This window comes from Cryptosporangium sp. NPDC051539 (genome assembly GCF_044454545.1).
Lineage (GTDB): Bacteria > Actinomycetota > Actinomycetes > Mycobacteriales > Cryptosporangiaceae > Cryptosporangium.
This window is the reverse complement of sequence record NZ_JBITDV010000003.1, coordinates 416375-471135: the sequence shown is the minus strand read 5'-3', so window position 1 is coordinate 471135 and position 54761 is coordinate 416375. Positions and strand designations below refer to the sequence as shown.

General features: G+C 72.0%; 53 protein-coding genes and 2 pseudogenes (2 of these 55 running past the window's edge). 33 read left to right on the top strand and 22 right to left on the bottom strand.

Going from position 1 to position 54761, the window contains the following annotated elements:
* Positions 1–387: pseudogene (locus tag ACIBZJ_RS12460) on the bottom strand (Hsp70 family protein); its annotated part reaches 396 nt to the left of the window's first position; the annotation flags it as partial.
* A 381-nt stretch (positions 388–768) separates the two neighbouring features.
* On the opposite strand from ACIBZJ_RS12460, the gene ACIBZJ_RS12455 reads away from it, so the two are divergent.
* The 4 genes from ACIBZJ_RS12455 to ACIBZJ_RS12440 all read left to right on the top strand — a co-directional run bounded on the left by ACIBZJ_RS12455 (position 769) and on the right by ACIBZJ_RS12440 (position 5981).
* Positions 769–1674: a DMT family transporter gene (locus ACIBZJ_RS12455; protein ID WP_395928614.1), complete on the top strand. Its 906-nt coding sequence runs from the start codon at positions 769–771 to the stop codon at positions 1672–1674.
* 198 nt (positions 1675–1872) lie between these two features.
* Complete coding sequence (locus tag ACIBZJ_RS12450) at positions 1873–3423, top strand: DHA2 family efflux MFS transporter permease subunit (protein WP_395928612.1); 1551 nt, start codon at positions 1873–1875, stop codon at positions 3421–3423.
* Positions 3424–3696: 273 nt separating this feature from the next.
* Positions 3697–4881 (top strand): acyl-CoA dehydrogenase family protein, encoded by a 1185-nt coding sequence (locus tag ACIBZJ_RS12445; protein WP_395928610.1) that lies wholly within the window; start codon positions 3697–3699, stop codon positions 4879–4881.
* Entirely contained in the window at positions 4878–5981 is a 1104-nt protein-coding gene (locus ACIBZJ_RS12440; protein ID WP_395928608.1) for an acyl-CoA dehydrogenase family protein, read from the top strand. The genes ACIBZJ_RS12445 and ACIBZJ_RS12440 overlap by 4 nt, the downstream gene beginning before the upstream one ends.
* Here ACIBZJ_RS12440 and ACIBZJ_RS12435 read toward each other — a convergent pair.
* Positions 5899–8685 (bottom strand): CHAT domain-containing protein, encoded by a 2787-nt coding sequence (locus ACIBZJ_RS12435; protein WP_395928606.1) that lies wholly within the window; start codon positions 8683–8685, stop codon positions 5899–5901. The two genes, ACIBZJ_RS12440 and ACIBZJ_RS12435, sit on opposite strands and share 83 nt — an antisense overlap.
* A 145-nt stretch (positions 8686–8830) precedes the next feature.
* Here ACIBZJ_RS12435 and ACIBZJ_RS12430 point away from each other — a divergent pair, with 145 nt between their 5' ends.
* The 5 genes from ACIBZJ_RS12430 (at position 8831) to ACIBZJ_RS12410 (ending at position 12422) form a co-directional block, all read left to right on the top strand.
* The gene (locus tag ACIBZJ_RS12430) at positions 8831–9988 is read left to right on the top strand and encodes a S8 family peptidase (RefSeq protein WP_395928604.1); all 1158 of its coding nucleotides are present in this window, start codon (positions 8831–8833) and stop codon (positions 9986–9988) included.
* A 32-nt stretch (positions 9989–10020) separates the two neighbouring features.
* Positions 10021–10596 (top strand): RNA polymerase sigma factor, encoded by a 576-nt coding sequence (locus ACIBZJ_RS12425; protein WP_395928602.1) that lies wholly within the window; start codon positions 10021–10023, stop codon positions 10594–10596.
* Positions 10574–11053 carry a hypothetical protein gene (locus ACIBZJ_RS12420; protein WP_395928600.1) on the top strand — a complete coding sequence of 160 codons (480 nt, stop codon included), beginning with the start codon at positions 10574–10576 and terminating at the stop codon, positions 11051–11053. The genes ACIBZJ_RS12425 and ACIBZJ_RS12420 overlap by 23 nt, the downstream gene beginning before the upstream one ends.
* A gap of 128 nt (positions 11054–11181) precedes the next feature.
* On the top strand, positions 11182–11997 hold the full coding sequence (locus ACIBZJ_RS12415) for a response regulator transcription factor (RefSeq protein WP_395928598.1): 816 nt from the start codon (positions 11182–11184) through the stop codon (positions 11995–11997).
* Positions 11998–12008: 11 nt separating this feature from the next.
* Positions 12009–12422, top strand: a complete 414-nt coding sequence (locus tag ACIBZJ_RS12410; RefSeq protein WP_395928596.1) for a hypothetical protein — start codon at positions 12009–12011, stop codon at positions 12420–12422.
* Here ACIBZJ_RS12410 and ACIBZJ_RS12405 read toward each other — a convergent pair.
* Entirely contained in the window at positions 12410–13441 is a 1032-nt protein-coding gene (locus tag ACIBZJ_RS12405; RefSeq protein ID WP_395928594.1) for a toprim domain-containing protein, read from the bottom strand. The two genes, ACIBZJ_RS12410 and ACIBZJ_RS12405, sit on opposite strands and share 13 nt — an antisense overlap.
* Positions 13442–13485: 44 nt before the next feature.
* Here ACIBZJ_RS12405 and ACIBZJ_RS12400 point away from each other — a divergent pair, with 44 nt between their 5' ends.
* Positions 13486–14322: an acyl-CoA thioesterase gene (locus tag ACIBZJ_RS12400; protein WP_395928591.1), complete on the top strand. Its 837-nt coding sequence runs from the start codon at positions 13486–13488 to the stop codon at positions 14320–14322.
* A 60-nt stretch (positions 14323–14382) separates the two neighbouring features.
* Positions 14383–15156 (top strand): hypothetical protein, encoded by a 774-nt coding sequence (locus ACIBZJ_RS12395; RefSeq protein WP_395928589.1) that lies wholly within the window; start codon positions 14383–14385, stop codon positions 15154–15156.
* A 51-nt stretch (positions 15157–15207) separates the two neighbouring features.
* Here the strand turns inward: ACIBZJ_RS12395 and ACIBZJ_RS12390 are convergent, their stop codons facing one another.
* Positions 15208–15717 (bottom strand): Lrp/AsnC family transcriptional regulator, encoded by a 510-nt coding sequence (locus ACIBZJ_RS12390; protein WP_395928587.1) that lies wholly within the window; start codon positions 15715–15717, stop codon positions 15208–15210.
* Between the two features lie 60 nt (positions 15718–15777).
* Between ACIBZJ_RS12390 and ACIBZJ_RS12385 the strand changes: the two genes are divergently transcribed.
* A complete protein-coding gene (locus ACIBZJ_RS12385) occupies positions 15778–17439 on the top strand; it encodes an alpha-keto acid decarboxylase family protein (RefSeq protein ID WP_395928585.1) in 1662 nt (553 codons plus the stop codon).
* A gap of 48 nt (positions 17440–17487) precedes the next feature.
* A pseudogene (gene rnhA / locus ACIBZJ_RS12380) lies at positions 17488–17925 on the top strand (ribonuclease HI); the annotation flags it as partial.
* Between the two features lie 140 nt (positions 17926–18065).
* Here the strand turns inward: rnhA and ACIBZJ_RS12375 are convergent.
* Entirely contained in the window at positions 18066–19097 is a 1032-nt protein-coding gene (locus ACIBZJ_RS12375) for a hypothetical protein (protein ID WP_395928583.1), read from the bottom strand.
* Positions 19098–19208: 111 nt separating this feature from the next.
* Here ACIBZJ_RS12375 and ilvA point away from each other — a divergent pair, with 111 nt between their 5' ends.
* Positions 19209–20456, top strand: a complete 1248-nt coding sequence (ilvA, locus tag ACIBZJ_RS12370) for a threonine ammonia-lyase IlvA (protein ID WP_395928581.1) — start codon at positions 19209–19211, stop codon at positions 20454–20456.
* On the opposite strand, the gene ACIBZJ_RS12365 is transcribed toward ilvA, so the two are convergent.
* Positions 20453–20908 carry a MarR family winged helix-turn-helix transcriptional regulator gene (locus ACIBZJ_RS12365; RefSeq protein ID WP_395928579.1) on the bottom strand — a complete coding sequence of 152 codons (456 nt, stop codon included), beginning with the start codon at positions 20906–20908 and terminating at the stop codon, positions 20453–20455. The genes ilvA and ACIBZJ_RS12365 overlap by 4 nt on opposite strands.
* Before the next feature lie 63 nt (positions 20909–20971).
* On the opposite strand from ACIBZJ_RS12365, the gene ACIBZJ_RS12360 reads away from it, so the two are divergent.
* Positions 20972–21340: a VOC family protein gene (locus ACIBZJ_RS12360; RefSeq protein WP_395928577.1), complete on the top strand. Its 369-nt coding sequence runs from the start codon at positions 20972–20974 to the stop codon at positions 21338–21340.
* A 19-nt stretch (positions 21341–21359) separates the two neighbouring features.
* On the opposite strand, the gene ACIBZJ_RS12355 is transcribed toward ACIBZJ_RS12360, so the two are convergent.
* Complete coding sequence (locus tag ACIBZJ_RS12355; protein WP_395928575.1) at positions 21360–23012, bottom strand: FAD-binding dehydrogenase; 1653 nt, start codon at positions 23010–23012, stop codon at positions 21360–21362.
* 118 nt (positions 23013–23130) lie between these two features.
* Between ACIBZJ_RS12355 and ACIBZJ_RS12350 the strand changes: the two genes are divergently transcribed.
* Complete coding sequence (locus ACIBZJ_RS12350) at positions 23131–24156, top strand: 2-dehydropantoate 2-reductase (RefSeq protein WP_395928573.1); 1026 nt, start codon at positions 23131–23133, stop codon at positions 24154–24156.
* Here the strand turns inward: ACIBZJ_RS12350 and ACIBZJ_RS12345 are convergent.
* On the bottom strand, positions 24128–25033 hold the full coding sequence (locus ACIBZJ_RS12345) for an LLM class flavin-dependent oxidoreductase (RefSeq protein WP_395928571.1): 906 nt from the start codon (positions 25031–25033) through the stop codon (positions 24128–24130). The two genes, ACIBZJ_RS12350 and ACIBZJ_RS12345, sit on opposite strands and share 29 nt — an antisense overlap.
* 65 nt (positions 25034–25098) lie before the next feature.
* On the opposite strand from ACIBZJ_RS12345, the gene ACIBZJ_RS12340 reads away from it, so the two are divergent.
* Positions 25099–25857, top strand: coding sequence for a helix-turn-helix domain-containing protein (locus ACIBZJ_RS12340; protein ID WP_395928569.1), 759 nt, complete (start codon positions 25099–25101; stop codon positions 25855–25857).
* 4 nt (positions 25858–25861) lie between these two features.
* Entirely contained in the window at positions 25862–26629 is a 768-nt protein-coding gene (locus ACIBZJ_RS12335; protein ID WP_395928567.1) for a glutamine amidotransferase, read from the top strand.
* Here the strand turns inward: ACIBZJ_RS12335 and ACIBZJ_RS12330 are convergent.
* The 4 genes from ACIBZJ_RS12330 to ACIBZJ_RS12315 all read right to left on the bottom strand — a co-directional run bounded on the left by ACIBZJ_RS12330 (position 26583) and on the right by ACIBZJ_RS12315 (position 29847).
* Positions 26583–26981 carry a PPOX class F420-dependent oxidoreductase gene (locus tag ACIBZJ_RS12330; RefSeq protein WP_395928565.1) on the bottom strand — a complete coding sequence of 133 codons (399 nt, stop codon included), beginning with the start codon at positions 26979–26981 and terminating at the stop codon, positions 26583–26585. The genes ACIBZJ_RS12335 and ACIBZJ_RS12330 overlap by 47 nt on opposite strands.
* 52 nt (positions 26982–27033) lie before the next feature.
* A complete protein-coding gene (locus ACIBZJ_RS12325) occupies positions 27034–27942 on the bottom strand; it encodes an NAD(+)/NADH kinase (protein ID WP_395928563.1) in 909 nt (302 codons plus the stop codon).
* Positions 27943–27955: 13 nt separating this feature from the next.
* Positions 27956–29116: an MFS transporter gene (locus ACIBZJ_RS12320; RefSeq protein ID WP_395929101.1), complete on the bottom strand. Its 1161-nt coding sequence runs from the start codon at positions 29114–29116 to the stop codon at positions 27956–27958.
* Positions 29117–29283: 167 nt separating this feature from the next.
* Positions 29284–29847 (bottom strand): MarR family winged helix-turn-helix transcriptional regulator, encoded by a 564-nt coding sequence (locus tag ACIBZJ_RS12315; protein WP_395928561.1) that lies wholly within the window; start codon positions 29845–29847, stop codon positions 29284–29286.
* Between the two features lie 32 nt (positions 29848–29879).
* Here ACIBZJ_RS12315 and ACIBZJ_RS12310 point away from each other — a divergent pair, with 32 nt between their 5' ends.
* Entirely contained in the window at positions 29880–30641 is a 762-nt protein-coding gene (locus ACIBZJ_RS12310) for a helical backbone metal receptor (RefSeq protein WP_395928559.1), read from the top strand.
* Positions 30642–30919: 278 nt separating this feature from the next.
* On the opposite strand, the gene ACIBZJ_RS12305 is transcribed toward ACIBZJ_RS12310, so the two are convergent.
* Positions 30920–31630 carry an Hsp70 family protein gene (locus ACIBZJ_RS12305; protein WP_395928557.1) on the bottom strand — a complete coding sequence of 237 codons (711 nt, stop codon included), beginning with the start codon at positions 31628–31630 and terminating at the stop codon, positions 30920–30922.
* Between the two features lie 95 nt (positions 31631–31725).
* Between ACIBZJ_RS12305 and icmF the strand changes: the two genes are divergently transcribed.
* The 3 genes from icmF (at position 31726) to ACIBZJ_RS12290 (ending at position 37374) form a co-directional block, all read left to right on the top strand.
* Complete coding sequence (gene icmF, locus ACIBZJ_RS12300; RefSeq protein WP_395928555.1) at positions 31726–34995, top strand: fused isobutyryl-CoA mutase/GTPase IcmF; 3270 nt, start codon at positions 31726–31728, stop codon at positions 34993–34995.
* A 74-nt stretch (positions 34996–35069) separates the two neighbouring features.
* Positions 35070–35972, top strand: a complete 903-nt coding sequence (locus tag ACIBZJ_RS12295; RefSeq protein ID WP_395928553.1) for a hypothetical protein — start codon at positions 35070–35072, stop codon at positions 35970–35972.
* 64 nt (positions 35973–36036) lie between these two features.
* Entirely contained in the window at positions 36037–37374 is a 1338-nt protein-coding gene (locus tag ACIBZJ_RS12290; protein ID WP_395928551.1) for an ATP-binding protein, read from the top strand.
* Here the strand turns inward: ACIBZJ_RS12290 and ACIBZJ_RS12285 are convergent.
* From ACIBZJ_RS12285 to ACIBZJ_RS12275, 3 genes are all read right to left on the bottom strand, one after another.
* Positions 37367–37822, bottom strand: a complete 456-nt coding sequence (locus ACIBZJ_RS12285) for a DUF309 domain-containing protein (RefSeq protein ID WP_395928548.1) — start codon at positions 37820–37822, stop codon at positions 37367–37369. The two genes, ACIBZJ_RS12290 and ACIBZJ_RS12285, sit on opposite strands and share 8 nt — an antisense overlap.
* A gap of 132 nt (positions 37823–37954) precedes the next feature.
* Complete coding sequence (locus ACIBZJ_RS12280; protein WP_395928546.1) at positions 37955–38329, bottom strand: YciI family protein; 375 nt, start codon at positions 38327–38329, stop codon at positions 37955–37957.
* Positions 38330–38471: 142 nt separating this feature from the next.
* Positions 38472–39680 carry an aminotransferase class V-fold PLP-dependent enzyme gene (locus ACIBZJ_RS12275; RefSeq protein ID WP_395929099.1) on the bottom strand — a complete coding sequence of 403 codons (1209 nt, stop codon included), beginning with the start codon at positions 39678–39680 and terminating at the stop codon, positions 38472–38474.
* Between the two features lie 188 nt (positions 39681–39868).
* Here ACIBZJ_RS12275 and ACIBZJ_RS12270 point away from each other — a divergent pair, with 188 nt between their 5' ends.
* From ACIBZJ_RS12270 to ACIBZJ_RS12255, 4 genes are read left to right on the top strand one after another with little or no spacing between them, the layout of a single operon-like run.
* Positions 39869–41191 (top strand): cytochrome P450, encoded by a 1323-nt coding sequence (locus ACIBZJ_RS12270; RefSeq protein WP_395928544.1) that lies wholly within the window; start codon positions 39869–39871, stop codon positions 41189–41191.
* 9 nt (positions 41192–41200) lie between these two features.
* On the top strand, positions 41201–41857 hold the full coding sequence (locus ACIBZJ_RS12265) for a TetR/AcrR family transcriptional regulator (RefSeq protein ID WP_395928541.1): 657 nt from the start codon (positions 41201–41203) through the stop codon (positions 41855–41857).
* Positions 41858–41890: 33 nt separating this feature from the next.
* Positions 41891–42745: a sterol desaturase family protein gene (locus ACIBZJ_RS12260; RefSeq protein WP_395928539.1), complete on the top strand. Its 855-nt coding sequence runs from the start codon at positions 41891–41893 to the stop codon at positions 42743–42745.
* Positions 42730–43446 carry a FadR/GntR family transcriptional regulator gene (locus tag ACIBZJ_RS12255; RefSeq protein ID WP_395928537.1) on the top strand — a complete coding sequence of 239 codons (717 nt, stop codon included), beginning with the start codon at positions 42730–42732 and terminating at the stop codon, positions 43444–43446. The genes ACIBZJ_RS12260 and ACIBZJ_RS12255 overlap by 16 nt, the downstream gene beginning before the upstream one ends.
* A 10-nt stretch (positions 43447–43456) precedes the next feature.
* Here ACIBZJ_RS12255 and ACIBZJ_RS12250 read toward each other — a convergent pair whose 3' ends face one another.
* Positions 43457–43972, bottom strand: a complete 516-nt coding sequence (locus ACIBZJ_RS12250; RefSeq protein ID WP_395928535.1) for a nuclear transport factor 2 family protein — start codon at positions 43970–43972, stop codon at positions 43457–43459.
* Between the two features lie 154 nt (positions 43973–44126).
* Between ACIBZJ_RS12250 and ACIBZJ_RS12245 the strand changes: the two genes are divergently transcribed.
* Positions 44127–45329 carry a metallophosphoesterase gene (locus tag ACIBZJ_RS12245; protein WP_395928533.1) on the top strand — a complete coding sequence of 401 codons (1203 nt, stop codon included), beginning with the start codon at positions 44127–44129 and terminating at the stop codon, positions 45327–45329.
* Here ACIBZJ_RS12245 and kstR read toward each other — a convergent pair.
* Complete coding sequence (kstR, locus tag ACIBZJ_RS12240; protein ID WP_395928531.1) at positions 45307–45963, bottom strand: cholesterol catabolism transcriptional regulator KstR; 657 nt, start codon at positions 45961–45963, stop codon at positions 45307–45309. The genes ACIBZJ_RS12245 and kstR overlap by 23 nt on opposite strands.
* A gap of 224 nt (positions 45964–46187) precedes the next feature.
* On the opposite strand from kstR, the gene ACIBZJ_RS12235 reads away from it, so the two are divergent.
* The 5 genes from ACIBZJ_RS12235 to ACIBZJ_RS12215 are packed head-to-tail and all read left to right on the top strand — an operon-like array spanning position 46188 to position 50833.
* Positions 46188–47249: an acyl-CoA dehydrogenase family protein gene (locus tag ACIBZJ_RS12235; RefSeq protein WP_395928529.1), complete on the top strand. Its 1062-nt coding sequence runs from the start codon at positions 46188–46190 to the stop codon at positions 47247–47249.
* Positions 47234–48412, top strand: coding sequence for an acyl-CoA dehydrogenase family protein (locus tag ACIBZJ_RS12230; protein WP_395928527.1), 1179 nt, complete (start codon positions 47234–47236; stop codon positions 48410–48412). The genes ACIBZJ_RS12235 and ACIBZJ_RS12230 overlap by 16 nt, the downstream gene beginning before the upstream one ends.
* On the top strand, positions 48409–49311 hold the full coding sequence (locus ACIBZJ_RS12225; RefSeq protein ID WP_395928525.1) for a bifunctional MaoC family dehydratase N-terminal/OB-fold nucleic acid binding domain-containing protein: 903 nt from the start codon (positions 48409–48411) through the stop codon (positions 49309–49311). Before ACIBZJ_RS12230 ends, ACIBZJ_RS12225 begins: the two co-directional genes overlap by 4 nt.
* Positions 49308–49676 carry a MaoC/PaaZ C-terminal domain-containing protein gene (locus ACIBZJ_RS12220; protein ID WP_395928523.1) on the top strand — a complete coding sequence of 123 codons (369 nt, stop codon included), beginning with the start codon at positions 49308–49310 and terminating at the stop codon, positions 49674–49676. Before ACIBZJ_RS12225 ends, ACIBZJ_RS12220 begins: the two co-directional genes overlap by 4 nt.
* Positions 49673–50833, top strand: a complete 1161-nt coding sequence (locus tag ACIBZJ_RS12215) for a lipid-transfer protein (RefSeq protein WP_395928521.1) — start codon at positions 49673–49675, stop codon at positions 50831–50833. Before ACIBZJ_RS12220 ends, ACIBZJ_RS12215 begins: the two co-directional genes overlap by 4 nt.
* A gap of 5 nt (positions 50834–50838) precedes the next feature.
* On the opposite strand, the gene ACIBZJ_RS12210 is transcribed toward ACIBZJ_RS12215, so the two are convergent.
* On the bottom strand, positions 50839–51561 hold the full coding sequence (locus ACIBZJ_RS12210; RefSeq protein WP_395928519.1) for an alpha/beta hydrolase: 723 nt from the start codon (positions 51559–51561) through the stop codon (positions 50839–50841).
* 47 nt (positions 51562–51608) lie between these two features.
* Positions 51609–52481: an SAM-dependent methyltransferase gene (locus ACIBZJ_RS12205; RefSeq protein WP_395928517.1), complete on the bottom strand. Its 873-nt coding sequence runs from the start codon at positions 52479–52481 to the stop codon at positions 51609–51611.
* 87 nt (positions 52482–52568) lie between these two features.
* On the opposite strand from ACIBZJ_RS12205, the gene ACIBZJ_RS12200 reads away from it, so the two are divergent.
* On the top strand, positions 52569–53186 hold the full coding sequence (locus tag ACIBZJ_RS12200) for a class I SAM-dependent methyltransferase (protein ID WP_395928515.1): 618 nt from the start codon (positions 52569–52571) through the stop codon (positions 53184–53186).
* Here the strand turns inward: ACIBZJ_RS12200 and dmpG are convergent.
* Together dmpG and ACIBZJ_RS12190 are read right to left on the bottom strand one after the other, a co-directional pair.
* Positions 53135–54172, bottom strand: a complete 1038-nt coding sequence (gene dmpG / locus ACIBZJ_RS12195) for a 4-hydroxy-2-oxovalerate aldolase (protein ID WP_395928513.1) — start codon at positions 54170–54172, stop codon at positions 53135–53137. The two genes, ACIBZJ_RS12200 and dmpG, sit on opposite strands and share 52 nt — an antisense overlap.
* Positions 54169–54761: the 3' portion of an acetaldehyde dehydrogenase (acetylating) gene (locus ACIBZJ_RS12190; RefSeq protein WP_395928511.1), read on the bottom strand. Its footprint extends 286 nt past the window's final position; 593 of the gene's 879 nt are visible here — the last part of the coding sequence; its start codon lies off the right edge, out of view — the gene reads right to left on this strand; its stop codon occupies positions 54169–54171. The genes dmpG and ACIBZJ_RS12190 overlap by 4 nt, the downstream gene beginning before the upstream one ends.

Sequence of the window (54761 nt, the reverse complement as noted above, 5' to 3'; positions counted from 1 at the left end):
GAACGTCAGCACCGCGTGGTCGATGTCCAGCCCGCCCGCGTCGGGCAGCCCGTCGGTCGCCCGCACGTCGTAGCCGGACGGCCCCCGCCGGAGCACGGTCGCGTCGAACGTCCCGCCGCCCAGGTCGTACACCAGCGCGTTGCCGCCTACCGGCAGCCGCGCTCCGTGCACCTCCGCGAACGCGGCCGCCGCCGCGACCGGCTCCGGTACCAGCCCCACCACGGACGAAGGCCACCCCGCCGCCACCGCCGACCGGCGCAGCACTTCCCGCCGTGCGCTGCCCCACACCGCCGGGTGCGTGATGCGGACCTCGTCCGGATAGGCCGCGCCGGTCACCCGCCGCGTCTCCTCCGCCACCCGCCGCAACACCGCCGCGAACACGTCCACGACCGGGAACTCGGTCGTGCCCAGCAGTACCTCGCCGTCGTCGATGCGGCGTTTCGGGTTCGGCTCGAACGCCTCCGGGTGCAGGCGGGCGGTGTGCAGCGCGGCTTTTCCGGCCAGCAGCTCGGCCCCGGACGCACAGACCGCGGAGGGGAGCTGCGGCTGTCCGTCGACCAGAACCGGGTTGATCCGTCCGTCGGGCCGGGCGAGTACCGCCACGGTGTTCGAGGTACCGAAATCCACGCCGAGTCGAGAGCCTGCTGCCACGCGGCCACCCTAGGCCGAGCGCTCGGGAGGCGGGTCCCGCACCCGCTGTCCGGTTAATGACGGAAGTCGGCCGACAACGCGGTTGGCCGGCGCCCCCGGGAAACCTACAGTCCTCCCGTGACTCGGCGCGGCTGGCTGCTCTTCGTCGTCATGAGCGTGGTCTGGGGCATTCCGTACCTGCTGATCAAGGTCGCGGTCGACGGCGTCTCGGTTCCGTTCCTGGTGTTCGCCCGGACCGCCGTCGGTGGTCTGCTCCTGCTCCCGTTCGCGTTCCGCGCCGGTGCGATCCGCACCGTGCTCCGGCACTGGCGTCCGCTGCTCGTGTTCACGGTCTGCGAGATGGTCGGCCCCTGGTTTCTTCTCACGGACGCCGAGCGGACGCTGCCGAGCTCACTGGCGGGCCTGATCATCGCGACGGTCCCGGTGATCGGTGCGATCGTCGTGCGGCTGACCGGTGGCGCCGAGCGGCTGACCTGGAAGCGCCGGGCCGGCCTGATCGTGGGGCTGGCCGGCGTCGCGGTGCTGGTCTCGCCGAAACTCGGCGGGGGAGACGCCTGGCCGATCGTCGAGGTGCTGCTGACCTCGCTCGGGTACGCGATCGCGCCGCTGATCATGGCCCGATACCTCAACGACGTGCCCGGTCTGCCGATGACTGCAGTATCGCTGAGCACAGTCGCGCTGATCTACACCCCGGCGGCGATCGCCACCTGGCCCGAGCACCGTCCGGACGCGGACGTCCTCTGGGCGATCGCCGGTCTGGGGCTGATCTGCACCGCGCTCGCGTTCCTGGTGTTCTTCGCGCTGATTCGGGAGGTGGGTCCGGCCCGGGCGACGGTCTTCACGTACGTCAACCCGGCGGTGGCGGTGCTGGCGGGCGTTCTGGTGCTCGGCGAGCCGCTGGACGCATTGATCCTGTCCGCGTTCGCGCTGATCCTCGTCGGGTCGGTACTCGCGACGTCACGGGACGTAAGGCCCGCAGAGACGCACAGGGGTGGGAACCCAGTCGAAACCGGCGTGAGGTAGCGTCATTATTTGTGTGATGCAAGGAATGTTCGGCGGGGGAATGGGCGGCGAGCCGGCCCGGTTGGTTGATGCCGTGGTCGCCTGTCGGGCAGATCGCGACCGTAATTCTATTTCCGTTGAGTGCACCGATGCAGTAAGAATTAAACGAACGTAAAATTCCTAGGCTGCCCGGGACCGGCGCGACGAGGGAAAGAGCTCATGGCAGACGTAGCCACCGCCAACGACGACAAAATTACCCCCGACATACTCAAGGTCGCCGGGGTTGTCGTCCTCGGCGCGATTATGTCGATTCTCGACATCACGGTCGTCAACGTCGCACTTCCGACGTTCCAGACCGAATTCGGCACGGTGGACGCGCCGCTCGATTACGCGCGCGTCGCCTGGACGGTCACCGGCTACACGCTGGCGCTGGCAACCGTCATTCCACTGACCGGCTGGGCCGCTGACCGGTTCGGCACCAAGCGGCTCTACATGACCGCGATCGCGCTGTTCACGATCGGCTCCGCGCTCTGCGCCGCCGCGTGGAACATCGAGGCGCTGATCGGCTTCCGGGTGCTGCAGGGCCTCGGCGGCGGCATGCTGATGCCGCTCGGTATGACGATCATGACGAGGGCGGCCGGCCCGAAGCGGATGGGTCGTCTGATGGCGATCCTCGGTGTGCCGATGCTGCTCGGCCCGATCGGTGGCCCGATCCTCGGCGGCTGGCTGATCGACGCCGCCAGCTGGCACTGGATCTTCCTGATCAACGTCCCGATCGGTATCGGCGCGTTGATCTACTCCTACGTGGTGCTGCCGGCCGACGCCGCGCAGCCGTCCGAGTCGTTCGACTTCATCGGCATGCTGATGATGTCTCCGGGCCTCGCGCTGTTCCTCTACGGCGTCTCGTCGATCCCGGGCGAGGGTTCGGTCACCGCGAACAAGGTGTGGATCCCGGCGCTCATCGGCATCCTGCTGATCGTCTCGTTCGTCATCTACTCGTTCAAGCCGAAGCACCCGCTGCTGGACCTGCGGCTGTTCCGCAACCGGAACCTCGCGGTCAGCATCACCACGATGTTCCTGTTCGCGGTCGCGTTCTTCGGCGGCCTGCTGCTGGTGCCGACGTACTTCCAGCAGATCCGCGGTGAGTCCGTCCTGATGGCCGGTCTGCTCGTGGCTCCGCAGGGCCTCGGTGCGATGGTGACGATGCCGATCGCCGGCACGCTGTCCGACAAGATTCCGGTCGGCCGGATCGTTCCGTTCGGCCTGGTCGCGATCGTCATCGCCATGTTCGGCCTGACCCAGATCACCGCGACGACCTCGTACGGCGTGCTGATCCTGTGGCTGTTCATCATGGGTCTCGGTATGGGCATGACGATGATGCCGATCATGACGTCGGCCCTGAAGACGCTGACCAACCACGAGGTGGCCCGCGGGTCGACGCTGCTGAACATCACGCAGCAGATCGCGAGCTCGGTCGGTGTGGCGCTGATGTCGGTGCTGCTCACCAATGGTCTGAAGGACGGGAAGCTCGCGCTGCCGGCGATCGCCGCGCAGCGGGACCCGCGGGTCGCGGAGCAGATCGGCGGCCCGGGGGCCGTCGCGAAGGGCCTCTCCGAGGCGGCGGACGCGTTCGCGCACGTCTACTGGGTCGCGGCCGGGCTCACCGTGCTGACGCTCGTGGCGGCGTTCTTCCTGCCCCGCAAGCGCGAGGAAGCCCACCTCCTCGACGACCAGGATGCCGAAGAGGCCCCGCCCCTAATGATCCACTAGGTGGGCGGCCCACCCAGCACGACGCCGACTGTTGGGTGGGCGGCCCGCCCAGGACGGGTTTCGGGTGGCGGCGCTCGGAGGTTGGGTGCGGCTTCTTTGTGGCGGAGTGACCGAGGCCGCGGCGGCGGCATCGTGAGGCGTCGGGCGCTGGTTGGGTGAACGGGAGTGGCTTCGCGCGGGTCGCGCGGGGCCACTTTTGTTTAGGTAGACGCGAAACGTCTGTTAACTTCGGCGTTTACGGGTATGTGCCCGGAACCGGGAGAGGAGACGTTGATGTCCCCCGAGGAACTCACCGCCGCCATCGACGCCTTACTGCGCGACCATCCCCCCTCCACCACCGATCCGCACGACTTCTTCGCCGCCCGGTTCGACGCCGGCCTGGCCTGGGTCTGGGTCGACCGGCCCGACGGCGGATCGAACGCCGAGCCGGCCTTGCAGGGGCTGATCGAGCAGCGGCTCGCCGAGGCCGGTGCGCCGATCCCGGGCGCGTACAACCCGATCGGCATCGGGATGTGCGGCCCGACCCTGCTCACCCACGGCACCGACGAGCAGCGCGCGAAATACCTCCGGCCGCTCTACACCGGCGAAGAGGTCTGGTGCCAGCTGTTCAGCGAGCCCTCGGCCGGCTCCGACGTCGCGGGCCTGGCCGCCCGGGCCCGTCGCGACGGTGACGAGTGGATCCTCGACGGCCAGAAGGTCTGGACGTCGTTCGCCCACCTCTCGCGCCGAGGCCTGATTCTGGCCCGGACCGACCCGGACGTCCCCAAGCACAACGGCATCACCGCGTTCGTCGTCGACATGCACGCGCCCGGCGTCGACGTCCGTCCGCTGCGGCAGATGACCGGTGACGCCGAGTTCAACGAGGTGTTCTTCGACGGCGTCCGGATCCCGGACAGCGACCGTCTCGGCGACGTGGGGGCGGGCTGGCGGGTCGGCACCACGACGCTGATGAACGAGCGGGTCTCGCTCGGCGGCGCCATCGCCACCCGCGAGGAGCCCGGCGCCGGTCTCCTCGAGAGCTACCGCGTCGCCGCGGCTCGCGGCGAGGGCAACGGGCTCCGGCGTGACCAGGCGATCCAGCTCTGGATCGAGGCCAACGTCAATTACCTCACCGCGGTCAGGGCCGCGGCCGGCGGCAACCGCGGCAAACCGGGCCCGGAGGGCTCCGTCCTCAAGCTCGTCAGCGCCGAGTACAACCGGCGCGCGGCCGAGTTCGAGAACGACCTGCTCGGTCCGGGCGGCGCGCTGCTGCCCCGGCACGAGATGCGCAGGCCGACGCTGCCCTACGGCAGCATGGGCGCCCCGTCCACGCAGGCGACGTTCCTGCGCTCGCGCGCGAACACGATCGAGGGCGGCACGTCCGAGATCCTGCGCAACATCCTCGGAGAACGAGTGCTCGGCCTGCCCGGCGACGTCCGGGTCGACAAGGGTGTCGCCTGGAAGGACGTGCCGCGATGACGTTTTCGCCGGAGCAGGAGGAACTGCGGGCCACCGTGAAGACGTTCCTCGACCGGAACTCCGCCGAGGACGCGGTCCGGCGCCTGATGGAGACCGACGACGGCTACGACCCGGCCGTCTGGCACCAGATGGGCAACCAGCTCGGCCTGCAGGGCCTGCACATTCCCGAGGAGTACGGCGGCTCCGGGTTCAGCTTCGTCGAGCTGTGCCTGGTGCTCGAGGAGATGGGCGCCCACCTGCTGTGCGCGCCGTTCTTCGCGTCGGCGGTGCTCGCGGCCGGCGCACTGCTCGAGTCCGACGACCTGGAAGCCAAGAAGGACCTGCTGCCGGGCATCGCGAGCGGCGAGACGATCGCCACGCTGGCCTACGCCAACGACACCGGCAAGCTCGACGGCGCGGTCGAGGCGACCAGCACCCCGGCCGGCTACACGCTCAGCGGCAGCAGGCACTTCGTGCTCGACGGAGCGCTGGCCGACCTGATCCTGGTCGTGGCCTCCGCCGACGCGGGCCCGTCGCTGTTCGCGGTGCCCAAGGACGCCGAGGGTGTGACGGTCTCCCGGCTCTCCACGATGGACCTCACCCGCAAACAGGCCGACCTCACGTTCGACGGCACCCCGGCCCGGCTGATCGGCGCCGACGGCTCGGCCGACGTGATCCTCGAGCGCGTCCTCCAGCTGGCTTGCGTCGCGCTCGCGAACGAGAGCGTCGGCGGCGCCCGGGCGGTGCTGGAGCAGGCCACCACGTACGCCAAGGAGCGCCTGCAGTTCGGGCGTCCGATCGGCTCGTTCCAGGCGATCAAGCACCGCTGCGCGGACATGCTGGTCGCGGTCGAGGGCTCCCGCTCGGCGGCCTACCACGCCGCCGACGTCGCGGCGACCGGCGACGGGGGCGTGCTGCCGGTCGTCGCGTCGATGACCAAGTCGTACGTCGGGGAGGCGTACTTCGGGGTCGCGGCCGAGAACATCCAGGTCCACGGCGGGATCGGGTTCACCTGGGAGCACCCGGCGCACCTGTACTTCAAGCGGGCGAAGTCGTCGGAGCTGCTGTTCGGCGACCCGGTGTCCCACCGGGAGCTGCTGGCGCAGCGCTTCGGCCTGTAGCCGGCAGCGCTTCGGCCGAGAGGCGCATGGCCCCGCCCAGGCAGACGAACCCCGCGGCGGCGGCGAGGGCTTCCTCGCCGTCGCCGTGCGCGCGTTCCTGGGCGGACGCCAGAGCCGCGGCCGCCGTGTCACCGGCCACCAGCCGGGTGTGCAGCGCGGTCATCAGTGGCCAGGTCTGGGCGTCCGCGACCGGCACGACCGACGCGACGACCTGCTGCGCGCCGCGTCCGAGCAGGGTCGCGGTGAGCCCGAGCAGTTCGTCGCCGGCCCGGACCACGTGCCGTCCGGTGTCGCAGGCGGCCAGCACGACCAGTCGCGGGACCGGCCGGAGCCGTTCCAGGTCGTAGCCGGTCAGCGGGCCGTCGGCGAGCAGCAGCGAGGAGAACAGCGGGTGCTCGTGGTGCACCCGCCCGTGCGCCGCGAGATGCGCGACGTCCGCACCGGCCAGGGCGCCCAGGACGGCTTCCGCGGTGGCGGCCGGCCCGCCCAGCGCCGTCGTTTCCCGTGCCGCCGTGCGGTGGATCGCGGCCACCGCGTCCGCCTCGGCATGGGCACCCGGCAGTCCCGGTCCGGCCGCGACGACGGCGCGGTAGCCGGCCGGCCCGGCCGGCCCGCCCGCAGCGGCGTGCCCGGTGGCGGCGGCGTGCCCGGTGGCGGCGGCGCGCCAGGTGGTGGCGGAGGGAGCGACGGTGACCGGGCGGCCCACGCAGGAGGGCAGCAGCGCCCAGGGGAGGGATTGCAGACGTCCGATCGGGACCACGACCAGCGGACGGTCGCCGATCCGGGCGGCCAGCGGAGCCAGGAGCGCGGCGTCCAAGCGGCGGCAGGCGTCGTCGAGCAGCCGGCGGGCGGCGGCCGTGGTCCGGCCGGTGGTGAGCCGGTGCAGCGCGAACGGGAGGCGGTCGACCAGGTCCCGCACCGGGGCCGCCGGTCCGAGCCGGACGAACCCCGCCGTCGTGGCGGTGACCCACAGCGCGTGCAGCGCGCCGTCGACCGCCACGTACTCCACCAGTGCCGCATCGGCGAGCGTCGCGCCCAGCGCGTCCAGTGCGACCGGCTGCGCCGCCGCGCCCCCGACGTGGCCGGGTTGCCGCCGGGTGCGGTCCCGGATCCGCCGCTCGGCCGCGACCTGCTGCCTCAGCGCCGCTCCGGGGTCGCCGCCCGCCGTTCGAACCGCCGCGGCTTCGGACGCCGCGGCGCGCCAGGCCGCCAGATCGGTCGCGTAGTCGTCGTCGTCCGGAGGGCGGAGCGGCGGGAGCAGCAGGTGGCTCGCGCGGTTGTGCTCGGCCCAGGTCAGGATGCGGGCGGGGCGTCCGCTCGCGACCGCGATCCGCAGGCCCAGCCCGGCCAGGGCGAGCCGGTGCTGGCCGGCGCCGACCCGGAGATCAGCGGCGCCGAGCCCGGCCCGGTGCCCGTCCAGCACCCGCAGCCCGGCCGCGGCCGCCCGCAGCGCAGTGGCCGGCCGCCCGGTCCGCTCCCGCCGGAGCGCCTCCGCGTACCAGCCCCGGGCCCGCAGCGCCGCCGGCCCCGCGTCCCGAGCCCGTGCCGCCTGCGCCAGCGCGACGATCGCGGCCCGCTCCCCGGCTCCGCGTTCGGCGATCAGGGCGGCGGCGAGCAGCCTGGCCTCGACCGCCGCGTCGGTCCACCCCGCCGCGGCCAAGTGGTCGGCGGCCGCGGCCGGTGTCCGCGGCGGGATGCGGGACCGGCCGGGTCCGGCCGCGCGGCACGCGGTGGCGACGAACCGGGCCAGTACCCCCCACTCCGGACGCTTCTGCCGGGACAACTCCCGCACCGCCCGCTCGGCCTGCCGCAGCCCGCCGTCCGGATCCCCGTCGAGCACCGACAACCGGGCCAGCAGCAACCGGACCTCCGGCAGCGCGATCCGCTGCCGCTCGGCCTCGAGCGCGGCCACCGCCTCCTGGGCGACCTCCCGCGCCTCCGCCACCAGCCCGACCGAGAACAGCAACTCGGCCCGGTCCTGCAGCAGGAACCCGATCTGCGCGTTCAGCTTGCGGAGCGTCTCCTCGGCCCGGTCGAGGTGCCCCAGCGCGCGCGGGACCTCGCCGCGCAGGGACTCGAGCCACCCCAGGTTCTGCTCGACGAACGCCACCGACAGGTCGATGCCCAGCTCGACGTTGATCCGTAGCGCCTCACGCAGGTCGGCCTCGGCGTCGTCGAACCGGAACCGGCGCCCGTGCGCCAGGCCGCGGTTGCTCAGCGCGCGCTTGAGCCACTGCAGGTCGTCGGCCGCCCGCAGCGCCGGGATGGCCAGCCCGAGCGTCTGAGAGGCGGCCTCGTTCATGCCGAGCTGAACCAGCATCGCGCCTTTCTGGGCCAGCGCCCGCGCGTGGTCCACTCCGGACGCCTCGGCGAGCGCCGCGTCCATCTCGCGCAGCGCGGCGGCCGGGCGTCCGCGGTTGGTCAGTACGGCCACCAGCCGCAGGCGCGCCTGGATGACGAGCGTCGGGTCCTCGGCGCGACGTCCGAGGGCGGCGGCAGTACGCAGGTGGCGGGCGGCGACGTCGGTGTCTTGCAGGTGCAGCGCCGCGATGCCGAGGGCCCGCTCGGCGAGCGACGCCGCGGCGAAATCGCCGGCCCGGCGGGCCTGGCGCGCCAATGCGGCGGCGACCGAGGCCGAACGTGCCGGGTCGACCTCGGCCAGATGAACGGCCTCGACGGCCCGGTCGAATGTTGTCGTCATCATCGCCGACGTCCAGAGTGACGGTAACGAGCAAGCATTCCAAGACTCATCGGCTTCGGGGTGTATCACGCGGGCCCACGTCGCCTCTGAAGGACACACTGGCGCAGGCACTCCGTCGGCGCTGCCTGGGGTTGGGGGAGACCGTTCGATGACTGTTCCGCACACGCTGTACGTCGACATCGTGAATCGTGCCGTGGCCGAGAGTCTGATCGACGCCGTCGCGAAGGACCTCACGGATTCCGCCGTGTCGCCCGTGGACGGGACGTTCGGAGTCGCGGCCACGGAGTCCAGCCCGGAGCTGGGACTGACCAAACTGGAGCTCTCCGGAGTACTCACCGCGGCGTCCACCGTTCCGGGACCTGCCCAGGGGCTGACCAAGGCCCTGGGGCTCCTCGAGGCCAAGTCGCGCGCTCTCTACCAGGGCTGGACGCCCGAGTTCCACCTCGAGGACGACGAGGGCGTCTACACCAGCCCGCACGTCAAGGCGATCTTCGACCGCGTCCCCGAGCCGCTCGGCGCGCTGAACGTCGCCCCCGACATCGGGACGGGCGGCTGGAACCCGCCCGGCCACCCCCGGGTCGGGATCGCCGACACGCTAGTCTACCGGCATCCGGTCCTCGCCGGTCACGTCGTGGGCGACTCGACGGCGACGTTCACCGACGCCTCGCCCGGCCACGCGACGTTCGTCGCGGGCATCATCCGCAGGCAGGCTCCGGACGCGCTGCTGGTCTGTCACCCGGTGCTCGGGCCGGGCCGGCACGACGCCTGGAGCGTCGCCAAGAGCCTGCTGGCGTTCCTGGACGACGACATCGACATCCTCAACATGTCGTTCGGCCAGATCACGGAGAACTCGGCCACGCCGTTGCGGCGGGCGCTGGATCGGATCGGCAAGCGCGCCGTGCTGGTCGCGTCCGGCGGCAACTTCGGGGGAGTCCAGGCCACGCTGTACCCGGCCAAGTTCCCTGACGTCGTGGCCGTCGGCTCCGGCACGGTCACCGGCGACACGTTCGAGCTCGCCACGTCCACTCCGAACGCGTCCTGGCTCGACCTGGTCACCCAGGGCGAGAACGTGGTCGGGCCGTTCCTCCCCGGCGAGGTCCATTTCACCGAGCCCGAGCGGGCCACCAAGATCTACGACGCGCTCCAGCCCTACGCCCGGTGGTCGGGCAGCTCGTTCGCGGCCGCCTACGTCTCGGGGGAGCTCGCCCGGCGGATGGCCGAGCACCAGATCAGCGCGTTCGACGCACTGGACCAGTTGCTCAACGGCCAGGCGGCCGACATCGCACCGTACCGGCGGTTGCGCTGACCGCATCGGTTGAGGAGCTCGTTCGAGCCGCGGTGGCCGGAGACGAGCGCGCCTGGGGCGCGCTCGTCGACCGGTACGCACCCCTGCTCTGGTCGGTCTGCCGCCGTTACGAGCTCACCTCCGCCGACGCCGACGACGTCGCCCAGGTGGTCTGGCTCCGGCTGCTGGAGCACCTGCCGACGCTGCGCAGTCCCGCCGCTCTACCGGGCTGGCTGCTGACCACCACGCGCCGGGAGTGCGTCCGCCTGGCCCGGATCGCGCAGGGCCGAGCCACGGCCGAGCGACCCCTGCTCGTCGACGTCGTGCCGGACGGACGCGGCCCCGCCGCCGACGAGGCGTTGCTGCGCGCCGAACGGAACGACGCTCTGCGCGCGGCCTTCGCCCAGCTGGGCGAGCGGTGCCGGGAACTGCTCGCGCTGTTGCTGCGAGATCCCCGGCCGCCGTACGCGCAAATCAGTAAAGATCTGGGTATTCCGATTGGGAGTATCGGTCCGCACCGCGTCCGCTGTCTGGCCGCGTTGCGCCGGACCCCCGAGGTGGCCGGGCTGATGGCCGCCGAGCAGCGCCCGTCCGGAGGGAGTCGCGATGTCGACCGCGTGGAGCGATGACGACGCGCTCTTCCGTGCTCTCGGCGAAGCGCTCGCCGAGGAGTCCGTGGTGCCCGACAGCGTCACCCGCTCCGGGCGGGCGGTGTTCACCTGGCGGACGGTGGACGCCGAACTGAGCGCCCTGCGGTACGACTCCGCCGACGAGAGCGCGCCGGCGCCGGGAGCCCGCCCGCCGGTGCTGGTCCGGGCCGACGGTCCGCCCCGCCGCAGCCTCACGTTCGAGACGTCCACGCTGACGATGGAGCTCGACCTCGAGTACGACCCGGACGCGCTGCGGGGCCAGCTCGTCCCGACCGCCGACGACGACGTGCCCGCGTACGTCGTCGTCGAGCGTCCGGACACCGACGCCTCGACTGTGGACGTCGACGAGGTCGGCTATTTCGCGGTCGAGCCGTTCCCGCTCGACCGCCCGTTCCGCCTCCGGTGCGCGGGCACCGTGACCCCGTGGATCAGCTGAGCGGCTGAGGTCGCGGTCGGCGATCCGGTCCTACCGCGGATTGGGTGTATCAGGCGGGCACCGGCTCCCTCTGAAGGGCGACCGATTTCACCGGCCCGGTACTCCGGGCCGCGGCCCGGGGGATGCCGATGAGAGCCGCCACGACCCTGTCCTATCCGAACAACCCCTCCCGCGAGGGGACCGTGACCCCGCTGACCCGCCGTTCGTCCGTTCCGGGCGGCGACCGCCGTAACCGGGTCGTCCTCGCCGACGACCCGACGTTCCTCCGCGCCGCGCTCGCGGAGCTGCTCACCCGCGACGGGTTCGACGTCGTCGCCCAGGTCAGCGACCCCGAAGAACTCCGCTCCGCGGTGTCCCGATTCCGCCCCGCCGTCGTGGTGCTCGACGCGCGGTCCGCCATACATCTGAAGTCCGGCCGCCTCGAAGCGGTGGCCGAAGCTCGTACGAACGATCCCGACGTCGGGCTCCTCGTCCTGGCCCACACCGTGGTGGACGCCGTGCTGGACCGGTTGGTGCGGGCCGGCACCCGGGGGATCGGTTACCTGCTCGCCGACAGCATCGGGGGGGTGGACGCGTTCCGCGGTGCCGTCCGCCGCGTCGCCGACGGGGGCTGCGTCTTCGCTCCGGGCGTGGCCACCGCGCTCGCCCGGCACCGCAGGGCCGCGCCGAGCACCGAACCGGTCGGCGCGCTCAGCGACCGCGAGCGGGAGGTGCTCTCGCTGATGGCGGAGGGGCGCTCGAACGAGGCGATCAGCGAGCACCTCTTCCTCGCACCGCGGACGGTCGAGGCCCACGTCCGCAGCATCTTCATCCGGCTCGGTCTGCCGCCCCGCTCCGACGACCACCGCCGGGTCCTCGCCGTGCTCTCGTACCTGCGCGCCACCGGGGACCTGGCCGCCACCGCCCATCTCCGACCGTCGGCGCTCGCCGCGGCCGCCCGCTGAAGGGACCATCCATGACCCGCGGTGTTCTGTTCGAACTGCACATCTGGCCGAAGGACGGCCCGGACCTCAGCCTGCTCGTCCCGGACGCCACCGATGAGGAGATCCCGGCGCTCCTCGGCCAGTTGGAGAGCCTGGCCGACGAGTTCGTCGCTTACCTGCGCGACGAGATCGTGCCCGGGCTGGAGACCACGCCGACCCGGTTCGGTCACATCGACCGGGTGACGCTGCTCCGCGGCGACGTGACCACGACCGTGACCGACTTCCTGCTGTTCCTGGACGGTCTGGTCGACGGCGACGGCGGGCACGGGAACACGCCGGGCGTGATCGACCGGATCGCCGGGAAGTTCTCGGTGCGGGCCACGCCGCGCCACGTGTTCAACGAGGCCGGCTCGTGGGACGCGCCAGGCGCCTCCTACGCCGGATAGACGCTCTCGGCGACCGTGACCCCGTCGAATCCCAAGTGGATGCCGAGGTCGCGGGCGATCACCGGCAGCTGCGGCGCGTCGCGGGGGACCTCGTCGGCGGCGCGTCGCAGCAGGGCCCCGGCGGCGCGAAGGGCGCCGACGCGGCCCTCGATCTCGTCCAGCCGCCGCCCGGCGACGCGCCGGCCGACCCGGGCCGCGAGCAGCGACGTGCGGGCCTCCCACAGGATCCGGGCGGCGCTCCGCGGCCCCGCGCGGGCGACCAGCGCGGCCGGGTCGGTGCCGGGTGGCAGCACGATCGCGTCGACCGGGCCGTCCCACTCGCGGAGCAGCTCGTAGGCCCGGTCGGCGGCCCGCTGCCCGGCGGCGTCCGGATCGAAGCAGACGGCGATCGGGGTGCCGGGCGGAACCATCGCCGCGAGCAGCGCGATCTGACCGGCCGCGACCGCGGTGCCGCAGGTCGACACCGCGGCCAGCCGCCCGTCGGGGCCGGGCGGGAGCCGGGACAGCGCGACCGCGTCGGCCGGTCCTTCGACCAGCAGCAGCCCGGCCAGCCGCCCGCGGTGCCCGCCCGCCGGGCGTCCGTAAAGGGACAGCACCTCGGCGGACGCGTAGACGAACGCGCTCTTGCAGTAGATCGGCGTCGTCGCCGTGTTGCGGTAGCGCGGGACGCGCGGAGCGCCCGAGACGTCGCGGCCGACGAACGCGTGGACCCGGCCGTCGGGGCCGCGGATGGGGAACACGACCCGGTCGCGGAACGTGTCGGCGGGCCGGCCGCGGAGGACGACCGTGAGGCCGGCCGCGATCAGCTCGTCGGTCGTGAAGCCGGCGCGGCGCAGGTGGTCGGTCAGCCCGACGCGGGCGGACGGTGCGTAACCGAGCCGCCAGGGAGCGGCGCGGGCCAGTGAGCGGGGGATGCCCCGGCTGCGCAGGTAGTCGAGCGCCGGGCCGCCGGACAGCCCGGCGAGCCGGCCGGCGTAGTACGCGGCCGCGCGCTGGTGGGCCGCGACGAGGCGGTTCATGATCCCAATTCTACGTACACCTGTTCGAATAATAGTGTTGTCCGGTGGCGACCATCCATGAAGTTCTCGAGATAGAGCGCATCGAGAACGACATCTTCCGTGGCAGCACTCCCGATTCGTTCCTCCAGCGGACGTTCGGTGGGCAGGTCGCTGCGCAGGCACTGGTCGCCGCGGTGCGGACGGTGGACGACGATCACGCCGTGCACTCGCTGCACGGGTACTTCATCCGGCCGGGGAGGCCCGAGATCCCGACCGTGTACCTGGTCGACCGGATCCGGGACGGCCGGTCGTTCGCGACCCGGCGGGTGACCGGGGTGCAAGACGGCAAGGCGATCTTCTTCATGTCGGCGTCGTTCCACGTGGAGGACGACGGCCCCGAGCACCAGGACGAGATGCCCGCGGTGCCGTACCCGGAGGATCTGCCCGACCCGACCGGGCTGCAGGGCCAGATCGCGGCCTGGCACTCGCGGGAGTGGCCGGACTGGGATCTGCGTCAGGTGCCGGCCGCGTCCGTCGACAAGCGACCCGGGGTGGCGGCGCAGCAGCAGGTGTGGATCCGGTACCGGCACACGCTGCCGGCCGACCCGGTGTTCCACGTGTGCGTGCTGACGTACCTGAGCGACATGACGTTGCTGGGGTCGTCACGGGTGCCGCACGCCGAGGGGCCCGAGACCCAGGGGGCGTCGCTGGATCACGCACTCTGGTTCCTGCGGCCGTTCCGGGCCGACGAATGGTTGCTGTACGACCAGACGTCACCGTCGGCGGGGTTCGGCCGGGCGTTCACCCAGGGGCGGATTTTCGACCGGTCGGGGCGGCTGGTAGCTGCGGTGACGCAGGAAGGGCTGATGCGCTACGAGCGTCCGCCGGCCGAGCGACGGTAGATATCGCGCAGCCGTGGGTAACCCGTATCCGACCGATTCGATACGGATACGGAGGACGCCATGTCGACCGGGCTAACCATCGCTCTCGTCGTGGTTGTGCTCTTAGCTCTCGTGGTGGCCGCTGTGCTGGTGACGCGTCAGCGTGCGGCACGGCGTCACGAGAGGGCGGAGCAGCGCCGGTTGCAGGCGCAGGAACACCTCGAGGAGTCCAAGGCGCGGGCCGCACGGGCCGAGGCCGAGCGGGCCGCCGCCGAGCAGCAGGCGGCGCAGGCGCGGGCTCGTCGCGCCGAGGTCGAGCAGGAAGTGGCGCGCGAGGAGCGGGCCGCGGCCGAGCGTCGTCAGAAGGCCGAGGCCGAGCACGCCGAGGCCGAGCGGCTGGCGCAGCGGGCGCGCGAGCTCTCGCCCGACATCGATCTTGACGGCGCACCCGGTGACCAGCGGATCCAAGACGTGGACGAGGCTCACGCGTCGGCGCTCCGGGAGGCCCCGGTACACGCCGACCGCACCCGCCGCCGCGAGCGGCTGGCCGGCACCGACGAGCGAGTCCCCGTCGCCGACCGGGTCCCCGCCGACCGGGTCCCCGCCGACCGGGTGGACGCCGACCGGCACGACCCGGTCGAGCGGGTGGAGCGCGAGCGCGCCGCCGAGCAGGTCGACGCCGACCGCACCGAGCGGGTCGAGGCCGAGCGGCTCGAAACCGACCGGACCGGGGCCGACCGGACCGGGGCCGACCGGACCGGGGCCGATCGCACCGAGGCCGAGCGCGTCGGCGCCGACAAGCCCGAGCGCCACGGGTTGTTCGACCGGTTCCGCCGGGACCACGCCCACCACTGACCGAGCGCACGTCTCGCACCGCCCCGGGGAGCTCAGCTCCCCGGGGCGGCCTCACTCCACCGACCGCTCCAGCAGCGGACGCATCCGCCGGGAGATCAGCTCCCGCGCCGCGAGGCTCGTACTCGTCCGCATCACCCCGTACGACCCGACGATCAACCGGGTGACCCGGTGCAGATCCTCCGGATCCCGCGCCACCACCCGCGCGATCAGATCCGCGTCCCCGGTCACCGCGTGCAGCTCCAGCACCTCCGGAACCGCCGACAGCGCCTCGACCGTCGGATCCAGCTCTCCCTGACTGATCTGGATTGACACGAACGCCAGCAGCGTGAACCCCATCGCCTCGGGCCGCACCCGGGCCGTCGGCGGCACCAGCACCCCGTCGGCCTCCAGCCGCCGCTGCCGGGCCTGCACCGTGTTCCGCGCGAACCCCAGCTCCTCGGAGAGCGCTGTCACCGTGGCGAGCGGCTCCTCGTCCAGTGCAATCAGAATTGACGCATCGGTTCGATCGACAATGCGCGTTTCGCTCAAGCGTGACCCCCGAACGGCCCTCAGATAAAGCATTTTGCTTAGCAAGAACCGTACAACTTGTCGATCCGTCACAACGACGGCAGGTTGAAGCACATGGGCGTTACTCGCGAGGTCACCGTTGCGGAATATCTGGCCGAGCGGTTACGCCAGCACGGCGTCGCGCACCTCTTCGGAGTTCCGGGCGACTTCAACCTCGAACTCCTCGACCGGATGCTCCGCGGCGGCCAGCAGCGCTGGGTCGGTTCGCCGAACGAGCTCAACGCCGGGTACGCCGCCGACGCCTACGCCCGCCGCCGCGGCCTCGCCGCCGTCGTCACCACCTTCGGCGTCGGTGAGCTGAGCTGCCTCAACGCGATCGCCGGCGCCTACGCCGAGCAGGTACCGGTCGTCCAGATCACCGGCGCACCGGCCACCGGCAGCAGCGGGAAGCTCCTCCACCACACGCTCGCCGACGGCGACCAGGGCCACTTCGCCCGCGCCTATCGCGAGGTCACCGCCGCGACCGAGGTGCTGACCCACGAGAGCGCCGCGTCCCAGATCGACCACGCGCTCGCGACCGCGCTCGCCCTCTCCCGGCCGGTTTACCTCAGCGTGCCGGTCGACGTCGCGTCCGCCCCGGCCGACGCCCATCGCCTGGCCACCCCGGTCTGGACCGAGCCGGTCGACGCCCCGGCCCTGGCGGCGTTCGCGAACGCCGCGCGGGCACTGCTGCGGGCCAAGGACGGTCAGGTCACGGTCATCGCCGGGCACGGTGTCGAGCGCCGGGCCGCGACCCGGGAGCTCCGTGCGCTGGTCGAGGCCGGCCCGCTGCCCTTCGTCACGCTGGTCTCGAGCAAGGGAGTCCTCAACGAGGACCACCCGTGCTTCGCCGGGGTCTACTGGGGTGACCTGGGGGTCAAGTCGGCCCGGAGGGCCGTCGACCAGGCCGCGGTGCTGATCACGGTCGGCACGCTGATGACCGACGCGGTCGCGGGCATGTTCACCGCCCGGGAGGACCCGGCGCACACGATCGACGTCCGCGGCACCACCGCGGTCGTGGCGGGCGAGGCGTTCGAGGGTGTCCCGATGCGCGCCGCGCTGGCCACGCTCACCGGGATGGCCGGCGATTACGCGACCCTGCCGGCCGCCGGACTGCCCGCGTCCTCGATCCTCGGCCGCCGCGCCGAGGACGAGCACGGCCCGGTCACCGACGCGCTGACCCAGATCTCGCTCTGGGAGAGCCTGGAGGAGTGGCTGCCGGCCGGTTCGGCGCTGCTGACCGAGATCGGGACGTCGTTCTGGGGTGCGGTGGGCATCACGTTCCCGCCCAACACCGCGTTCGTCGCGCAGCCGGTCTGGAGCTCGATCGGGTACACGCTGCCCGCGACGCTCGGTGCCGGCCTGGCCGAGCCGCACCGGCGTCCGGTGCTCGTGATCGGCGACGGCGCGGCCCAGATGACCGCGCAGGAGCTCGGCACGATCGCCGCGAGCGGTCTGGCCCCGGTCGTGCTCGTCGTCAACAACGCCGGTTACACGATCGAGCGGGTCCTGCGCAGCCCGGAGGCGCCGTTCCACGACGTCGCGCCGTGGAACTGGAGCGGTCTCGTCCGGTCGGTGGCCCCGCACGCCCACACCTACCGCGCGACCAGCCGCCGGGAGCTGCGCCAGGCGCTGGCCGCGGCGACCGCGGCGCCCGACAGGCTGGTGTTCATCGAGGCCGTGCTGCCGGCCGCCGACACCCCGCCGATGCTGAAGCGCCTGGCCGCGGCGACGTAACACCGGTCGGGGTAGCTTGTGGCCGTGGCGGGAGCAGAGACGACGCGGGTGCAGATCTGGACCGACGGAGCGTGCAGCGGAAACCCGGGGCCGGGCGGCTGGGGCGCGCTGCTGCGCTACGGCGAGACCGAGAAAGAGCTGTGCGGCGGTGAAGCCACCCCCACGACGAACAACCGGATGGAACTCACCGCCCCCATCCGGGCGCTGAACGCGCTCACCCGTGTGTCCGTGGTCGACCTGCATACCGACAGCACGTACGTCCGCAACGGGATCATGTCGTGGGTGGCGAACTGGAAGCGCAACGGGTGGCGGACGAAGGACCGCCAGCCGGTCAAGAACGAGGACCTGTGGCGCGAACTCGACGTCGCGGTCGGGCGGCACGACGAGGTCGTCTGGCACTGGGTGAAGGGTCACGCCGGCCACGTCGAGAACGAACGCGCCGACCGGCTCGCCGCTCGCGGCCAGCGCGAAGCCCTGGTGACCGCGGGCGTTCCGGTGGCGCCGTTGCCGTCGCCGCGAGTGGCACGGGCTCCCCGGGCGGCGGTGAACGTCGACGGGGCCCGGTGCGCAGCTACGACGAAGGTCGGCAAGCCGTGCCCGATCACCGCCCGCCCGTCGGGGTTCTGTCACGTGCACGACCCCGCGGTGCTCTGCGGCGCACCGACCAGACGGGGCGCCCCGTGCGGTGTCGCCACCGGCGGCGGTCGCTGCCCGGCGCACGACTCGGCCGGCTCGGTCAACGGATGAGGACAAAACCCGCTCCGGCGTTCGGCCCGGCCGAACGCGGTCGGGACCGCCACCGGGGTGCGGCCGCGGTCGGGTGGCTCAGCCGAGGGCCCGGCCCAGCATGGTTCTGAGGCGGGAGTAGCGTCGCTCGACCAGGCCTCGTGCGGGTCTCCGGGCCAGGCGTAGATCGGGTGGCCCTCGCGGACCATGTCCAGCACTTCCGGATGGCCGAGGTCACGTGACGCGTGTTCGTACAGACGCTGGGCCCTGGGCAGGATCACGCCGTAGTCGATCAGATGGCCCAGCCGGTTCTCCCGAGCCAGGAACCAGCCGACTTTCTCGTCCGGGAGGGGATACGTCCCCGGCAGGATGTTGTGCAGGGACAGGAAGACGCCCGTCCATTTGCGCCGCGGATCCCCGAGCCACGGGGCCAGCCGCGCGAACCGGCCGGCCGCGAGACGCGGGTCGGACAACAGCGAATCGGCGTAGAGCACCCGGATCATCGCCACGTCCATGAAGAACCGTTCGGCGGGCTTCTCGGCCTCGGCGAGTTCCCGGTGCTCGACGTATCCCGCGATGATGCTCGAGTTGTGTGCGCGGTACCACGTCCGCGGTGACGGGCCGCGGAGGAACTCGATCCATCGGCGCACGGGCAGACGCACGTCGGTCTCCCGGCCGGTGCGGTGCCGGCACTCGCCCTCGATCGCGTCGCGGAGGAGGCTCTCGTTGACCGCGCGCCACCACGGGCTGCCGGTGTCCGGAGCGAGCACGCCCCGTCGGAGCTGCCAGTGCATGAACGCGAGTTCAGCCCGCCGGTAGGACCGGATCGAGGCCTTCTCGTAGTACCGCGCGGCCAGCGCCAACCGGGCGTGCGGGTCGTCACGCACCGCCGCGGTCAGCGCGGCGGCCTCGTCCGCTTCGGATCCCGGCACGCGGCTCACCTTAGGCCGCGCTTCACCGGACGGCCGCCGGCGGGCCCGAACGTTGGGACGCGGCCCGGGGGCGGGTGGGTAGGAGCACCGCCGAGCGGTAAGAATCGGGGTGTGACGACAGTTGACGCGGACGCCGTCGAGGCGGCCTCGGTCCGGTTGGGTGCGGTCGTGTCGCGGACGCCGCTCGAGCGCAACGCCCGGCTCTCCGCGCGGGTCGGCGCCTCGGTGTGGCTGAAGCGCGAAGACCTGCAGGTGGTGCGCTCGTACAAGGTGCGCGGCGCCTACAACCTGATCGCCCAGCTCGACGAGCGCAGCCGGGCGCGCGGTGTGGTCTGTGCCAGCGCCGGTAACCACGGCCAGGGCCTCGCCTACGCGTGCGCCGCGCTCGGCGTCCGCGGGAAAGTGTTCGTGCCCCGGCCGACCCCGCGGCAGAAGCGGGACCGGATCGCCGCGCTCGGCGGCGACGCCGTCGAACTGGTCGTGTGCGGTGACAGTTACGACGAGGCCGCCGCCGCGGCCGCCGCGGACGCCGAGCGGACCGGCGCGACGCTGGCGCCGGCGTTCGACGACCCGCGGACGATCGCCGGGCAGGGGACCGTCCTCAAAGAGGCGTTCGAGCAGCTCGACGAGGTGCCGGACGTGGTCGTGATCCCGGTCGGCGGCGGGGGCCTGCTGGCCGGGTCGCTGGCCTGGCTGCGGGAGCGGTATCCGGCCGTCCGGGTGATCGGCGTGGAGCCGGCCGGGGCGGCCGGCATGGCGGCGGCGTTCGCGGCGGGCGGGCCGGTGCCGCTGGCCGACCTGGACGGCTTCGTCGACGGAGCGGCCGTACGGCGGGTCGGCGATCTGACGTATCCGCTGGTGTCGCGGCTGGGCGCGGAGCTGGTGCAGGTGGCGGAGGGACAGGTCTGCATCGAGATGCTGGCGCTGTACCAGTCGGACGGCATCATCGCGGAGCCGGCCGGTGCGCTGGCGCCGAGCGTGCTCGGGACGGTCGTCGACATCGAGCCGGACTCGACCGTGCTGTGCGTGCTGTCGGGGGGGAACAACGACGTGAGCCGGTACGCCGAGGTCGTCGAGCGGGCGCTGGTGCACGAGGGCCGCAAGCACTACTTTCTCGTGGAGTTCCCGCAGGAGCCGGGTGCGCTGCGCCGGTTCCTGGACGAGGTGCTCGGCGCGGACGACGACATCACGCTGTTCGAGTACGTGAAGCGGAACAACCGCGAGACCGGGCCGGCCCTGGTGGGGATCGAGCTGGGGCGGGCCGAAGATCTGGAGCCGCTGCTCAAGCGGATGTCCGAGGCCCCGCCGCGGATCGAGCGGGTCGAGACCGACAGCCCGCTGTTCGGATTCCTGGTCTAGCTCGCGTCGGCGCCGCGCAAGGAATGGATCATGCTCCGCAGGATCCCGAACGCGGCTGACTGTTCGGGCTCGCTCAGACCGGCCAGCATTTTGACCTCGACGGACCGGACCGCTACCGTCGCCTTTTTCAACCTCCGCCTGCCGCCGGGCGTGAGACGGGTGGGGAGAACCTTGCCGACGGGTGCCTCCGCCGGCCTGGTCACGTAGCCCTCTCGTTCGAGGTTCTGGAGCAGCACGTTCATCGACTGCCGGGACACGAACGCGCCCCGTGCGAGGTCGGAGTTCGAGAGGCCCGGCCGCTGAGCCAGCAGTTCGAGGCAGGAGTACTGGGTCACGGTCAGCCCGAGCGGCCGGAGCACCTCCTCCATGGCGGCGCGCAGTGCGCTCGACGCCTCTTTCAGCAGGTAGCCCAGTGACGTCTCCAGGTTGACGCCGACATCGTCTTGACGCATGTCAGTATCTTGACATACGTTGGGTCGTGTCAGGCAAGTTGACATACAAGAAGGAGCTCGATCATGCCGGTCACCGGCCCCGACTTCATCTCACTCCAGGCACGCGACCTCGGCGCTTCGCAGGCGTTCTACGAGCAATACCTCGGGCTCGTCCGTTCGCAGGCCGGGCCTGCGCACGCGGTCGTCTTCGAGACGAAGCCGATCGCGTTCGCGCTGCGGGACATCGTTCCCGGCACGGATCTCGCGTCGGAGGCGCAGCCCGGTATCGGGGCGGCCATCTGGCTGCACGCCACCGACGTCCAGGGGATTCACGATGCTCTCGCCGCCGACGGGCACACGATCGTGTCCGCGCCGATCGACGGGCCGTTCGGCCGGACGTTCACGTTCGCCGACCCCGACGGCTACCAGATCACCCTGCACGACCGCGCCTGATCACCGACGCCGGAGGCGGCTACCCGACCGCCGACGCGGCCGCGCGGCCGGCCGTGCGGCCGCTGAACAGGCAGCCGCCCAGGAACGTGCCCTCCAGGCTGCGGTAGCCGTGCATGCCCCCTCCGCCGAACCCGGCGACCTCGCCGGCGGCGTACAGCCCCGGCACCGGCGTACCGTCCGCGCCGAGGACCCGGGCCGACAGGTCGGTCTGCAACCCGCCGAGCGTCTTCCTGGTCAGGATGTGCAGCTTGACGGCGATCAGCGGCCCGGCCCCCGGGTCGAGCAGGCGGTGCGGTGACGCCACCCGGATCAGCCGGTCGCCCCGGTACGCGCGGGCGCCCCGGAGCGCGGTGATCTGCAGGTCCTTCGTGAACGGGTTCGCCATCTCGCGGTCACGGGCCATCACCTGGCGCTCGATGTCGCCGGCGTCCAGAAGAGGGGAGTCGGTGAGCTTGTTCATGCCCGCGACCAGGTCCGGCAGAGCGTCCGCCACGACGAAGTCGACGCCGTTGCGTTTGAAGGCCTCCACCGGACCGGGGGCGCCCGCCCGGACGCGCTGCAGGAGCAGCCGGACGTCCTTGCCGGTCAGGTCGGGGTTCTGCTCGGAGCCCGACAGGGCGAACTCCTTCTCGATGATCTTCTGCGTGAGCACGAACCAGGTGTGGTCGTGCCCGGACCGGGCGATGTGCTCCAGCGTGCCGAGCGTGTCGAAGCCGGGGAACAGCGGCACCGGCAGCCGCTTGCCGGTCGCGTCGAGCCAGAGTGACGACGGCCCGGGCAGCACCCGGATGCCGTGGCCGGGCCAGATCGGGTCCCAGTTCGTGATGCCCTCGGTGTAGTGCCACATCCGGTCGCGGTTGACGACCCGGGCGCCCGCGGACTCGCTGATGCCGATCATCCGTCCGTCCACGTGCGCCGGGACGCCGGTCAGCATGCTCTTCGGCGGCGCACCGAGCCGCTTCGGCCAGTTCTGCCGCACCAGGTCCTGGTTGCCGCCGATGCCGCCCGCGGTGACGATCACGGCCTGCGCCCGCAGCGTGAAGTCGCCGACGACGTCCCGGTTGCTCGGCTCGCCCCGGTTGGTGTCGCCCGGCGCGAGGATGCTGCCGGAGACGCCGGTGACCGTGCCGTCTTCGGTGAGCACCGTGTCGACGCGGTGCCGGAAACGCAGGTCCACCGCGTTCGAGGCGCGGACCCGGCGGATGAACGGCGCGATGAGGCCGGGCCCGGTGCCCCAGGTGAGGTGGAAGCGCGGCACCGAGTTGCCCGGGCCGGTGGCGTCGTAGCCGCCGCGCTCGGCCCAGTTGACCAGCGGGAAGATCCCGATGCCCTGCTCCTTGAGCCAGGATCGTTTCTCGCCGGCGGCGAAGTCCACGTAGGCCTCGGCCCAGCGCCGGGCCCAGACGTCCTCGTCGTCGAGGCGGTCGAAGCCCGCGGTGCCGAGCCAGTCCTGCCAGGCGAGCTCGTGCGAGTCGCGGATGCCCATCCGGCGCTGCTCCGGAGAGTTCACGAGGAACAGGCCGCCGAACGACCAGAACGCCTGGCCGCCGAGCGAGGCGGCCGGTTCCTGGTCGAGCAGGATCACCGACTTGCCGGCGTCGACGAGTTCGGCCGTGGCCACCAGCCCGGCGAGCCCGCCGCCGACGACGATGACGTCCGCATCCGTAGTCATGGGCCAACCCTGTGGGGTCGGCCGGTCGGCGTCAACGACCTGCGAAGCGTGGTTGTCAGCGGGTGATGAATCTGGGGGTTTCGTGCCCTCGGCCCACGGCGATCAGCACAATCGGCTCGTGGCGAACCGGATCGTGGTGTTGGGCGCGGGCCTGATCGGGCTCTACGTCGGCGGGTTGTTGCATGCGGCGGGTGCTCCGGTGAGCCTGATCGGGCGGAGCCGGATGCGTGCGCTCGCGGAAGGCCCGCTGGTGTTCAGTGGGATCGACGGGCGCCGGGTGGAGCTTCCGGCCGGGGCGCTCGACTACTCGGAAGACCCGGTGGCGCTGGCCGACGCCGGGCTCGTGCTGGTCACCGTGAAGAGCGCCGATACCGGCGACGCCGGGGACCTGATCGGTTCGATCGCACCGCAGCGTCCGGCCGTGCTGAGCCTGCAGAACGGCATCGGCAACACCGACGTGCTGCAGACGCGGCTGCCGGACTACGACGTGGCGCCCGGGATGGTGGCGTTCAACGTCGCGGTGCCGGAGCCGGGGCGGCTGCACCGGGCGACCGATGGCGGGCTGATGAGCGCGCGGATGCCGGCTCTCCTGCCCTGGCTCCCGGCATTCGAAGCGGCCGGGTTGCCGCTGGTGATGCGGAACGATTTCGCGCCGGTGCAGTGGGGGAAGCTGATGCTGAACCTCAACAACGCGGTGAACGCGCTGTCCGGGGTGCCGCTGGCGGCCGAGCTCGCGCAGCGTCCGTACCGGCGGGTGTTCGCGCTGCTGGTCGCCGAGGCGCTGAAGACGCTGCGCGCCTCGGGGATCGTGCCGGCCCGGGTCACGCGGGTGCCTCCGCAGGCGTTGCCGATGCTGCTGCGGGTGCCGGACGCGGTCTACCGCCGGATCGCAGGATCGGCGTTCGCGATGGACGCGGAGGCCCGGTCGTCGATGTGGGAGGACCTGAACGCGGGCCGGCGCACCGAGGTCGACTACCTCAACGGAGCGGTCGTGCGCCTGGCCGACCGCGCGGGCCGCACCGCGCCGTACAACGCGGCGATCGTCGAGCTGATCCACGCCGCCGAGTCGGGCACGCTGCCCGCCTACACCGCTGACGAGCTCTACGCCCACCTGGCTAGTAGCGGCCCGGAACGGCCTCGGTGAGCAGCTCCAGCTGGGCTCGTTGGGTTTCGAAGTCCAGAGCGGCGATCCGGATCACCAGGTGCCTCGCACCCGCGGTCACGAACTCTCCCAATACCGACCGCACGTGCCCCGCCGGACCCGCCACCAGCAGCTGGATCGTCGAGACCACCGACAGCGGCATCCCGTACGCGGCCCGCACGTAGGCGTCCAGCGCGGCCGAGCCGTCCGGTGTGATCAGCACGGTCACGAACAGCGCCGGCGTCACGTCGCGGCCCCCGGCCCGCACCGCCTGCAGGCCGGACGCGTACGTCGACGCCGACGGTGGATACGGCAGCCACCCGTCGTAGAGCCGCCCGGCCCGCTCCAACGCCGACGGCGACGCCCCGCCGAGCCACACCGCGGGGCCCGCCGGACGGAACGGAGGCAGCACCGGAGGCACCTGCTCCGGAGGAGAACCGAACTCCACCCGTCGCCCGGCCCAGAGCGACCGCCACAGCCCCACGGTCTCGTCCAGCCGCGCGAACCGTCGCTCCCACGGCACCTCGGAGATCGCGTACTCCCGTTCCGACCGACGCGGGAACCCGGCCCCGACCGCCACCGTCAGCCGTCCTCCGGACAGCCGATCGAGCGACGCCAGCGCCGACGCGGTCTGCACCGGACGCCGCAGCGACGGCAACAGCGTCGCGGTACCGAGCCCGACGCGCCGGGTCACCGCCGCCACCGCCGACAGCACGGTCAGCGGTTCGACGACCGGGCGCAGCAGCGTGTCCCCGACCCATACCGACGAGAACCCCAGCGACTCGGCCGTCACCGCCAGATCGAGCAGCGCGCGCACGTCCTGCCCGTCGGACCAGGAGGGCAACGTCGTCGGTAGCACCACGCCGAGAGAGACAGTCATGCGTCCAGCCTGCGCACGCCGACAATTCCCTCGGGGGAATCGACGCTCCTGATAGACACCGGGGCATGGACTTCCCGACGGCGCTCCGGACCCGCCGGCGCACCCGCCGGATCAGCCAGCTCGACCTCGCGATCCGCGCCGGTACCACCCAGCGTCACCTGAGCTTCCTGGAGAGCGGGCGGTCGGCACCCGGCCGCACGCTCGTCGTCCGGCTGGCCGAGTCACTCGAACTCCCGCTGCGCGAGCGCAACGAGCTCCTCACGGCCGCGGGCTACGCCCCCGTCTACCCGCAGACCCCGCTCGACGAACTGACCGCCGTGCGGACGGCTCTGCGTCACGTCCTGGCCGGCCACGAGCCGTACCCCGCCGTCGTCGTCGACCGCTACGGCACCCTGGTGGACGCGAATCGAGCACTGGGAATCCTCACCGAGGACGTGGCCACCGAACTGCTCACCCCGCCGGTGAACGTGTACCGGCTGGCCCTGCACCCGCACGGAATGGCCCCGAGGATCCGCAACTTCGCGCAGTGGGCCCAGCACGTCGTCGACAACGCCCGGCACGAGTTCGAGCGGCATCCCTCGTCACGGCTCGAGGCGCTGCTCGAGGAACTCGGCGGCTACCTGCCCGATCACACGCCGGGCCGGGACCACGTCGGATTCGCGGTGCCGCTCCACCTGGCGTCGAGCCGCGGCGAACTGCACCTGACGACGACCGTCACCACGTTCGCCACCGCGCTCGACGTCACGGTCGCCGAGCTGAAGCTGGAAGCGTTCCTGCCCGCCGACGAGCCGACCGCCGAGTTGCTCAGGCACGCCGTACTGTGACCGGGTGAAGCCGTTCCTGCTGCTGGCCACCCGAGCCGAGGACGCCGCCGCCGACGAGGAGTACGAGGCGTTCCTGCGCTTCTCCGGCCTCGACGAGCGCGACCTGCGCCGCCACCGCCTGGAGCGCACCCCGCTCGGCGACGTCGACCTCGGCGACTGGTCCGGGGTCCTGCTCGGCGGCGGCCCGTTCAACGTCTCCGACCCTCCCGCGGTCAAGTCGCCGGTGCAGCACCGGGTCGAGAGCGAGTTGCACGACCTCATCGGCCGGATCGTCGAGACCGACTTCCCGTTCCTCGGCGCCTGCTACGGCATCGGGACGCTCGGCGGCCACCAGGGCGGGGTGATCGACCGCACGTACAGCGAGCCGGTCGGCGCGGTCGACGTCACGGTCGTGGCGCCCGACCCGATCTTCGCCGGCGTCCCGGAGACGTTCGAGGCGTTCGTCGGCCACAAGGAGGCGATCCGCGTCCTGCCCGACCACGCCGTGCTGCTGGCGAGGTCCGAGACCTGCCCGGTGCAGGCGTTCCGGATCGGACGGAACGTCTACGCGACCCAGTTCCACCCCGAGCTCGACGCCGACGGGCTGGCCACCCGGGTCGACGTCTACAAGTACGCCGGGTACTTCGCTCCCGAGGAAGCCGACGAGGTCAAGGCGCTCGCGTACGCCTCCGACGTGAAGTACCCGCCCGCGGTGCTGCAGGGCTTCATCGCGAAGGCGCAGAGCGTCAGCCGAGCGCGGAGTAGTGCACCACGGTCGGCGTCACGCGGATGATCAGCCGGGTCTCGTCGTCGGATTCCCCCGGCGGCTCGATCCCGAGGTATTTCCGCGAGAGCGCGCTCGGCAGCGACTTCCCCGGGTCGGGTAGCAGCTCCGCGGTCCCGCGGACCTCCGCGCCGACATAGGGGTTCCCCTCGTCGTGGACCGCGATGCTCACCCGCGGGTCCCCGGCGACGTTGCGTGCTTTCTTGCGGTGGTCGAGCACCGAGAACAGCAGCGCGTCGGCGTCCCTCAACACCCAGAGGACGCTCGTCTGCGGTGATCCGTCGGGGTTGAGCGTCGCCAGCGTCGCGAAGTTGCGCCCATCGAACAGTGCCCGTACGTCCGGGCTCAGAGTCACCGTCACCCGACCGATCCTCGACCGCGGGCCGGGGCCCGCGGAAGAGGGCACATTCATGTCACCGCTCCAGGCGCGCCCGGTACGACGCCGGGATCAGCTCCCGCAGTTCCTCCGGCAGCAGCGGCAGGTCGAGCAGGCTGAGCTTCACGTAGCTGCGCTGCCGGTGGGTCTCGGAGTCGAGCCGGACGACCAGCCCGGCGCGGGGTTCGAGCCGCACCTGCACGCTCCCGCCGCGGGTGACGTGGGCCAGCGCCCGGCCGTCCACCTCGAGCGCGACGTCACCGGAGTCCGGCATCATGTCGAGGCGCACCGGTTCGCCGGCGGAGAGCACCAGCGACCGGGCGATCCCCGACAGCGGTGCGGTCGGCGTGAGGATCAGGCACTCGGTGGCGGGTGAGATCACCGGGCCGCCGGCCGCGTAGTTGTACGCGGTGGACCCGGCCGCGGTGGCCAGCACCAGCGAGTCGCAGCGGTAGTAGCCGTACCGCTGGCCGTCCACGGCCAGCGATGCCGCCGCCACCCCGGACCCCGGCTGCCGGACGAGCGCCAGGTCGTTGAACGCGACGAACTCCTTGCCGTCGACCGTGATCCGCAGGCAGCTGTGCGGCTCGACCGTGAAGTCCCCGGCCGTGAGGCGGTCCAGCGCCGTCCCGAGCTGGATCGGATCCACCTCGATCAGGAACCCGAGCTTGCCGATGTTGACACCCAGCACCGGACGCGGATCGTCGGCGACCAGCCGCAACGCGCCGAGCATCGTGCCGTCGCCGCCGATGCTGACCAACGCGTCGCAGCGGGTGACGAATTCCTCCGGCGGCAGCGGGCGGACTCCTTCGGGAGCGCGATCGCGGTCGGCTTCGAGGACGTACACGCCGAACTCGTTCCGCGTCGCCCACTCGACCACGGTCGAGGCCACCGGCGTCACGTCCTTGGTCGGATGAAACACCAGGCCGAGCGAGATCTTCTTCATGGCCCCCACCTCATCATGTCCGGGGAAGCCAACGCGGAAGCCGGAGCGCGAGCGCGACCACGGGCAACATCGCGAGCGCGCACAGTACCGGCAGCGAGACCGAACCGGACGCCGCACCGAACGCCGTATAGACGATCAGCGCGACGATTTCGTCCCCGACGGCCGACACCGAGGTCACGGTGGCGCGCGGCCCGGTGAGCGTGTCCTGGAGCCGGGCGCCGGCGATCACGATCCCGGCACCGATCGCGCCGAACCCGACGCTGAGCAGCACGAACCCGGCCGGATGCCGGATCAGCGCGCCGGCCGCGAGCGCCGCTGCCCCGGCGCCGACGAGCACGGCCAGCCGCCGGGGCGCGACCCCGGCGATCCGGCCGCCGAGCTCGGCGCCGACCGCGTAGCCGAGGGCGGGCACCAGCAGCAGGTACGGCAGCACCGACGGGGCCGTGAGATCGACCGCGAGCAGCGCGAAGTACTCCTCGACCGCGGTCGCGCCGCTCAAGATCACCACCGCGAGCACCGCGCGGCCCACGACACGGTCCCGGAGCGCGATCCGGACGCCGGTCCGCAGCGTCGCGAGGTACCCGCTGCCGCTCGCGGCGCCGGCTGCCGGGGCATCCGCGTGACCGGCCTCGTCCTCACCGGCGGTGGTCGGCGGCAGAGCGTCGGCCGGAACAGGTGCACCGTTGGGCAGGCGGGACGCGAGGCAGGCACTGGCGGCGCAGACGGCGACGGACGCCCAGCCGACGGTCGCGTAGCCACCGAACGGGAACAGCGGGCCGGCCAGCGCGGTGCCGGCCAGCGCGCCGGTCGCGGTGAGCGCCTCGGCGCGGCCGAGGATCCGGGCGTAGCGGTCGCTGGCGCCGTGCCGGTCGAGTTCGTCGTAGAGGAGCGCCTCCCAGGTGCCGGAGGAGGCCGCGCCGCTGACGCCCCACAGCACGAAGCCGAGCGCGAAGCCGGAGAACGTCGGCCAGAGGACCCAGGACGCGAACCCCGCCGCGCGGATCGCGTGCGAGGCCACGAGCAGGTGACGCCGGGGAATCCGGTCGGCGAGCGCGCCGGAGGGCACCTCGAGCACGAACCCGGTGAGCGACCAGAGGCCGAAGAGCACGCTGATCTGGCCACCGGACATCCCGGAGTCCACGAACAGCAGCGCGTAGACCGGGTAGAAGGGGATCAGCTCGCTGACGAAGCAGAGGAGCTGTACCTGCCGGGCCAGCCGGCCCGGCGCGTCAGTAGATCAACGTCGTCGTCGTCGCATGCCCCGATCCTCGCACGCCCCGCGATCCATTTACGGCTGGCGGGCGCGAAGGGAATAGCCGGGGTGCAGCCGCGGCCGATCCGTCACGGCCGGTCCTCCTCCGCGTCCTCGAACGCGTTGGGCCAGGTCCGGATCCCGTGGTCGTCGGGGAAGTCGCCCGCGTGCAGGCGGACATCGCGCAGCAGGTCGTACAGCGACTTCATCTGGTCGGGATCCAGCGCGTCCAGCGCGAACCGGACCTCGACCAGCGCCTGCGTCGCCCGCTCGGTGACCGCCCGCCCCGACTCCGTGATCGCCACCAGCGTGGTACGCCGGTCGGTGGGGTGCGGCTCGCGGCGGATGAACTCCTGCGCCTGCAACCGGTCGACGATGTTCGTGATGCTCGTCGGATGGACCATCAACCGCTGGCCCATCTTGCTCATCGGCAGGCTGCCGTTCCGGCTGAAGCACAGCAGCACGAGCGCCTCGTAGCGCGCGAACGTGAGGTTCAGGGGACGCAACGCCGCCTCGATGCGCCCGAGCAGCAGCTGCTGTACCCGCATGATCGAGGTGGCGACGGCCATCGAGTCGGCGTCGTCCCAGCGGGCGCTCCACTTGCGGGCGGCCTCCTCGACCGGATCGAACGGCAGGGAGCTGGGCGCGGCCATGGCTTGCAGGGTAACCGGCCTATCGTCGGGGCATGGCGACGGTGGTGGATGACCTCGGAACGGCGATAACTCTGCGCAACGAGGTCACCCGGGTGGTCAGCCTCGTCCCCTCGCTCACCGAGACCGTGGCGGCGGCGAGGCGGGACCTCCTGGTCGGCGTCACCGACTGGTGCTCGCACCCGGCCGACCTCGACGTCGCGCGGATCAAGGGCACGAAGAACCCCGACGTGCAAGCGATCATCGCGCTGCGCCCGGACGTCGTGCTGGCCAACCAGGAGGAGAACCGCGGGCCGGATCTGGATGCGCTGCGTGCGGCCGGTCTGCCGGTGTACGTCACCGACATCCGGACGGTCCCGGACGCGGTCAGCTCGCTGGATCGGCTGCATGCGGCGCTCGGAATGCCGCGACCGGACTGGCTCGCGGAGGCGTCCGACGAGTGGTCCGCACCCGCGCCGTCGAACAGACCCACGGTGATCGTTCCGATCTGGCGGCGCCCGTGGATGGCCCTCGGGTCCGATACGTTCTCGGGCGACGTCGTGGAGCGGCTCGGGTACCGGAACGTGCTCGGCGACAGCCCGGAGCGCTACCCGAAGTTCGACCCCGGCGCGCGGCCGGACGTCGATCTGGTGCTGTTGCCCGACGAGCCGTACGAGTTCACGCCCGACGACGGCCCCGACGCGTTCCCGGGCACGCCGTTCGCCTGCGTCGACGGGCGGTCGCTGACCTGGTACGGCCCGAGCCTGGCCGGGGCCCGCGCCCGGCTGCTCGCCCGGATCGCTACGTCAGCCGGGTGAACTCCTGGGCGTAGGTCGTCCCGCCTCCGATGATCGCCGCCCGCCCGCGCGCCACGACCGGCCGGACCACCCACCGGTGCCGACGCGCCCGCCGGCCGCGGCCGCCCCACCCCGGTGGGGGATTCCGGCGTCGGCGGGGGTGGCACCCTCCGCCGGGGGCGGGGCTTCGACGCTGCCTTCCGCGACCGCCAGTTCGGGCTGGTCGACGATCGTCGGGGCGACGCCGAACCGCTGGTGAAGTGCGGTGGCCACGGCCGGGATCCGGCTCGATCCGCCGGTCAGGTAGATCGCGGCAGGCGCGACGTCCGCCGAGCGCAGCGCGGCCGGGCCCACAGGGGCCCGCCGACCACCGAACCGAAGTACGCGACGACCGCCGCGTCGACGTCGAGCCCGCCGCAGTCGGGGAGACCTTCCGCGGCGAGTACCTCGAACCCCGAGGAGGTCCTGCGCACCACCGACGCGTCGAACGTCCCGGCGCCGAAGTCGTAGACCAGCGCGGCCTGGCCGACCGCGAGATCGTCGGTGACCGTCGTGAAGTGGTGCGCCGCCGCGACCGGCTCGGGCATCAGACGGACGTTGCCGCCGGCCGCGGCGATCAGCGTCGCCCGGCGGGTCGCGCCCCAGGCCGCCGGGTACGTGAGCACGGTCTCGTCCGGTTCTGCGCGCAGCGTCGCGGCCGCCTCGGAGCGGACCCGTCGCAGCACCGCGCCGATCAGATCGGTCACCGCGAACTCGTTCTCGTCGAGCAGCACGGTCCGGTCGTCGACGCAACGCTTCGGGTTGGGTTCGAACGCGCCGGGGGCGGCTAAACCCGCATGGAGCGCGTCTCGTCCGACCAGCAGGCGTCCGTCCGGCTCGGCGCAGACGGCGGACGGCAGCAGCGGCGAGCCGTCGAAGAGCAGCAGGCGCGGTTCCGGGTGAGGACGATGCAGCACCGCCACGGTGTGCGCGGTGCCGAAATCGATCCCCAGCCGGACCCCGGGTGTCATGGCGCACAGGACAGGGCGCGCCGGAAACTGGACATTGTTGCTCGGTAGTCAGATAGTAGGAAGTCCAAGCATTCTGCTCCGGACGGGACGGATACATGGCGAGGGCTCTGCACACACCGGTCAATCCGGTCCGCTTCGTGACCGCCTCCAGCCTGTTCGACGGGCACGACGCAGCGATCAACATCATGCGGCGGATCCTGCAGGCGCAGGGGGCCGAGGTGATCCACCTCGGGCACAACCGGTCGGTGCGGGAGGTCGTGGACGCCGCGATCCAGGAGGACGTCCAGGGGGTGGCGATCTCCGCCTACCAGGGCGGGCACGTGGAGTACTTCACGTACCTGGTCGAGCTGCTCACCGAGCGGGGCGCGGGTCACGTGAAGGTGTTCGGCGGGGGCGGCGGCGTCATCGTCCCCGAGGAGATCGCGCTCCTGCACTCGCGGGGCGTGGCCCGCATCTACTCGCCGGCCGACGGCCAGAAGATGGGCCTCGCCGCGATGATCAACACGATGATCCGCGCCTGCGACTACGACCTCGCCGCCCCGAAACCGCCGATCCCCGCCACCGCCGACGCCATCGCCGGAACTACCGCCGAGCACGCCCCCGCCGCCGCCTCCCCGCGCCCGCCCGCGCTCGGCATCGACCAGGGTGTCGCGCTGGACGGGCTGTACACCGGGGCGCCGCACGCGATCGCGCGGGCGATCACGATGGCCGAGGCCGGCGAGTTGCCGGAGGCGGTGAGCGCCGAGATCCGGTCCCGCGCCGCGGCGCGTACCGTGCCGGTGCTCGGCATCACCGGTACCGGCGGCTCCGGGAAGTCGTCGCTCACCGACGAGATCGTGCGCCGCTTCCGCCTCGACCAGCGTGACAAGCTCCGCATCGCGGTGCTCGCGGTCGACCCCACCCGCCGTCGCGGCGGCGGCGCGCTGCTGGGCGACCGCATCCGCATGAACGGCCTCGACGGCGACGTCGTGTTCTTCCGCTCGCTCGCCACCCGCGGCGCCGGCCGCGAGCTGCCGGCGGGCCTCGACCAGGCGATCGACGTCTGCAAGGCGTCCGGCTTCGACCTGGTGATCGTCGAGACACCCGGCATCGGCCAGGGCGACGCCGCGATCGTCCCGTTCGTCGACTTCTCCCTCTACGTGATGACGCCCGAGTTCGGCGCCGCCTCCCAGCTCGAGAAGATCGACATGCTCGACTTCGCCGACGCGGTGGCGATCAACAAGTTCGAGCGTCGCGGCGCCGAGGACGCCCGCCGGGACGTGGCCCGCCAACTCGTCCGCAACCGCGAGGCGTTCGGGTCCCAGTGGGCCGACATGCCGGTCTACGGCACCAGCGCCGCCACGTTCAACGACGACGGCGTCACCGCGCTCTACCAGTACCTCCGCGACCAGCTGACCGGCCTCCCGCTCACCGACGGCACGCTCCCGGCCGCGACGAGCAAGACCTCCACGTCCGCCGCGACGATCGTCCCGCCCACCCGGGTCCGCTACCTCGCCGACATCGCGGACGACGTCCGTGAGTATCACGGCGAGACCGACACCCAGGTTGCCGCCGTCCGGCAGCGGGCCCACCTCGCGGCGGCCAAGGCCGCACTCGAAGCCGTCGGTGCACCCACCGCCGACCTCGACCGGCTGCTCGACGCGCAGAGCGAGAACGCGCTCCTGGCGACCTGGGAGCAGACGAAGAGCGACTACTCCGGCGACGAACTCGTCACGCACGTCCGCGACCGCGAAATCCGTACCGCGCTGCGGAAGGAGACGCTCTCCGGCACCAAGGTCCCCCGGGTGGCGCTGCCCAGGGACCCCGACGACGGCGCGCTGCTCCGCTTCCTGCGGGAGGAGAACCTGCCCGGCCGGTTCCCGTTCACCGCGGGTGTGTTCCCGTTCAAGCGCGAGGGCGAGGACCCGGCGCGGATGTTCGCCGGTGAGGGCGACGCGTTCCGCACCAACCGCCGCTTCAAGTACCTGTCGCAGGACTCCGAAGCCACCCGGCTCTCCACCGCGTTCGACTCGGTGACGCTCTACGGCCGCGATCCCGACACCCCGCCCGACGTCTACGGCAAGATCGGCACGTCCGGCGTCTCGATCGCCACGCTCGACGACATGAAGGCGCTCTACGCGGGCTTCGACCTGACGTCGCCCAGCACGTCGGTGAGCATGACGATCAACGGGCCCGCGCCGACGATCCTGGCGTTCTTCCTCAACACGGTCATCGACCAGGAGCGGGAGAAAGGCGGCACCGCCGCCGACGCGCTGCGCAAGGTCCGCGGAACGGTCCAGGCCGACATCCTCAAGGAGGACCAGGGCCAGAACACCTGTCTGTTCTCGACCGAGTTCAGCCTGCGGATGATGGCCGACATCCAGGAGTACTTCATCCGGCACCAGGTCCGGAACTTCTACTCGGTGAGCATCTCCGGCTACCACATCGCCGAGGCCGGGGCGAACCCGATCAGCCAGCTCGCGTTCACGCTCGCGAACGGCTTCACCTACGTGGAGTCCTATCTGGCCCGGGGCATGGACATCGACGACTTCGCGCCGAACCTGTCGTTCTTCTTCTCCAACGGCATGGACGCCGAGTACACGGTCCTCGGCCGGGTGGCGAGAAGGATCTGGGCGATCGCGATGCGCGACCGCTACGGCGCCAACGAGCGCTCGCAGAAGCTCAAGTACCACGTCCAGACGTCGGGCCGGTCGCTGCACGCGCAGGAGATGCAGTTCAACGACATCCGGACGACGCTGCAGGCGCTCACCGCGATCTACGACAACTGCAACAGCCTGCACACCAACGCCTACGACGAGGCGGTCACCACCCCGACCGAGGCCTCGGTGCGGCGGGCACTGGCGATCCAGCTGATCATCAACCGCGAGTGGGGCCTCGCGATGAACGAGAACCCGTTGCAGGGCTCGTACGTCGTCGACGAGCTGACCGACCTGGTCGAGGAAGCGGTGCTGGCCGAATTCGACCGGATCTCCGAGCGCGGCGGCGTCCTCGGCGCGATGGAGACCGGCTACCAACGCGGCCGGATCCAGGACGAGTCGATGCTCTACGAGCAGAAGAAGCACGACGGCTCGCTTCCGCTGATCGGCGTCAACACGTTTCTGCCGCCCGACGGCGGGGACGACACCGGTCCGATCGAGCTGGCCCGGGCGACCGAGGACGAGAAACGCTCCCAGGTGGAGCGCGTCCGGACCTTCCAGGCCGAGCACTCCGCGGAGGCGCGCGAAGCACTGGCGCGCCTCAAGGACGCGGCGATGGCCGGCGACAACGTGTTCGCGGTGCTGATGGACGCGGCGCGGGTGTGCAGCCTGGGACAGATCACGGCGGCGTTCTTCGAGGTGGGAGGGGAGTACCGACGGAACGTGTGAGTCGGTGCGGCAAAACGGGCAAAAGCCCCTAGAATTGGCGGACCTCTTCGTCGATCCCCGTGGGAGTCAAAACGATGGCCGCCCCGCCGCGCGGACCCCTCAACGTCCGAGGCGATGAGCCGGACCGGAGCATCTACGACGAGACGCCGAGATTCGGCCGGTCCGCGACCGTGTACGGCCGCACGGTCACCGACTACCGGCCGGACGAGGACGACAGCGACGACCTGTTCGGTTTCGCCGGAGTCAGCGACGTGCCGGCCGGGCGGCACTCGGCGGCCCAGGGGCGCCTGTCCGGAACGCTGACCGCCGCCGGGCTGCCGGTCGTCGCGCTCGGCATCGCGGTCGTCGCGCTGCTGATCGCCGGGATCGCGACGGTCACCGGGATCATCGCGGTGGGGCGGGCGACGACCGCGGCCGGCCAGGCCGAACGGGCGGCCAGCGCGGCCGCGTCCGACGCCCGGGGGCCGGCTCCGGCGGCCTCGGTGAAAGCCGCCGCACCCGTGCCCGTGCCCTCCTCGGCGCCCCCGAGCCCGTCGCCGACGTCGACCGATCCGGACCGGCTCGATCCGGGCGCGAACTACGAACTGGCCTACGCCGACCAGCTCGTCCGGGTGCAGCCGAGCACGTGCGAGGGCACCGACGTCGACCTCGACCAGCCCCGGGTGCAACCGGCGTCCGGTGCCGACGCGTCCTACCGGAACTGCGCGGACGGCCTGCACCTGGACTTCGACGACGCGTCCCGGTTCGCGGTGACCGGCAACCGTGACCCGTCGGCGCGGGACTGCGTCGAGGCGGTGCGCGCCGACCCCGGTGTCGGGTGGGTGTCGCCGGTGCCGGGCACGACCGTCTGCGTGCTGACGTCACGGATGGCGGCGGAGTCGGCGCAGCTCTCGACGAAGCTCGTGCGGATGAACGTGGAGAGCGTCGAGGCCGACGGGACGCTGCTCGCCGAGCTCACCGCGTGGGTGGTTCCGTAAGGATCCGCCCGGCCCTGCCGATCGGGCGGGTGTGATGAATCGAACGTCGGCAACTGCTCAGAGCGTGATCGACCGGTCGGGGGTGGAGCTGCTGGTCGAAGTCGGGACGCTGCTGTCCGCTCCGACGGTCACGGCGCTCGACACCGGGCTCGACCTGTCGGTGGTCGCGGTCACGGCGTTCGTCGGAGGGCGGCGGGGCGAGCTGGTGATCCGGCCCACCGACCGGCCCGGCCCGACCGACCCGTTCCCGCTATCGCGCACCGAGGAGGAGCCGAGCCTGGCCGACGCTCCCGGCCTCATGCCCGGATTGCCCCCGGTGCCCGAGCCGGGCGGGCGCGCGGCCACAGTTCCGCCGGCGCTGCGTCCGCAGGCCGGTCCGGCGCCGCTGCCGGACCTGCCCGCCGGCGCGCCCGGCATCGGCGCCGCTCCGGGATTGAGCGACAACCAGTGGCAGCGCCTGGACGAGGGGCGGCCGGTCGTCGACGACACCAGCCTGGGCGGCCCGGCCGTGCTGTTCCCGGTGTCGTCGGCGGGCCTGGTGATCGGCGCGCTCCGGATCGGCGGCCTGGTCAACGAGCGCGCGGTGGCCGACACCCTCACCGGCAGCGAGCGGGGTGAGGTGGTCAGCGGCGCCGGTGCGCTGCTGGGCGCCGCGATAGCCCGCCGGGCCGCGCTACTCGACGCCCCGGCGGACACCACCTTCCTGGCCCGGATGAGCCACGAGCTCCGGACCCCGCTGAACGCGATCCTGGGCTTCGGCCAGCTCCTCGAGCCCGCCGACCTGAGCCCCGAGGAGGCCGAGAACCTCACCCGGATCGCGCGCGCCGGACGGCACATGCTGGCGCTGATCAACGACGCGCTCGACGTCGCCGCGGTCGACTCCGGCGGCCTGACGCTCTCGCTCGAGGACTTCGACGTCGAACCGGTCATCGGGGAGTGCCTCGACCTGCTCGGCCCCGCCGCCGAAGCCGCCGGCCTCGCGATCGAGCGCCCCGGTCGCGAAGGCCCGGGCCTGCGCGTGCGCGCCGACCGTCAGCGACTCCGCCAGGTCCTGCTGAACCTGCTCTCGAACGCGGTCAAGTACAACCACCCCGGCGGCCGGATCCGCGTCGAGGTCCACCCGGTCGACGGGCAGGGCAACCGCGTCGAGTCCGCCGACCACCGGCACGTCCAGATCGCGATCGCCGACTCCGGCCGCGGTATCGCCGCCGACCGTCTCGCCGACGCGTTCGCCCCGTTCGAGCGTCTGGGCGCCGAACGGACCGGCATCGAGGGCACCGGCCTCGGATTGTCACTGGTCAAGAGCCTGACCACGGCCATGGGTGGATGCGTGGCGGTGACCAGCTCCGAGGGCGTCGGGAGCACGTTCACCGTCGACCTGCCGAACGGGAGCCTCAGCTGACGGTCAGGTGTGGGGGAGTGGCAGCGGCCGGCGCGTCGCCGTGGGCCTCGTACCAGTTGATCAGGCCGCGGATGTCGACGCCGTGCGGTGGGAGATCGGTGTAGGGAGCGAGACGGCCGATCCCCCGGGCGAGCAGCCGGGCCGAGCCGGCGGCGTTACCCCGCTGGGCGTGGGTGATCCCGACGCAGATCTGCGCCAGCCCCTGCCAGAGCTCCCGCTCCGGCTCCGGAGCGGCCTTCCAGGCCGCCTCCAGCACCTCGTGGGCCGAGAACGCACGCCCACCGTCGAGTAGTCGCTGGGCCTCCGCGAGCGCCTGCACCGGCGGCAGGGGCTTCTCGTCGATCGGATCTACGCCGCCCGGCGAACCGTGGGGCAGCGGCCGGCCCAGCGCGTCACGCGGACGAGCCTGGCGCGGGCGTCCGTCCGGGTCGCGATCACGGCTACTCATGAATCCAGTGTCCCGCGGTCGCGCCGGATCCGGTGCGGCGCGCTCGAGGCGGGGACGTCACTCACGTCTGGCGGGAGAGGGGTCCGCCGCACGCGCTCTGGGACCGAGATCGTGCGGCGGACATCCGGAATGTCAGGCTTCGGTGTCGGCCGGCTTCTCGACCGCGGGCGAGGCCGGCTGGGTGGGGACGTGGGCCAGGCCCGACATGACCGACGCGGAGTCGGACCGGACCTTCTCGTAGCCCTCGGCCACGCGGGTCGGGTCGAACTCGATCACGGTGTAGTCGGCCAGGCACTTCTCCGCGTAGGGGTCGAGCGAGAGGCGCCGGTTCAGCTCCTCGCGGTCGACACCCTGAGCGAGGATCACACCACCGTGGCGCGGGACCCGCGGACCGGAGGCGACGAACACCCCATCGGTGAACTGGCTCTCGAGCCAGGCCATGTGGCCGTCGAGTTCGGCGTCCACTTCGGAAATATCGGCGACGTACGTCAATGTCACAACGAACATCCGCGCACTTTATCGGCACGGTGCCAACGAGTTGCCAGGTTCCCGGCAAACGGCTGGTGATATGTCCGTGATCAGCATGAATGCTGGTCCCGGATCCGAGCTGCCCCGGTCCGAGCTGCGGGGTGCGGCCCGCCGCTCGGACTTATCGGGTGAGCTCCCGGATGCCGAGCAGCAGGCGTTCCACGTGCTCCTCGGTGGAGCCGAGGCCCACGCTGGCGCGGACGGCGCTCAGGCCGAGATCCGCACCGACCCGGGCGGACGCGTCTTCCAGCAGCCGCCGCGAGAGCGGGTGCGCGCAGAACAACCCGTCCCGCACGCCGATGCCGTGCCGCGTCGCCAGGTGCGCCGACACCTCCGACGCCGGCACCCCCGCCACCGCGAAGCTCACGATGCCGACCCGATCGTGCCCGGCCGGGAACGTCCGCAGTTCCCCGACGCCCGGCAGCGCCTCCAGCCCCTCCCGGAGCCGCCGCACGAGCTTCTCCTCCTCAGCCGCGAGCCCGGGCCGGTCGGCCGTGCTCAGCGCGTCGCACACCGCCGCCATCGACACCGCGCCGACCAGGTTCGGCGTCCCGGCCTCGTGCCGCGCCGGGCCGCTGTTCCAGTCGACCGCGAACGACACCCGCTCGTCGGACGCGTGCGCGGCCACGAACGCGGTCGCACCGCCGCCGACCAGGTACGGGTCGGCCGCGTCGAGCCAGTCGGCCCGTCCGGCGAGGATGCCGGCCCCGAACGGCGCGTACAGCTTGTGCCCGGACAGCGCCAGGTAGTCGACGTCCGAGCCGGAGAGCGAAACCGGCCGATGCGGCGCGAGCTGGGCAGCGTCCACCGCGATACGCGCGCCGTGACGGTGGGCCACCTCGGTGAGCTCGGCGATCGGCCAGACCTCGCCGGTCACGTTCGACGCGCCGGTCACCGTCACCAGGATCTGGCCGCGGAGCCGCGTCAGTGCGGCGTCAAGACCGTCGACGGCCTCGCCCGCGGTCCGCGGGACCGGCAGCGAGATCGCGGCGGAACCCCACGGCAGCAGGTTGGCGTGGTGCTCGCCGGCCCAGCCCACCACGGTCGTACCGGCCGGAAGGGCCCGGGCCAGCAGGTTCAGCGCGTCGGTGGTGTTGCGGGTGAAGACGACGTAGTCGTCGGCGCGGGCACCGACGAAGTCGCCGATCGTCTGACGCGCACGCTCGTAGGCCAGCGTGCTGCGCTGCGAGGCGGCCCCGGCGCCGCGGTGCACGCTCGCGTACCAGGGCAGCGCCTCGTTGACCGCGGCCGCGGCGGCACCCAGGCAGGGCGCGGTGGCGGCGTAGTCGAGGTTGATGTGGTCGGTCGTGGTGCCGTCGGGCAGCGTCACGGTGAGGTCGCTGCCGAGGACGGTGAGGTCGGCGGTGCCCGGGGGGCGTGTGGGGTCGGTCACCAACGCCACGTTAGGCCGTTCCGGCCCGCGAAGGGGACCGCCGATCAGCCCTCGTCCGTTGACAGTCGGGTTAACGATACGTACAACGTACGTAAGGCGTACGCAGTACGTAGCGAGGAGCCCAGATGACGCTGACCAGCGAACCGTCGGTGATCCGCCGCCCCGGGCGCATCCAGACCGAACTGCTGGCCGCGGGTGCGTGGTCGGCCCGGCACGGCATCGCCCGGGTCGCGATGGGCCGGGCCCGCCGCCGCGGAGACCTGCAGGCGATCGTGTTCTCCGACCCGGCGGCGCGGGAGGACCCCTACCCGCTCTACCGGCGGATCCGTGAGCGCGGCCCGGTGGTGCGGGGCGAGTTCATGGCCTGCACCGCCTCGCACGCGATCGCCGACGGCGCGCTGCGCAGCGACGCGTTCGGTGTCGCGGCCGACGCGAGCGCGTTACCGCCGCTGGCGCGATGGCTGCTCTCGCGCCCGGGCCGGACGGTGGGACCGGTGACGCCGCCGTCGCTGCTGGCGGTGAACGCGCCCGACCACACCCGCTACCGCAGGCTCGTCGCGAAGGTCTTCACCGCCCGGGCGATGGAGGCGCTCCGCGGCCGGGTCGCTTCGCTCGCCGACGAGCTGCTCGACCGGGCCGCCCGCCGGGGCGAGATCGACCTGGTGAGCGACTACGCGACGCTGTTGCCGGTGACGGTCATCGCCGAGATCCTCGGCGTTCCGGCCGACATGCGCGCGCAGTTCGTCGCCTGGGGCGCTCAGGCCGCGCCGGTCCTCGACATCGGGCTCTCCTATCCGGAGTTCCGCCGGGTCGACCGCGCGATCCGGCAGCTGAACGGCTGGATGTCGGGCCACTTCGAGCGGCTGCGCCGCGATCCGGGCGACGATCTGCTGAGCCGGCTGGTCGCGCAAGATCTGGACGAGAACGAGCTGCTCGCGATCGCCGGCCTGCTGCTCGCGGCGGGCTTCGAGACGACCGTGAACCTGATCGGGAACGGCGTGTCGCTGCAGCTCGCGCATCCGGCCGAGCTCGAGGTGCTGCGGGCCGACGGCGGCTGGGCCAACGCGGTGGACGAGATCCTGCGCTACGAGTCGCCGGTGCAGAACACCGCCCGGCGGGCGCTGCGCGACACGTCGGTGGAAGGGGTGCCCGTGCGTGCGGGCACGTTCCTGGCGATCCTGCTCGGGGGCGCGAACCGCGACCCCGAGGTGTTCGACGACCCCGAGCGGTTCGACGTGCGCCGGCACAACGCGCGCGAGCACCTCGCGTTCTCGAGTGGCGTCCACTACTGCCTGGGCGCGTCGCTGGCCCGGATCGAGGGGGAGGAGGCGCTGCGCCGCCTGTTCGAGCGCTACCCCGACCTGGCCGCGGCCGGGCGTCCGCGGCGGCGCCCGACCCGGACGCTGCGCGGCTTCGATCGGTTCCCGGTGCGTCTGGGGCGACCGTAGGGTCTGACCATGGTTCGGAAACCTCCTGAGCCGGTGATGCGTCCGGTGCTCTCCCGCACGCGGATCGTGCACGCCGCGGTGGACCTGCTCGAGCGGCACGGCCCCGAGGCGCTCTCGATGCGTGCGGTGGCGGCCGAGCTCGGCGTCGCGGTGATGTCGCTGTACAACCACGTCCCGAACAAGGCCTCGCTGATGGAGGGCGTCGCCGAGTACGTGGTGGCCGGTCTCGACGAGGTGCCGGCCGGCTCCGGTGACTGGCGGGAGGAGACGCGCGCGCTGGTCCGGGCGTTCCGGGCCGCGGCGCACGAGTACCCGCACGCGATGCGGGTGGTGCTGAGCCACTCGATCGACAGCACGGCGGCGTCGCGGCTGGCCGAGAGGTCGCTGGCGCTGGCGGCACGGGCCGGGTTCCGCGGTGCGGTCGCGGTCCGGATCGTGCACGCGCTGATGGCGTACGCGGTGGGGTCCCAGATGCAGGCGCTCTGGCTCGGCCAGCTGATCGACCGGGTGTCGGAGGGGCACGCGATCGTGGTCGATCCGGAGGCGTTCCCGCACGTCGTGGCGTCGGCGGCGACGCTGCTGGCGCACGATCCGGAGGCGGATTTCGAGTTCGGGCTCGAGCTGTTCATCGGCGCGATCGACGGATTGCCGCGCTCGACTGGTTGAACCAGTGGACCAGATGGCGTTACGGTCGGGGACATGCTGGAGTACGTCCTCGTCTTCGCCGTGCCGGTCTTCGTGCTGTTCGTGGCGCTCGAGATCGCGTCGTACCGATTCCTGAGTGATGCGTCCGAACTGGGCTACACGGCCTGGGACACGGCCACCAGCCTCTCGATGGGGCTCGGTTTCCTGGTCGTGGAGGCGTTCTGGAAGTTCGTGACCCTGGCGGCACTGGCCGGGGTCTACGCGCTCTCGCCGCTGCGGTTGCCCGCCGACGCGGTCTGGGTGTGGGTGCTGCTCTTCTTCGCGGACGACTTCGCGTACTACTGGTACCACCGCACGCACCACGAGATCCGGATCCTCTGGGCGTCGCACGTCGTGCACCACTCGAGCGAGCGCTACAACCTGTCGACCGCTCTGCGTCAGCCCTGGACGCCGTTCACCGCGTTGCCGTTCTGGCTGCCGCTCGCCGCGATCGGCATTCCTCCGTGGATGATCTTCTTCCAGCAGTCGGTCAACCTGATCTACCAGTTCTTCCTGCACACCGAGCGGGTCGATCGCATGCCGCGCTGGTTCGAGGCGGTGATGAACACCCCGTCGCACCATCGCGTGCACCACGGCACCCAGGCGATGTACCTGGACCGGAACTACGGCGGCATCCTGATCCTGTGGGACCGGTTGTTCCGCACGTTCGAACCGGAAGGCGTGCGGGTCGTCTACGGGCTGACCAAGAACGTCGGGACGTACAACCCGGTGAAGGTCGCGTTCGGCGAGTACGCGGCGATCGGCCGGGCGGTCCGGGCGGCGACGTGCTGGCGGCATCGTCTCGGGCACCTGCTCCGCGGACCGGGATGGGCGCCGCCCGTAGAGTCGGCGGTGTGGCAGACCCGGTGAGTTTCGGTCCGATCGCCCGCAGCGGCGTGTCGGACGCGGTCTACCGGCAGTTGCGCGACGCGATCCTGACCGGCGCGATCGGGGCCGGCGAGGCGCTGCCGGGTGAGCGGGCGCTCGCCGAGCAGTTCGGGGTGGCGCGGCACGGGCTGCGCGAGGCGATCCGGCGGCTGCAGCAGGCGCGGCTGGTCGAGGTGAGCCACGGCGGCGCGACCCGGGTGCTGGACTGGCGGGTGTCGGCCGGGCTCGAGGTGCTGAGCGAGTTGGCGTCGGCGTCGCTGGTGGCGGGCGGCGCGATCCTGCGGTCGGCGCTGGAGATGCGGCTGGCGATCGGAGTGGACGCGGCGCGGCTGGCGGCGGTGCGCGCGTCCGCGACGGCAGCGGCCGAGATCGAGGCGTTCGTCGCCGGGTCGGCGGGGGTGGCGGATCCGGTGGAGCAGGCGGAGCGGTACGAACGGTTCTGGCGGCTGATCATCGTCGCCGGCGACAACCTCGCCTACCAGCTCGCGTACAACAGCCTGGTCGTCGCGATGAACGCGAACGTCGAGGTGACCGGCCCGCTGAGCGCCCCCGAGGCCGCGGATCTCCGGTCGCAGCGGTCGTTGGCGGCCGCGATCGCGTCCGGAGACGCCGAGGCCGCCGCGTCCGCGGCCCGGGGCCTCACGTCCGTGATGCTCGGCGGTCTGAGCGCCACCGTCGACTGAAGACGGCGGGCTACCGGGCCCGGTTCGGGTCGGCCAGGGGCACCAGGCGCTTCTCGCCGATCCGGGTGAAGAAGACCAGCGGGGCCGTGGCGGCGCGGATCACCCGGGCCAGGCCGGGGCGGCCCTGGCGGCGGACCAGGAGGGGGCCGATGTCGCTCATCACGGCCGTCAGCGCGGGCAACGGCCGCCCGAACAGCGTGACCTCGGTGATGCGTCCCTCGGCGTCGAACCGCAGGAGCTGCGCCTCCTCGAACGACTCCGGCCCGCACCGCCCGGTCATCACCAGCGCGCGGGTCGATTCGTCCCCCACCTCGGTGTGGAAGCGGACGTCCGAGAAGATCTGGAACGCGGCGACGAGCATCTCGCGGACCTGGTCCCGGCCGCGGAACGTGAACGCCGCGGTCAGCGGCGAGATCACCTCGACGTCCTCGGCCAGGCAGGCGGTCGCGGCCTCGATGTCGCCGTTCTCGCCGGCGGCGCGCCACGCGGCGGCCGTGGTCGCGGTGGGTGTAGGAGCGAGGGTCATGGCTGCCTCCGCGGGCCGTCGGTTGCTCCACGGTAGCGGAAGCGTCTACAGCGTGTCGACGACTCAGGAGTGGGGAATCTCCGCCGATGGCGGGGAGTTGCGAGCTTATGATCGACGTTAATCGGACGTCCGTTCAATTCGAGTGAGGGTACGCGTGGCCGACACCGACACTGCCGAGGGAATCGCCGAGGCCGCGCCCGCTCCGTCCCCCGAGCGCGGCCGGCGCCCGGGCGTGTTCGTGGCCATCCTGATCCTGATCACGCTGCTGTTGTTCGGCGTGCCCTGGTGGACCCTGCTCGGACCCTCGAACGACTGGCCGCCGGCCGTCGTCGCGGTCGGCACGGTCCTGATCCTCGCCGCCGCGATCGCGCTGCCGGTCGCGATGCTCACCGGCCACGGCCGCCACAGCGACCGGGCCGCCCGCCTCGGCGACACGCTGCTCGGCGTCGTCTGGGTGCTGTTCGTCTGGTCGGTCCTCGGCAACGTGCTGGGGCTCGCGCTCGCACTGGGCGGCGTGGACGACCCCGACCGGTCGCGGATCGTCGCGGTCGCCGTCGTGGTCGTCGGTGCCGCGCTGCTGATCTGGGGCAACTACGAGGCGATGCGGGTGCCGCGGGTGCGGTCGCTGGACGTGGTGCTGCCGCGCTTGGGTGCCGGCCTGGACGGCACCCGGGTCGTGCTCATCGCCGACACCCACTACGGCCCGATCGACCGGGCCCCGTGGTCGCGCAAGGTCGCCGCGGTGATCAACGACCTGGACGCGGACGTGATCGCCCACGCCGGCGACATTGCCGACGGAACGCCCGACCAGCGCGAGGAGCAGGCCGCGCCGCTGGGGACGCTCGACGCGCGGCTGGCCAAGGTCTACGTGACCGGCAACCACGAGTACTTCAACGAGGCCCAGGGCTGGCTCGACCGGATGACCGACCTGGGCTGGAACTCGCTGCACAACCGGCACGTCGTCGTCGAGCGCGGCGGCGACCGTCTGGTGGTCGCCGGAGTGGACGACGTCACCGCGAAGGGGTCGGGGCTGCCGGGGCACCGGACCGACCTGCCGGGAGCACTCGAGGGCGCCGATCCGGAGCTGCCGGTGCTGCTGCTGGCCCACCAGCCGAAGTTCGTGAAGCACGCGGCCGAGGCCGGGATCGACCTGGTCGTGTCGGGACACACGCACGGCGGCCAGATGTGGCCGTTCAACTTCCTCGTGCGGCTCGACCAGCCCGTGGTGCGGGGCTTGTCGGCGCACGGGGAGCGGACGCAGCTCTACACCAGCGGGGGCACCGGCTTCTGGGGTCCGCCGTTCCGGGTCTTCGCCCCGAGCGAGATCACCGTGCTCACCTTGCGGGCTCGTCGCTGACGTTGTCCAAGAGGAGATGGACGGTGAGCTCCAGCCGGGAGGCCACGTCGCTCACCGACGCGCGCCGGGTGACCCAGGCGACCAGGTTCGACAACCAGACGTCGCCGATCACCCGGGCGATCGCGCGGTCTTGAGCGTTCGGCTCGGCGTGCATCGCCCGGCCGAACATGTCTTCCATCAGGCGTCCGACCGTGTCGACCTCGGCCGCCACGCTGGCGTCCGCGAACATGAACGCGCGGGTCATCGCCTCGGTGAGCTGCGGGTACCGCTGCAGTTTGCGGGTCACCCGGCCGAGGACGAAGAGCACGCGCTCGCCCGGGGTGTCTCCGGGGATCTCCATCCGGTCGAGCTTCTCCAGGGACTGCTCGAATTCCCGGGCCAGCCCGGTGACCAGCAGGTGGTTCTTCGAGGGGAAGTAGCGGTAGAGCGTGCCGAGCGCGACGTCGGCGTTCTCGGCGACCGCGCGCATCTGCACCGCGTCGTAGCCACCCTTGGTGGCGAGCGCGATCGTGGCGTCGAGCATCCGCTTGCGCCGGTCGCGCTGGGCCGCGGAGCCCAGGTCGTCTTCCGTGAGGGCATTCAGCGTGTTCAGCACGCCCTGGCCGCCGCCGCGGGCGCGAGACGGGCTCGCCATTGGGTCTACCCCCTGGGAAAGGTCTGTCAGTGCTCATCAGAGTACCCCGGGTGCGGAGTCACACGTTCTAGTGCCGACGTGAGTTGACGCGGACGTAACGGACGATCGACGACTGCTAACGGTACAGAAACGATCACAGGTCACGCGCGAGAAGGCCGTGGCCTGATAGAACGTGTTCTAGTATCGACACGGCGGCCGGAGCGAGGCCGATCTGGGAGGCCAGTGTGGATTTCACTCTCGATCCGTCACTGCAGGAGGCGGCCGACCTCGCCGCGCTGGTGATCGGCCGGGCGCGGGCCCCCGAACTCTGGACCGCGCTGGTCGACGCCGGCCTCGTGGAGATCGCGCTCCCGGCCGACGTCCAGGGTGACGACCTGGGTCCGGCCGGGGCGGCCGTGGTGCTGACCGAACTGGGCCGCGCCGCCGCTGTCACCCCGACGCTCGCGACGCTGATGCTGGGCGCGTTACCGCTGGTGAGGGCCGGTACGCCGGCGAAAGAGCTGCTGAGTCGGGTAGTGGACGAGCACGCGGTGCTCACCGGCGCGCTGCACGAGCCGTCGGTGGCCTTCCCGGCCACGCCGCGGGTGACCGCCGAGCCGGGCCCGGACGGCTTCACCGTCGACGGGGTGAAGGTCGGCGTCCCCGACGCCGAGGCGGCCGAGCGCATCCTGGTTCCGGTGACCCGCAGGCCGGGCGGGCCGGGGTTGCTCGCGGTCGACCCGCGCACGCCCGGCGTCTCGATTCTGCGGACGCCCGGCGCCGGGCCGCTCGCGCCGTACCGGGTGTCGTTCGACCAGGTGTCCGTGCCGGCGTCCGCACTGGTCGGCGACGCGGCGGCGGTGAACGACCTGTACCGGCTGGCAGCGGCAGGCGCGGCCAGCTACGCCGACGGGCTGCTGGCGGGTGCGCTCGCGCTGACCGTCACGCACGTCGGGTCGCGCGAACAGTTCGGGCGGCCGCTGGCCACGTTCCAGGCCGTGGCCCAGGAGATCGCCGACGTGTACCTGGCGTCGCGGACGCTGCACCTGCTGGCCACGTCCGCGATCTGGCGGCTGCAGACCGGGGCCGACCCGGGGACGGACGCCGAGGTCGCGGCATTCTGGGTGGCCAGTTCGCTGCCCGAGGCGATCGGAGTGTGCCACCACCTGCACGGCGGCCTCGGCCTCGACCGCGACTACCCGCTGCACCGGTACTCGGCCGCCGCGAGCGACCTGGCGCGGCTGGTCGGCGGGCCCGAGAACACGCTCGACCGGTTGGGAGCGAGGTACGTATGTTCATCGACCTGACCGACTCGCAGCGGGCGCTGCGCGACGAGCTCCGGGCCTATTTCGCCGGGGTGCTCCCGGCCGCCGACCGGGAGGCGATGCTCGTCGACCGGCACGGCCCCGAGTACCGGGCGCTGGTGCGGCGTCTCGGCGCCGACGGGTGGCTGGGGCTGGGCTGGCCGGTCGGGTACGGCGGGCGCGGCCTGGGGCCGGTCGAGCAGCAACTGTTCGTCAACGAGGCGGCGCGAGCCGACGTCCAGCTGCCGTCAGTGACGCTGGAGACCGTCGGCCCGACGCTGCAGAAGTACGGGACTTCGCTGCAGAAGGAGCGGTTCCTTCCGGCGATCCTGCGCGGGGAGGTGCATTTCGCGATCGGCTACACCGAGCCCGAGGCCGGTACCGACCTCGCCTCGCTGCGGACGCGAGCCGTGCTCGACGGCGACACGTATGTGGTCAACGGGCAGAAGATCTTCACGACCGGCGGTCACGACGCCGATTTCGTCTGGCTGGCCTGCCGCACCGATCCGGACGTGCCGAAGCACCGCGGCATTTCGATCCTGATCGTCGACACCACGGATCCCGGGTACTCGTGGACGCCGATCGTCACGTCGGACGGCGCCCACCACGTCAACGCCACGTACTACCGCGACGTCCGGGTGCCGGTGGCGATGCGGGTCGGCGAGGAGAACCGGGGCTGGCGTCTGATCACGACCCAGCTCAACCACGAGCGGGTGATGCTCGGTCCGGCGGGTCGCCTCGGCGGACTGCTGGACCGGGTCCGTTCGTGGGCCGCCGACCGGGCCGATCCTTCCGGGACGCCGTTGCTCTCGCTCCCGGACGTGCGGCGCTCGCTGGCGCGGGCACATGCGTTCCAGCGGGCCAACGAGCTGCTGAACTGGCAGGTGGCCGCCTCCGCCGGTCGCGAACTCGGCCCGGCCGAGATCGCGGACGCCTCGGCTACCAAGGTGTTCGGTTCGCAGGCGGCCCAATGGATGGGGCCGCTGCTCGAGGACGTCGTGTCGCGGCACGGCGACCCGGCCGATCCGGACACGGCGGCGCTGCTGCGCTGGCTCGACGTCCAGCGCAAACGGAACACGGTCCTGACGTTCGGCGGCGGGGTGGACGAGATCCAGCGCGAGCTGATCGCCACCGCGGGCCTCGGACTGGAAAGGGTTCCCCGATGACCGACGTTCTCGCGGCCGCCGAGGAGATCCGCGCCCGCGGTGAGAGCGAGCCGTTCGTCGCCCGCGACCCGGTGAACATCCCGACGATGAACGCCTGGCTCGACGCGCTGGGCGACGAGAACCCGGTCTACCGGGATGCCGGAGCGGCCCGGGCCGCCGGGCACCCGGACCGCGTCGTGCCCCCGGCGATGATCCAGGTCTGGACGATGCCGGGGCTCGGCCGCGTGCGCGACGCCGACGACCCGCTCTGGCTGATGATCACGACGCTCACCGACGCCGGGTACCCGTCGATCGTCGCGACCGACTGCGACCAGACGTACCACCGGTACCTCCGGCCGGGCGAGCTCGTGACCGTGCGGTCCCGGCTCGGGGAAGTGACCGGTCCGAAGCGGACGGCGCTCGGCGAGGGCTGGTTCGTGACCACCCACAACACCTGGTACGTCGACGACGAGCCGGTGGCCGAGATGGCGTGGCGCGTCCTGAAGTTCCGGCCGGAGCCGAAGCCGACGGGCGTCATCCGGCCGGTGATCAGCCGCGACACGGCGTTCTTCTGGGAGGGCGCGGCCGCGCGCGAGTTGCGCGTGCAGAAGTGCGGGGCGTGCGGGGTGCTGAGGCATCCGCCCGGACCGTTCTGTATCGCCTGCGGCTCGGACGACGTCGGGTTCGTGATCGCCTCGGGGCGGGGGACCGTCTTCAGCTACGTCGTCCACCACCACCCGCCGGTACCCGGGCGGACCGCTCCGTACGTGGTGGCGCTCGTCGAGTTGGAGGAGGGCGTCCGGATCCTCGGTGAGGTGACGGACGTGGACCCGGAGGTGGTGCGCATCGGCACGCCGGTCTCCGTGACTTGGCAACAGATCGACGACTCGCTGACGCTGCCCGCCTGGAGGGTGCGATGACGGACCTGCCGGAGTTGAGTATCGACGTCACGCCGACGTTCGTCGTGAGCACCGCGATCGCCACCCGCGATTTCCAGGAGGTGCACCACGACCGCGACCTGGCGGTGGCCCGCGGCTCGCAGGACATCTTCGTCAACATCCTGACGACGACCGGGCTGGTCCAGCGGTACGTCACCGACTGGGCGGGCCCGGCGGCGCGGGTGGGCCGGGTGAAGATCCGGCTCGGCGTCCCCTGCTACGCCCACGACCGGCTGACGTTCTCGGGGTCGGTGTCGTCGGTGGACGGATCAACCGTGACGGTGGCGGTGGTCGGCCGGGTGAGCCGGGGCGACCACGTCCGGGGAACCGTGGAGGTGACGATATGAGTTCCGCCGCGCTGGTCGGTATCGGCGCCACCGACTTCTCGAAGGACTCCGGGCGCAGCGAACTGAAGCTCGCCGTCCAAGCCGTCCGGGCCGCGCTCGACGACGCCGGGCTCACCGCCGCCGACGTCGACGGGCTGGTGACGTTCACGCAGGACAACAACACCGAGGTCGCGGTCGCCCGGGAGCTGGGCATCCCCGAGCTGACGTTCTTCAGCCGCATCCACTACGGCGGCGGCGCGGCCTGCGCGACCGTTCAGCAGGCCGCGATGGCGGTGGCGACCGGGGCGGCGTCAGTCGTGGTTTGCTACCGGGCCTTCAACGAGCGGTCCGGTCACCGGTTCGGCCAGGTCCAGCCGGGCCTGGCGATCGCGCCGACGTCGTCAGGGGTGGACGCGGGGTGGTCGTACCCGTTCGGGCTCGCCACACCGGCCGGCTGGGTGGCGATGTTCGCGCAGCGCTACCTGCACACGTACGGGGCCTCGACCGAAGACCTCGGCCGGGTCGCGGTGACGATGCGCGCGCACGCCGCGACGAACCCGGCGGCCTGGTTCTACCAGCGGCCGATCACGCTGGAGGAGCACCAGGCCTCGCGCTGGATCTGCGACCCGCTGCGGTTGTTCGACTGCTGCCAGGAAAGCGACGGCGGCGTGGCGCTGGTGGTGACGTCGGCATCACGGGCGCGGGATCTCCGGCAGGCGCCGGTGGCGATCCAGGGCGCCGCGCAGGGGAGCGGCACCGACGAGTACCTGATGACGAGCTACTACCGCGACGATCTCACCGGCCTGCCGGAACTCGGCGTGGTGGGGCGTCAGCTCTGGGCGCAAGCCGGCCTGACTCCGTCGGACGTGGACGTGGCGGTCTTGTACGACCACTTCACGCCGTTCGTGCTGATGCAGCTGGAGGAGCTCGGCTTCTGCGGCCGGGGCGAGGCACCGGAGTTCGTCGCTTCGGGGGCGCTGGGGCTGGGCGGATCGCTGCCGACCAACCCGCACGGCGGCCAGCTCGGTGAGGCGTACATCCACGGCATGAACGGAATCGCCGAGGCGGTACGTCAGCTCCGCGGAAGCGCCGTCAACCAGGTCCCGGGCGCCGAGTGCGTGCTGGTGACGGCCGGAACCGGAGTTCCGACCAGCGGTCTGATCCTCACCCACCCGTAGCCGCCTCAGGCCTCGCCGGTCACCAGCGCGGTCACCTCCGCCACCGCCCGGTGGACGGCCGCGCGGGATTCGTCGGTGTCGTCCAGCACGTCGAAGCTGTGGTGCCCGTTCGGGACGTCGACGATCTGCAGGGCCGGGCCGGCCGCCTCCACGAACGCGGCGACTCCCTCGGCGACCACCGGCTGCTCCAGCCCGGCCCGCGTCAGCACGATCGGCAGTGAGCCGGCCGAGGTCACGGCGTCCACCGGCGCGAACGCGGGATCCACCGGCCATCCCGGGGGCGCCGCCAGCACCGGGTACGTCAACGCCACGCACCGCAGCCACGACGGCGGCTTCCGGAGCCACTCGGCCGAGATCAGGCCACCACCGGAGAAGAACCAGAGCGCGATCCGGTCCGCGTCCACCCGCGGATCGGCGCGCACCGTGTCGACCGCCGCGGCGACGTCGGCGGCCGCGCCCGGATAGCGCGTCGGATCGGTGAGGCCGTGCTCGGCCACTACCCCGACCAGCCCCTGCGCGGCGACCAGCGAGCCGTACCCCTGGAAGAGCGGCCAGTCGCGCGGCCGTGGCGTCACCGAGAGCGGCAGCGGCCCGCCGTGCACGAACACGACCGCGGGGCGCTGGCCGTCGGAGGATTCCGGGTGGTAGAAGTCCAGAGTGCCCAGGCGCGCAGCCTGCGCCACCGCGGTCTTCACGACGAACGGTTTCAGATGATCCGGCGTTGTCACCCCGCCGACGGTACGCAGAAGCCCGCCGCCGGAACACGCATTTTTACTCAGTCACGGCGGAACACGTACACCGCCGAATCGAGCTCCGGCGGCAGTACCAGCCCGCTCAACGCCGGGTCGAGAACCCACGAAAAGCCCCGCTGTTTCCGGTACGCTGCCCAGTCGCCCGCGGCGTGCTCGTGTTTGCTGCTGATCACGACGTACAGCTGCACGCTCTCAGTGGTGAACACCGCTCGCTCGAACGGGTTCCCGGCCGGCGGCCACGAGCACAGCACCACCGAAGGCTGGTACCGCCGCAACGCCCGGGCCGCGTCCAGCCGCTCGACCGAATCCCCGAACGAGACCTGCGACCAGCTGTGGTCGTCGGTGGCGGTCACCGGTACACCCGCCGAACGCAACAGTCGCGAGAGCGTCCCGTCCCCGGCGGCGATCTCCAGGCACGGCCGTCCGTCGATCAGGTCCGCGAGCCCGGAGATCAGCTCGCGCGAGTAGAAGCAGTAGATGCCCTTCTTCTGCACCAGCGGCATCAGCAGCCGCTTCTGCCACACCAGCGGCCACACCAGCCGGAACAGCGGGAGCGACACCGGCTTCCGCGTGAGCCCCGAGGAGAACAGCAGCTTCTGCGCCACCCACCCGTTGAGCAGGTTGAACCGCACCCGGCCCGACGTCACCCCGGTGGCCGCCGACATGGCGAGCTGACGCAAGAGGCCCACCGCCATCTGCCGCCGTACCTCGAGCCGCGCGTCCCGGGACCGACGGCGTAGCGCCGCCGCGTACGAGGTCAGTTCGCCGTCGGCGGCGGCCTCACCCACCTCCCGCGCGACCGCCTCCCACTCGGACGGGTATTCCGCGCGCAACTCGTCCAGGGAGGGCAGTCCCGCCAGCCAGGCCTGGACGTCCGCCGGAGCTCGATACACCACCGTGGCCCCATCGGCATCCGACGAACGGACCTGAGACTGTCCGGCCCCCGATTGCCGCCGGAGCCGATCGGCGTCATCGTGGTACACGTGCCAGCGTTCGCTCGTGATCCCGGGACCGCGGCGTACTACGACCAACGCGCCGCGGAATACGACGAATGGTACGAGAGTCTCGGTCGATTCTCGGCCCGGAGCCGCCCGGGCTGGGCCGACGAGGTCGACGACCTGTGCCGGTTCGTGCACGCGCTGCCGCCGGTGCGGACGCTCGACGTCGGCTGCGGCAGCGGGTTCCTCACCCGGCACCTGCAGGGTTACGTCGTCGCGCTCGACCAGAGCCCCTCGATGGTGAGCCTGGCCCAGCGGCGCCTTCCGAACGGCGTAGCCATGCGCGGCGACGCGCTCGACCTGCCGTTCGCCGACCGGAGCTTCGACCGGGTCTTCACCGGCCACTTCTACGGTCACCTACCGCCCGGAGAGCGCACCACGTTCCTGGCCGAGGCCCGCCGGGTCGCGAACGAACTCGTCGTCGTCGACACCGCGCTCCAGGACGGCCACCCGAACGAACAGCAGCAGGAGCGCATCCTCAACGACGGCTCCCGCCACCACGTCTTCAAGCGGTTCCTCACCGCCGACCAGCTGGCCGACGAGATCGGCGGTCAGCCCGTGCTCACCGGAGACTGGTTCGTCGCCGCGGTCTGCTCCCGCTGAATTTCCAGCGCGATGTCGATCAGCTGGTCTTCCTGGCCGCCGACGAGTTTGCGGGCTCCGGCCCGCACCAGGATCTCCGCGCCGGACACGCCGTACCGCTCGGCCTGCCGGAACGCGTGCTTCAGGAAGCTCGAGTACACCCCGGCGTACCCCATGATCAGCGCCATCCGGTCGAGCTTGCACTCCTCCGGCATCGTCGGCAGCACCACGTCTTCGGCGGCGTCGACGATCTTGAAGAAGTTGATGCCGGTCTCGATGCCGAGCTTGTCGCACACCCCGACGAAGGCCTCGACCGGCGTGTTGCCCGCCCCGGCCCCGAACCGCCGGGTCGAGCCGTCGATCTGCGCCGCCCCCGCCCGCACCGCCAGCACCGAGTTCGCCACGCCCAGCCCGAGGTTCTCGTGCCCGTGGAAGCCCACGGTCGCCGCGTTCCCCAGCTCCGAAACCAGAGCGGAAACCCGGTCGCCGACCTGGTCCAGCACCAACGCGCCTGCCGAGTCCACGACGTAGACGCACTGGCAACCGGCATCAGCCATGATCCGGGCCTGCTTGGCCAGCGCCTCCGGCGGCCGGGAGTGCGCCATCATCAGGAACCCGACGGTCTCCAGCCCCAGCTCGCGGGCGAGCCCGAAGTGCTGGATCGAGACGTCGGCCTCGGTGCAGTGGGTCGCGACCCGGCAGATCGAGGCGCCGTTGTCAGCCGCCGCCCGGATGTCGTCCTTCACACCGACGCCCGGCAGCATCAGGAACGCGATCTTCGCCCGCTTCGCCGTCGCCACGGCCGTCGAGATCAGCTCCTGCTCGGGCGTGTGGCTGAACCCGTAGGTGAACGACGAGCCGCCCAGCCCGTCGCCGTGCGTCACCTCGATCACCGGTACTCCGGCGTCGTCCAGCGCCGCCACGACCGCAGCCACTTCGGACGACGTGAACTGGTGCCGTTTCGCGTGCGAGCCGTCCCGCAGCGACGTGTCCGTGATCCGGATCATGCCGGCACCTCCCGAGCAGCCAGCTCAGCGCCGACCCGGGCGGCCGCCGCGGTCATGATGTCGAGGTTCCCGGCGTACGGCGGCAGGAAGTCGCCCGCGCCCTCCACCTCGATGAACACGCTCACCCGGGTCTGCCCGTCGACCTCGTCGAACTGCACGTCGTTCAAGAGCCGATACCCGGGCACGTAGGCAGCGACATCCGCCACCATCGCGGTCACCGACGCGGCGATCGCGTCGGTGTCCGACGACGAGGGCACCGCGCAGAAGATCGTGTCGCGCATGATCATCGGTGGCTCGGCCGGGTTGAGCACGATGATCGCCTTGCCGCGCTCGGCTCCGCCGATCGTCTCCAGCCCGCGGCTGGTCACCCGGGTGAACTCGTCGATGTTGGCCCGCGTGCCGGGCCCGGCCGAGCGCGACGCGACCGTCGCGACGATCTCGGCGTAGTGCACGGTCGCCGCCCGCGAGACCGCGGCCACGATCGGAATCGTCGCCTGCCCCCCGCAGGTGATCAGGTTGACGTTCGTCGCGCCCAGCTCGTCGCCCAGGTTGACCGGGGGGATCACCTGCGGACCGACGGCCGCCGGCG

What these genes read in the sequence shown, in the direction of transcription:
- dmpG (WP_395928513.1), bottom strand. Translation starts at nt 54,172, where the DNA reads ATGATCCGGATCACGGACACGTCGCTGCGGGACGGCTCGCACGCGAAA.
- ACIBZJ_RS12415 (WP_395928598.1), top strand. Translation starts at nt 11,182, where the DNA reads ATGAGAGCCGCCACGACCCTGTCCTATCCGAACAACCCCTCCCGCGAG.
- ACIBZJ_RS12260 (WP_395928539.1), top strand. Translation starts at nt 41,891, where the DNA reads ATGCTGGAGTACGTCCTCGTCTTCGCCGTGCCGGTCTTCGTGCTGTTC.
- ACIBZJ_RS12285 (WP_395928548.1), bottom strand. Translation starts at nt 37,822, where the DNA reads ATGAGTAGCCGTGATCGCGACCCGGACGGACGCCCGCGCCAGGCTCGT.
- ACIBZJ_RS12395 (WP_395928589.1), top strand. Translation starts at nt 14,383, where the DNA reads ATGTCGACCGGGCTAACCATCGCTCTCGTCGTGGTTGTGCTCTTAGCT.
- ACIBZJ_RS12345 (WP_395928571.1), bottom strand. Translation starts at nt 25,033, where the DNA reads ATGACTGTCTCTCTCGGCGTGGTGCTACCGACGACGTTGCCCTCCTGG.
- ACIBZJ_RS12305 (WP_395928557.1), bottom strand. Translation starts at nt 31,630, where the DNA reads ATGACACCCGGGGTCCGGCTGGGGATCGATTTCGGCACCGCGCACACC.
- ACIBZJ_RS12440 (WP_395928608.1), top strand. Translation starts at nt 4,878, where the DNA reads ATGACGTTTTCGCCGGAGCAGGAGGAACTGCGGGCCACCGTGAAGACG.
- ACIBZJ_RS12295 (WP_395928553.1), top strand. Translation starts at nt 35,070, where the DNA reads ATGGCCGCCCCGCCGCGCGGACCCCTCAACGTCCGAGGCGATGAGCCG.
- ACIBZJ_RS12250 (WP_395928535.1), bottom strand. Translation starts at nt 43,972, where the DNA reads ATGACCCTCGCTCCTACACCCACCGCGACCACGGCCGCCGCGTGGCGC.
- ACIBZJ_RS12270 (WP_395928544.1), top strand. Translation starts at nt 39,869, where the DNA reads ATGACGCTGACCAGCGAACCGTCGGTGATCCGCCGCCCCGGGCGCATC.
- ACIBZJ_RS12325 (WP_395928563.1), bottom strand. Translation starts at nt 27,942, where the DNA reads ATGAAGAAGATCTCGCTCGGCCTGGTGTTTCATCCGACCAAGGACGTG.
- ACIBZJ_RS12450 (WP_395928612.1), top strand. Translation starts at nt 1,873, where the DNA reads ATGGCAGACGTAGCCACCGCCAACGACGACAAAATTACCCCCGACATA.
- ACIBZJ_RS12215 (WP_395928521.1), top strand. Translation starts at nt 49,673, where the DNA reads ATGAGTTCCGCCGCGCTGGTCGGTATCGGCGCCACCGACTTCTCGAAG.
- ACIBZJ_RS12430 (WP_395928604.1), top strand. Translation starts at nt 8,831, where the DNA reads ATGACTGTTCCGCACACGCTGTACGTCGACATCGTGAATCGTGCCGTG.
- ACIBZJ_RS12265 (WP_395928541.1), top strand. Translation starts at nt 41,201, where the DNA reads ATGGTTCGGAAACCTCCTGAGCCGGTGATGCGTCCGGTGCTCTCCCGC.
- ACIBZJ_RS12315 (WP_395928561.1), bottom strand. Translation starts at nt 29,847, where the DNA reads ATGGCCGCGCCCAGCTCCCTGCCGTTCGATCCGGTCGAGGAGGCCGCC.
- ACIBZJ_RS12310 (WP_395928559.1), top strand. Translation starts at nt 29,880, where the DNA reads ATGGCGACGGTGGTGGATGACCTCGGAACGGCGATAACTCTGCGCAAC.
- ACIBZJ_RS12280 (WP_395928546.1), bottom strand. Translation starts at nt 38,329, where the DNA reads ATGTTCGTTGTGACATTGACGTACGTCGCCGATATTTCCGAAGTGGAC.
- ACIBZJ_RS12410 (WP_395928596.1), top strand. Translation starts at nt 12,009, where the DNA reads ATGACCCGCGGTGTTCTGTTCGAACTGCACATCTGGCCGAAGGACGGC.
- ACIBZJ_RS12390 (WP_395928587.1), bottom strand. Translation starts at nt 15,717, where the DNA reads ATGCTTTATCTGAGGGCCGTTCGGGGGTCACGCTTGAGCGAAACGCGC.
- ACIBZJ_RS12355 (WP_395928575.1), bottom strand. Translation starts at nt 23,012, where the DNA reads ATGACTACGGATGCGGACGTCATCGTCGTCGGCGGCGGGCTCGCCGGG.
- ACIBZJ_RS12230 (WP_395928527.1), top strand. Translation starts at nt 47,234, where the DNA reads ATGTTCATCGACCTGACCGACTCGCAGCGGGCGCTGCGCGACGAGCTC.
- ACIBZJ_RS12445 (WP_395928610.1), top strand. Translation starts at nt 3,697, where the DNA reads ATGTCCCCCGAGGAACTCACCGCCGCCATCGACGCCTTACTGCGCGAC.
- ACIBZJ_RS12225 (WP_395928525.1), top strand. Translation starts at nt 48,409, where the DNA reads ATGACCGACGTTCTCGCGGCCGCCGAGGAGATCCGCGCCCGCGGTGAG.
- ACIBZJ_RS12420 (WP_395928600.1), top strand. Translation starts at nt 10,574, where the DNA reads ATGTCGACCGCGTGGAGCGATGACGACGCGCTCTTCCGTGCTCTCGGC.
- ACIBZJ_RS12365 (WP_395928579.1), bottom strand. Translation starts at nt 20,908, where the DNA reads ATGCGTCAAGACGATGTCGGCGTCAACCTGGAGACGTCACTGGGCTAC.
- ACIBZJ_RS12435 (WP_395928606.1), bottom strand. Translation starts at nt 8,685, where the DNA reads ATGATGACGACAACATTCGACCGGGCCGTCGAGGCCGTTCATCTGGCC.
- ACIBZJ_RS12340 (WP_395928569.1), top strand. Translation starts at nt 25,099, where the DNA reads ATGGACTTCCCGACGGCGCTCCGGACCCGCCGGCGCACCCGCCGGATC.
- ACIBZJ_RS12385 (WP_395928585.1), top strand. Translation starts at nt 15,778, where the DNA reads ATGGGCGTTACTCGCGAGGTCACCGTTGCGGAATATCTGGCCGAGCGG.
- ACIBZJ_RS12220 (WP_395928523.1), top strand. Translation starts at nt 49,308, where the DNA reads ATGACGGACCTGCCGGAGTTGAGTATCGACGTCACGCCGACGTTCGTC.
- kstR (WP_395928531.1), bottom strand. Translation starts at nt 45,963, where the DNA reads ATGGCGAGCCCGTCTCGCGCCCGCGGCGGCGGCCAGGGCGTGCTGAAC.
- icmF (WP_395928555.1), top strand. Translation starts at nt 31,726, where the DNA reads ATGGCGAGGGCTCTGCACACACCGGTCAATCCGGTCCGCTTCGTGACC.
- ACIBZJ_RS12405 (WP_395928594.1), bottom strand. Translation starts at nt 13,441, where the DNA reads ATGAACCGCCTCGTCGCGGCCCACCAGCGCGCGGCCGCGTACTACGCC.
- ACIBZJ_RS12360 (WP_395928577.1), top strand. Translation starts at nt 20,972, where the DNA reads ATGCCGGTCACCGGCCCCGACTTCATCTCACTCCAGGCACGCGACCTC.